General features: G+C 62.3%; 51 protein-coding genes. 31 read left to right on the top strand and 20 right to left on the bottom strand.

Annotated elements, in window-relative coordinates; translation table 11 throughout:
• Positions 1 to 173: 173 nt before the first annotated feature.
• Complete coding sequence (locus FHX14_RS16265; RefSeq protein WP_003587619.1) at positions 174 to 506, top strand: hypothetical protein; 333 nt, start codon at positions 174 to 176, stop codon at positions 504 to 506.
• Here the strand turns inward: FHX14_RS16265 and FHX14_RS33070 are convergent.
• The gene (locus tag FHX14_RS33070) at positions 457 to 705 is read right to left on the bottom strand and encodes a hypothetical protein (protein ID WP_003587620.1); all 249 of its coding nucleotides are present in this window, start codon (positions 703 to 705) and stop codon (positions 457 to 459) included. The genes FHX14_RS16265 and FHX14_RS33070 overlap by 50 nt on opposite strands.
• 90 nt (positions 706 to 795) lie before the next feature.
• Here FHX14_RS33070 and FHX14_RS16260 point away from each other — a divergent pair, with 90 nt between their 5' ends.
• A complete protein-coding gene (locus FHX14_RS16260) occupies positions 796 to 1,662 on the top strand; it encodes a LysR family transcriptional regulator (protein WP_184377789.1) in 867 nt (288 codons plus the stop codon).
• Positions 1,663 to 1,736: 74 nt separating this feature from the next.
• On the opposite strand, the gene FHX14_RS16255 is transcribed toward FHX14_RS16260, so the two are convergent.
• Positions 1,737 to 2,183: a host attachment family protein gene (locus FHX14_RS16255; protein ID WP_184377788.1), complete on the bottom strand. Its 447-nt coding sequence runs from the start codon at positions 2,181 to 2,183 to the stop codon at positions 1,737 to 1,739.
• Positions 2,184 to 2,342: 159 nt separating this feature from the next.
• Here FHX14_RS16255 and FHX14_RS16250 point away from each other — a divergent pair, with 159 nt between their 5' ends.
• The 3 genes from FHX14_RS16250 to FHX14_RS16240 all read left to right on the top strand — a co-directional run bounded on the left by FHX14_RS16250 (position 2,343) and on the right by FHX14_RS16240 (position 4,581).
• Positions 2,343 to 2,744, top strand: a complete 402-nt coding sequence (locus FHX14_RS16250; RefSeq protein WP_012557100.1) for a DUF2177 family protein — start codon at positions 2,343 to 2,345, stop codon at positions 2,742 to 2,744.
• A gap of 218 nt (positions 2,745 to 2,962) precedes the next feature.
• A complete protein-coding gene (locus FHX14_RS16245; protein ID WP_003569234.1) occupies positions 2,963 to 3,364 on the top strand; it encodes a pilus protein PilZ in 402 nt (133 codons plus the stop codon).
• 104 nt (positions 3,365 to 3,468) lie between these two features.
• Positions 3,469 to 4,581, top strand: coding sequence for a pyridoxal phosphate-dependent aminotransferase (locus FHX14_RS16240; protein ID WP_012557099.1), 1,113 nt, complete (start codon positions 3,469 to 3,471; stop codon positions 4,579 to 4,581).
• Positions 4,582 to 4,733: 152 nt separating this feature from the next.
• Here the strand turns inward: FHX14_RS16240 and FHX14_RS16235 are convergent, their stop codons facing one another.
• A complete protein-coding gene (locus FHX14_RS16235) occupies positions 4,734 to 5,000 on the bottom strand; it encodes a sel1 repeat family protein (RefSeq protein WP_184377787.1) in 267 nt (88 codons plus the stop codon).
• A gap of 492 nt (positions 5,001 to 5,492) precedes the next feature.
• Here FHX14_RS16235 and FHX14_RS16230 point away from each other — a divergent pair, with 492 nt between their 5' ends.
• From FHX14_RS16230 to FHX14_RS16220, 3 genes are all read left to right on the top strand, one after another.
• Entirely contained in the window at positions 5,493 to 5,831 is a 339-nt protein-coding gene (locus FHX14_RS16230; RefSeq protein WP_184377786.1) for a DUF2147 domain-containing protein, read from the top strand.
• A 266-nt stretch (positions 5,832 to 6,097) separates the two neighbouring features.
• Entirely contained in the window at positions 6,098 to 6,277 is a 180-nt protein-coding gene (locus FHX14_RS16225; protein ID WP_003587629.1) for a hypothetical protein, read from the top strand.
• An 87-nt stretch (positions 6,278 to 6,364) separates the two neighbouring features.
• Entirely contained in the window at positions 6,365 to 7,867 is a 1,503-nt protein-coding gene (locus FHX14_RS16220; protein WP_184377785.1) for an AMP nucleosidase, read from the top strand.
• A gap of 9 nt (positions 7,868 to 7,876) precedes the next feature.
• On the opposite strand, the gene FHX14_RS16215 is transcribed toward FHX14_RS16220, so the two are convergent.
• Positions 7,877 to 8,092 carry a hypothetical protein gene (locus FHX14_RS16215; protein WP_184377784.1) on the bottom strand — a complete coding sequence of 72 codons (216 nt, stop codon included), beginning with the start codon at positions 8,090 to 8,092 and terminating at the stop codon, positions 7,877 to 7,879.
• Positions 8,093 to 8,247: 155 nt separating this feature from the next.
• On the opposite strand from FHX14_RS16215, the gene FHX14_RS16210 reads away from it, so the two are divergent.
• From FHX14_RS16210 to FHX14_RS16195, 4 genes are read left to right on the top strand one after another with little or no spacing between them, the layout of a single operon-like run.
• Positions 8,248 to 8,598: a YciI family protein gene (locus FHX14_RS16210; protein ID WP_003587633.1), complete on the top strand. Its 351-nt coding sequence runs from the start codon at positions 8,248 to 8,250 to the stop codon at positions 8,596 to 8,598.
• Between the two features lie 12 nt (positions 8,599 to 8,610).
• Positions 8,611 to 8,970, top strand: a complete 360-nt coding sequence (locus FHX14_RS16205) for a YciI family protein (protein ID WP_003587634.1) — start codon at positions 8,611 to 8,613, stop codon at positions 8,968 to 8,970.
• 2 nt (positions 8,971 to 8,972) lie between these two features.
• A complete protein-coding gene (locus tag FHX14_RS16200; RefSeq protein WP_003587635.1) occupies positions 8,973 to 9,332 on the top strand; it encodes a YciI family protein in 360 nt (119 codons plus the stop codon).
• A gap of 10 nt (positions 9,333 to 9,342) precedes the next feature.
• Positions 9,343 to 10,584: an RNA polymerase sigma factor gene (locus FHX14_RS16195; protein WP_184377783.1), complete on the top strand. Its 1,242-nt coding sequence runs from the start codon at positions 9,343 to 9,345 to the stop codon at positions 10,582 to 10,584.
• On the opposite strand, the gene FHX14_RS16190 is transcribed toward FHX14_RS16195, so the two are convergent.
• Positions 10,552 to 11,514 carry a lysylphosphatidylglycerol synthase domain-containing protein gene (locus FHX14_RS16190; RefSeq protein ID WP_184377782.1) on the bottom strand — a complete coding sequence of 321 codons (963 nt, stop codon included), beginning with the start codon at positions 11,512 to 11,514 and terminating at the stop codon, positions 10,552 to 10,554. The genes FHX14_RS16195 and FHX14_RS16190 overlap by 33 nt on opposite strands.
• Before the next feature lie 179 nt (positions 11,515 to 11,693).
• Here FHX14_RS16190 and FHX14_RS16185 point away from each other — a divergent pair, with 179 nt between their 5' ends.
• The 4 genes from FHX14_RS16185 to FHX14_RS16170 all read left to right on the top strand — a co-directional run bounded on the left by FHX14_RS16185 (position 11,694) and on the right by FHX14_RS16170 (position 17,342).
• Positions 11,694 to 13,187 (top strand): glycosyltransferase family 39 protein, encoded by a 1,494-nt coding sequence (locus FHX14_RS16185; protein WP_184377781.1) that lies wholly within the window; start codon positions 11,694 to 11,696, stop codon positions 13,185 to 13,187.
• Between the two features lie 138 nt (positions 13,188 to 13,325).
• The gene (locus FHX14_RS16180) at positions 13,326 to 14,342 is read left to right on the top strand and encodes a glycosyltransferase family 2 protein (RefSeq protein WP_184377780.1); all 1,017 of its coding nucleotides are present in this window, start codon (positions 13,326 to 13,328) and stop codon (positions 14,340 to 14,342) included.
• A gap of 12 nt (positions 14,343 to 14,354) precedes the next feature.
• Complete coding sequence (locus FHX14_RS16175; protein WP_184377779.1) at positions 14,355 to 15,854, top strand: glycosyltransferase family 39 protein; 1,500 nt, start codon at positions 14,355 to 14,357, stop codon at positions 15,852 to 15,854.
• Positions 15,855 to 17,342: a glycosyltransferase family 39 protein gene (locus FHX14_RS16170; protein ID WP_012557091.1), complete on the top strand. Its 1,488-nt coding sequence runs from the start codon at positions 15,855 to 15,857 to the stop codon at positions 17,340 to 17,342.
• Between the two features lie 6 nt (positions 17,343 to 17,348).
• Here FHX14_RS16170 and FHX14_RS16165 read toward each other — a convergent pair whose 3' ends face one another.
• Positions 17,349 to 18,716, bottom strand: coding sequence for an aspartate aminotransferase family protein (locus tag FHX14_RS16165; protein WP_184377778.1), 1,368 nt, complete (start codon positions 18,714 to 18,716; stop codon positions 17,349 to 17,351).
• Between the two features lie 80 nt (positions 18,717 to 18,796).
• Here FHX14_RS16165 and FHX14_RS16160 point away from each other — a divergent pair, with 80 nt between their 5' ends.
• The gene (locus FHX14_RS16160; RefSeq protein WP_184377925.1) at positions 18,797 to 20,149 is read left to right on the top strand and encodes a glutamine synthetase family protein; all 1,353 of its coding nucleotides are present in this window, start codon (positions 18,797 to 18,799) and stop codon (positions 20,147 to 20,149) included.
• Between the two features lie 19 nt (positions 20,150 to 20,168).
• Here FHX14_RS16160 and FHX14_RS16155 read toward each other — a convergent pair whose 3' ends face one another.
• A complete protein-coding gene (locus FHX14_RS16155; RefSeq protein WP_184377777.1) occupies positions 20,169 to 21,113 on the bottom strand; it encodes a diacylglycerol kinase family protein in 945 nt (314 codons plus the stop codon).
• A 301-nt stretch (positions 21,114 to 21,414) separates the two neighbouring features.
• Here FHX14_RS16155 and FHX14_RS16150 point away from each other — a divergent pair, with 301 nt between their 5' ends.
• Positions 21,415 to 22,632, top strand: a complete 1,218-nt coding sequence (locus tag FHX14_RS16150) for an MFS transporter (RefSeq protein WP_003587645.1) — start codon at positions 21,415 to 21,417, stop codon at positions 22,630 to 22,632.
• Here the strand turns inward: FHX14_RS16150 and FHX14_RS16145 are convergent.
• Positions 22,551 to 23,006, bottom strand: coding sequence for a helix-turn-helix domain-containing protein (locus FHX14_RS16145; RefSeq protein WP_003587647.1), 456 nt, complete (start codon positions 23,004 to 23,006; stop codon positions 22,551 to 22,553). The genes FHX14_RS16150 and FHX14_RS16145 overlap by 82 nt on opposite strands.
• A 104-nt stretch (positions 23,007 to 23,110) precedes the next feature.
• Here FHX14_RS16145 and FHX14_RS16140 point away from each other — a divergent pair, with 104 nt between their 5' ends.
• Positions 23,111 to 24,124, top strand: a complete 1,014-nt coding sequence (locus FHX14_RS16140) for a zinc-binding alcohol dehydrogenase family protein (RefSeq protein ID WP_003587649.1) — start codon at positions 23,111 to 23,113, stop codon at positions 24,122 to 24,124.
• 285 nt (positions 24,125 to 24,409) lie between these two features.
• Positions 24,410 to 25,783, top strand: a complete 1,374-nt coding sequence (gene mgtE / locus FHX14_RS16135; protein ID WP_184377776.1) for a magnesium transporter — start codon at positions 24,410 to 24,412, stop codon at positions 25,781 to 25,783.
• 31 nt (positions 25,784 to 25,814) lie between these two features.
• Here the strand turns inward: mgtE and FHX14_RS16130 are convergent, their stop codons facing one another.
• A complete protein-coding gene (locus FHX14_RS16130; protein WP_184377775.1) occupies positions 25,815 to 26,336 on the bottom strand; it encodes an Lrp/AsnC family transcriptional regulator in 522 nt (173 codons plus the stop codon).
• A gap of 95 nt (positions 26,337 to 26,431) precedes the next feature.
• Between FHX14_RS16130 and FHX14_RS16125 the strand changes: the two genes are divergently transcribed.
• Positions 26,432 to 27,337 carry a DMT family transporter gene (locus tag FHX14_RS16125; protein ID WP_184377774.1) on the top strand — a complete coding sequence of 302 codons (906 nt, stop codon included), beginning with the start codon at positions 26,432 to 26,434 and terminating at the stop codon, positions 27,335 to 27,337.
• A gap of 82 nt (positions 27,338 to 27,419) precedes the next feature.
• Here FHX14_RS16125 and FHX14_RS16120 read toward each other — a convergent pair whose 3' ends face one another.
• Both FHX14_RS16120 and FHX14_RS16115 read right to left on the bottom strand, forming a co-directional pair.
• Positions 27,420 to 28,034 carry a L,D-transpeptidase gene (locus FHX14_RS16120; RefSeq protein ID WP_003587654.1) on the bottom strand — a complete coding sequence of 205 codons (615 nt, stop codon included), beginning with the start codon at positions 28,032 to 28,034 and terminating at the stop codon, positions 27,420 to 27,422.
• Between the two features lie 137 nt (positions 28,035 to 28,171).
• Complete coding sequence (locus FHX14_RS16115) at positions 28,172 to 29,836, bottom strand: electron transfer flavoprotein-ubiquinone oxidoreductase (RefSeq protein WP_184377773.1); 1,665 nt, start codon at positions 29,834 to 29,836, stop codon at positions 28,172 to 28,174.
• A gap of 248 nt (positions 29,837 to 30,084) precedes the next feature.
• On the opposite strand from FHX14_RS16115, the gene FHX14_RS16110 reads away from it, so the two are divergent.
• Positions 30,085 to 30,873, top strand: coding sequence for an SDR family oxidoreductase (locus FHX14_RS16110; protein ID WP_003587656.1), 789 nt, complete (start codon positions 30,085 to 30,087; stop codon positions 30,871 to 30,873).
• A 120-nt stretch (positions 30,874 to 30,993) separates the two neighbouring features.
• Here the strand turns inward: FHX14_RS16110 and FHX14_RS16105 are convergent, their stop codons facing one another.
• Complete coding sequence (locus FHX14_RS16105; protein ID WP_184377772.1) at positions 30,994 to 31,875, bottom strand: aminoglycoside phosphotransferase family protein; 882 nt, start codon at positions 31,873 to 31,875, stop codon at positions 30,994 to 30,996.
• Between the two features lie 292 nt (positions 31,876 to 32,167).
• Here FHX14_RS16105 and FHX14_RS16100 point away from each other — a divergent pair, with 292 nt between their 5' ends.
• The 6 genes from FHX14_RS16100 (at position 32,168) to FHX14_RS16075 (ending at position 39,593) form a co-directional block, all read left to right on the top strand.
• On the top strand, positions 32,168 to 33,475 hold the full coding sequence (locus FHX14_RS16100; protein WP_184377771.1) for an efflux RND transporter periplasmic adaptor subunit: 1,308 nt from the start codon (positions 32,168 to 32,170) through the stop codon (positions 33,473 to 33,475).
• The gene (locus tag FHX14_RS16095; protein ID WP_054181724.1) at positions 33,472 to 36,591 is read left to right on the top strand and encodes an efflux RND transporter permease subunit; all 3,120 of its coding nucleotides are present in this window, start codon (positions 33,472 to 33,474) and stop codon (positions 36,589 to 36,591) included. The genes FHX14_RS16100 and FHX14_RS16095 overlap by 4 nt, the downstream gene beginning before the upstream one ends.
• Positions 36,592 to 36,806: 215 nt before the next feature.
• Positions 36,807 to 38,099 (top strand): Hsp70 family protein, encoded by a 1,293-nt coding sequence (locus FHX14_RS16090; protein WP_179613426.1) that lies wholly within the window; start codon positions 36,807 to 36,809, stop codon positions 38,097 to 38,099.
• Positions 38,100 to 38,167: 68 nt separating this feature from the next.
• Complete coding sequence (locus FHX14_RS16085) at positions 38,168 to 39,073, top strand: uracil-DNA glycosylase (protein ID WP_184377770.1); 906 nt, start codon at positions 38,168 to 38,170, stop codon at positions 39,071 to 39,073.
• A gap of 132 nt (positions 39,074 to 39,205) precedes the next feature.
• A complete protein-coding gene (locus FHX14_RS16080; protein ID WP_003569328.1) occupies positions 39,206 to 39,397 on the top strand; it encodes a hypothetical protein in 192 nt (63 codons plus the stop codon).
• A 43-nt stretch (positions 39,398 to 39,440) separates the two neighbouring features.
• A complete protein-coding gene (locus FHX14_RS16075) occupies positions 39,441 to 39,593 on the top strand; it encodes a hypothetical protein (RefSeq protein ID WP_003587666.1) in 153 nt (50 codons plus the stop codon).
• Here FHX14_RS16075 and FHX14_RS16070 read toward each other — a convergent pair whose 3' ends face one another.
• Together FHX14_RS16070 and FHX14_RS16065 are read right to left on the bottom strand one after the other, a co-directional pair.
• Positions 39,594 to 40,466, bottom strand: coding sequence for a hypothetical protein (locus FHX14_RS16070; RefSeq protein ID WP_003587669.1), 873 nt, complete (start codon positions 40,464 to 40,466; stop codon positions 39,594 to 39,596). It lies immediately after the preceding gene.
• 243 nt (positions 40,467 to 40,709) lie between these two features.
• Positions 40,710 to 41,648, bottom strand: coding sequence for a DMT family transporter (locus tag FHX14_RS16065; RefSeq protein WP_184377769.1), 939 nt, complete (start codon positions 41,646 to 41,648; stop codon positions 40,710 to 40,712).
• A 339-nt stretch (positions 41,649 to 41,987) separates the two neighbouring features.
• On the opposite strand from FHX14_RS16065, the gene FHX14_RS33385 reads away from it, so the two are divergent.
• The 3 genes from FHX14_RS33385 to FHX14_RS16050 all read left to right on the top strand — a co-directional run bounded on the left by FHX14_RS33385 (position 41,988) and on the right by FHX14_RS16050 (position 48,431).
• Positions 41,988 to 43,094, top strand: coding sequence for a methyl-accepting chemotaxis protein (locus FHX14_RS33385; RefSeq protein ID WP_184377768.1), 1,107 nt, complete (start codon positions 41,988 to 41,990; stop codon positions 43,092 to 43,094).
• 187 nt (positions 43,095 to 43,281) lie between these two features.
• Positions 43,282 to 45,930: an aminopeptidase N gene (gene pepN / locus FHX14_RS16055; protein WP_184377767.1), complete on the top strand. Its 2,649-nt coding sequence runs from the start codon at positions 43,282 to 43,284 to the stop codon at positions 45,928 to 45,930.
• A gap of 191 nt (positions 45,931 to 46,121) precedes the next feature.
• Positions 46,122 to 48,431 carry an ATP-binding protein gene (locus FHX14_RS16050; RefSeq protein WP_184377766.1) on the top strand — a complete coding sequence of 770 codons (2,310 nt, stop codon included), beginning with the start codon at positions 46,122 to 46,124 and terminating at the stop codon, positions 48,429 to 48,431.
• A 6-nt stretch (positions 48,432 to 48,437) separates the two neighbouring features.
• Here FHX14_RS16050 and FHX14_RS16045 read toward each other — a convergent pair whose 3' ends face one another.
• From FHX14_RS16045 to FHX14_RS16020, 6 genes are all read right to left on the bottom strand, one after another.
• Complete coding sequence (locus FHX14_RS16045) at positions 48,438 to 49,406, bottom strand: helix-turn-helix transcriptional regulator (protein ID WP_184377765.1); 969 nt, start codon at positions 49,404 to 49,406, stop codon at positions 48,438 to 48,440.
• A gap of 88 nt (positions 49,407 to 49,494) precedes the next feature.
• Positions 49,495 to 52,452: a bifunctional [glutamine synthetase] adenylyltransferase/[glutamine synthetase]-adenylyl-L-tyrosine phosphorylase gene (locus tag FHX14_RS16040; RefSeq protein WP_184377764.1), complete on the bottom strand. Its 2,958-nt coding sequence runs from the start codon at positions 52,450 to 52,452 to the stop codon at positions 49,495 to 49,497.
• 135 nt (positions 52,453 to 52,587) lie between these two features.
• Positions 52,588 to 53,997 (bottom strand): HAMP domain-containing sensor histidine kinase, encoded by a 1,410-nt coding sequence (locus FHX14_RS16035; protein WP_012557069.1) that lies wholly within the window; start codon positions 53,995 to 53,997, stop codon positions 52,588 to 52,590.
• Positions 53,994 to 54,740 carry a response regulator transcription factor gene (locus FHX14_RS16030; protein ID WP_003569343.1) on the bottom strand — a complete coding sequence of 249 codons (747 nt, stop codon included), beginning with the start codon at positions 54,738 to 54,740 and terminating at the stop codon, positions 53,994 to 53,996. Before FHX14_RS16030 ends, FHX14_RS16035 begins: the two co-directional genes overlap by 4 nt.
• Before the next feature lie 77 nt (positions 54,741 to 54,817).
• A complete protein-coding gene (locus FHX14_RS16025) occupies positions 54,818 to 56,401 on the bottom strand; it encodes a Do family serine endopeptidase (RefSeq protein WP_184377763.1) in 1,584 nt (527 codons plus the stop codon).
• A 165-nt stretch (positions 56,402 to 56,566) separates the two neighbouring features.
• Positions 56,567 to 56,929: cytochrome c-type biogenesis protein (locus tag FHX14_RS16020; RefSeq protein ID WP_184377762.1), on the bottom strand; the 363-nt coding region annotated here is incomplete at its 5' end.

Genomic DNA, 56,929 nt, shown 5'->3' with positions numbered 1-56,929 from the left:
GGCCGATATGCGCCGGGAATGAACAGATTTGGGGCAATTCTGCCCGAAATCGGTGCGATTTTCCCGCAAGTCCCCCAGAAGCATTCAATCTTAACGATGTTCTTCAGCAATCGTCAGCATTCTTCAACTAATATCCTGTGGTAGAACAAGCGGAGGCTAAAAGGGCCTTTCAGATGCACCTCGACACAGACCACCCCAAGCCGGAACGTGCTTACAGGGAATTCAAGCTCGACAGGCCCGGGAATATCATCTTCGTCGGCCATCACCTCAGCACCGGAACGCAGGTGCGCTGCCTGATCCGCACGATCACCCTTGCCGGCGCGCTGCTCGAAGTCAGCCCGAACCTGGAAATGCCGAGCCATTTCTTCCTCGAAATCCTCGGCATCCATGACGAGATCGGCGCGACCATGGTCAAGCGCGAAGGCGAATGGGTGACGGTCAGCTTCAACATGCTGCTCAATCCGGAATTCCTGCACCACGTGCTGCGGCTGAGCTTCGAAACCTGAGGCTTCGTCCAAGCTGCGCCTTGTGGCGGCGCGGTCTCCTCGTCTCGCCTCTTCTCGAGGCCAGATACGCCATGATCGGAATGATCCAGAGAAGTCCGCGCCATTCCGGCCCATCGAGCGGATCGGCCATGGGATCGCGGCGCATGCGGCGATTGCGGGATTCGAGTTCCTCAAACAAAACGATCCAGTTGAGAAGCATTGCTTCATCCTCCATCTATTGCTGGAGCACTTGAGCTAGGCCTTCACGCTCCTCCGATGTAGAGGCGCTGGGGAAAGGGGGTTTTCATCCATGAAAGATGCGAACTGGGACGACCTGCAGCTTTTCTTCCATGTCGCGACCGGCGGCGGGCTTTCGGCGGCAGCCGCGCGCACCGGTCTCAGTGCGCCGACGATCGGCCGGCGCATGCTGGCGCTCGAACGGGTGACGGGCCGATCGCTGTTCAGCCGCGGCCCCACCGGTTATCTGCTGGCGAGAGATGGGCAGGAACTGCTCGACCGCGTGCGGCTGATGCAGGATGCGGCGCGGGCGATCTCCGACTGGCGCGGCGAAGTGCTGACGCTGCCGATCGTCTCGACGGCCGCCGACAGCTGGACCTCGCGTTTCATCGCCGATCATCTCGCCAGCGTCTGGACACCGAAAGACAGTTTCCGCATGTGCTACAAGACCTGCGATACCGGCGTCGATTTCACCTATCGCGAGGCGCATATCGCCCTAGGCCACAGCCGGCCGGACAGCGGCAACGTCGCGATCCGCCGCTCGGTCAAGGTGGCGCATGCGGCTTACCAAGCAGCGGATTATGACGCGGCCAACTGCAACTGGATCTCTCTTGGCACCGATACCGCCGTCACGCCGGCTGACAAATGGACGTTCGAACAGCCGGACTACTGGATCACCAGTTGGACGAACACACCGCATATGCTGTTTCATGTGATCCGCGGCGGTGCCGGCCGCGGGGTGCTACCCTGTTTCATCGGCGATCAGGACCGCAAGCTCGTCCGCGCCGGGCCGCTCATCGACGCGCTGACTTACGATATGTGGATCGTCGCGCATGACGACGAGAGGCAGCGGCCGGAGGTCAGGATCGTCATCGACCGCCTGGCAGCACTCTTTGCCGATCATGAAGCGCTGTTTGCCGGGCAGAGCCCGGCGATATAAAGCGAAAACGCGGGCCGTCAGACCCGCGTTTTCCCTATCGCTTTGTTTTGGATATCTGGGAGATCGGCTTACCCTCAGGCAGCGAGATGCCGTTCGATCTCGTCCACCGGCAGATTGGTATAATCCTTTGCCACCTCGGCGGTGATCGCGGCTTGCGTATCGGCACGAAGCGCCGGCCGCAATGTACCGAGCGCCTTTGGCGGTGCAACGATAACGATGCGACGGGCGTTCTTCTTCTGCACCAGCTCGTCGAGCTTTTCGGCCACCTGTTTCAAAAATCCGGCTTCGGCCTGATCCTGCCAGCTGGTCTCCTCGACAGCGCTGCCGCTCAAGCCATCTGCGGCATGGGTCCGGCCTGGCTTATCGGCGCCAACCTCGCGATCCGGCGCGCTCGGCTGCGTCAGGGTTTCAAGCACCTTCAGGTTCATCAGTTGAGCGTCGCCAGCATTCTGCATGATCAGAGCCTTGGCTCCGTCGCAGACCACCACCCATGATTCCCAAGGGATTTTGACGTTGGTCATTTTCAACTCCTCGCTGTCGTCATTCGAAGCGCGCCGTGCTTCATCGATCAAGGCAGAACGCCCGGCTATTGAAAGAGTTCGCAAAAATTGCAGCGAAATCGATCGGACAGCGATCCGATCGGCCTTTGCCGCGTAGAAAGAGAGGTTCGGAGATCGACGATGAAAACAGCATTGCTTGCTTATGCCGGCACCTTTCTCACCCTTCTCGTCTGCGACGGGATCTGGCTTGGACTGGTGGCGCGCAATTTCTATCGCGACCAGCTGGGAGCGCTGATGCTGCCCTCGCCCAATCTTGCTGTCGCCGCGCTGTTTTATCTGTTCTTTGCCGCCGCGGTGGTTGTGCTTGCCGTGCTGCCGTCATTATCGGCGGGCTCGATCGCCACGGCCCTTATCCACGGTGCCATTCTGGGACTGGCGGCCTATGGCACGTACGACATCACCAATCTCGCGACGCTCCGCAACTGGCCGCTGACGATGAGCCTCATCGACATGGCCTGGGGCACGTTGCTGACGGCGCTGACTGCCGTCGGCGGATATCTCGCCGTCAGAATCCTCGGCTGAACGAGACCTCCGGGTGAAAGCCCGCGTCCCGATAATGAACATCGGGGCGTCCCGCTTGGGAACAAAGTTTGAACTCGTTAAAATTGTAATTTTATCCTTGACGAATGTGCAAAACATTCATGTGACCTTGGTCGTGATCAAGACCCCGCTTGATCGTGATCAAGACCGCTCGCTTGTGATCAAGACCCCAAATGCGTCCTGACTGACGGAGAATGTGAATGTCTATGCTCCGCGCCACACACCTTGCCACGGTCAAATCCGCTGTCTACGACCTGCGCTGGGAAGAGTTCAGCGTCAAGCGGCCAGCCCGTATCGTCGCCGTCCGTCCATGCCTTACCGGCGTCTCGATGCGAAGCGCCGAGATCATCGATATCTCCCAAGGCGGCGCCACGTTCATCGTGTCGACCACCGCCGGCCTGCCGAAACATTATTATCTCAACATTCTCGGCCTCGCCTACCGGATCGGCTGTGCCGAGGTCTACCGGCACAAGGAACGCATCGGGGTGCGGTTCATCAACATCATGGACCCCGAAGTTCTGCGCCGCGTCGTCCGCACCGATTTCCTTGTCGGCAACATGGAAGCAATCGCCGCCCGCCGGGCGCCGATCTTCCGGGCGTAAACAGGCCGGCAGCCAGTCGATTGCAGAAATAATCTTGCTTGCGTCGGTGGTGCCCGGGCCTATTGTTGCGCCGATCGTCAACATATCCGGGAAATCGCCTTCGCATGTCCGCCTTTTCGCGCTTCACGCCTCTTGCCGGCGCCCTGCCCTCCACCGTTCCTTTCGTCGGTCCCGAGGCGATCGAGCGCCAGCGCGGGTTTGCCGTTTCGGCTCGCATCGGCGCCAATGAGAACGGCTTCGGTCCCGCCCCTTCCGTGTTTGCGGCGATGCGCGAAGAGGCCGGCAATATCTGGAAATACAATGACCCGGAGAATTTCGCGCTCCGGCAAGCGCTTGGTGACCATCTCGGCGTCCCCTCTGCCAATATCGCCATCGGCAGCGGCATCGACGAGCTGCTCGGCCAGATCGTCCGGCTGGTGATCGAGCCCGGCGCTCCCGTCGTCACCTCGCTCGGCGCCTATCCGACCTTCAATTTCCACGTTGCCGGCTTCGGCGGTCGGCTTGTGACCGTTCCCTACGCCAACGACCGCGAGGATCTCGACGGCTTGCTCGATGCCGTCAAGCGGGAGAATGCACCGCTGGTCTATTTCGCCAATCCCGACAATCCGATGGGAAGCTGGTGGGATGCCGACAAGATCGTCGCCTTCGCCCGGGCGCTGCCCGAGACGACGCTGATGGTGCTCGACGAAGCCTATAGCGAAACGGGGCCGGCAGGCGCGCTGCCATCGATCGCCTCGCTGATCGAGCTGCCGAACGTCGTTCGCACCCGCACCTTTTCCAAGGCCTACGGACTGGCCGGCTCACGCACCGGTTACGTGATCTCGACGGCCGGAACGGCTGAAGCTTTCGACAAGATCCGCAATCATTTCGGCATGAACCGGCTGGCGACGGCGGCAGCCCTCGCCGCTCTCAAGGACCAGGCCTATCTCGCCGAGGTGGTCGGGAAAATCCAGGCGGCGCGGGAGCGTATCGGCGGCATCGCCCGGGCAAACGGCTTTGAGCCCCTGCCCTCGGCAACGAATTTCGTGGCGATCGATGCCGGCCGGGACGGCGCCTATGCGCGGGCGATCGTCGACGGGCTGATGGAACGCGGCGTTTTCATCCGCATGCCCGGCGTGGCGCCCCTCAATCGCTGCATTCGCGTCAGCGTCGGGCCGGAGGCGGATATGGCGCTGTTCGAAGACGCGCTGCCGCAGGTGCTGAAACAGATCGGCTGATAAAAGCGTCAGCGGAAACAACTAGAACCGCGGCCGGTGGAGGATCCGGCCGCGGTTCCGTTCTCCTGGCGTCGGGCCTGTTGAAAGCGCCCTGCCGGCTCCCCTCTTTCCGAGGTTCTTATGTCCATTCCCACCGTATCGGCAGGATAGGTTCAGTGGACGGTCATCCACTCGCGGGCGGCGCGCAGCGCCGCCACGATCTGCATCTTGTCCATGGCGGCGGCCACATCCGCACGAAGCTCGGCGGCGCGGTCGTTGCCCTTGATTGCGGCGATGTTCAGCCATTTGTGGGCTGCGACGAGATCGACTTCGCAGCCGCGGCCGGTCGCATACATCAGACCCACTTCACAGAAGACATCGGCGCTGTTGTCGCCACCCATGGTGGCCGTTTCAGCATTGTGCATTTCAAAGCGTGCCATCGGTTTTATCCCTGTTAGCCTGTTTATGACTTACCCTGTTTTACCTCCGGGCCTTGCCGTCTATCGCGGCTTGCGGCCCTTGCGGTCCGGCGGGTTTGCCCCGCTCGTTTGATGGGTTCACTATGCCGAACGGCTTTCAAAAAACGCCTAAAATCCATGATTAATTTGAGACAAACAAAGTGCAAATGCTTGGTAAATTTGGGTTTTTGTTAAACATCAGATGCCTTGCAGCTTAAGGACTTTCGCTCGAATTTTACGAAAGATTCAGATTTGAAAATAAAGGGATCGTTCATCATGAAATCAGCAGCCGATATTTAAAAGGCCGCCGCCGGATTTTTTCTCAGCGCTTTTTCCGCCGGAAAAGCTTGTTGTTTTTATGCATGTCGTTATCCCGGAACCGCTGCACCCTTCCGCGAAAATGACCACGCATATTTACCTTTACGTTCGCGTCAGTTAATTTCGCGCCCGATCAGGGACATCATGGAGGAAAAGATGATCCGCAGCTTCGTTCTCGCCAGCGCCATCGCAATGACCGCGGGCATCGCCCATGCTGAGGAGCCGATCGTCGGCAGCTGGAAGACAGCGGCCGGCGACACGGCAGTGATCGTCTCCTGCGGCGGCAGTTATTGCGTGACGTTGAAGACCGGTAAATATGCCGGCCGGAAGATCGGCACGCTTGCGGGAACCGGCGGCAGCTATGCCGGGGAGATCACCGACCCGGCCGCCGACAAGACCTATAGCGGCTCGGGCAAGATTTCCGGCAATTCGCTGCGGATGCAGGGCTGCGTGATGAAGGTGCTCTGCAAGTCACAGACCTGGACGCGGCTCTGAGCCCATTAGGCAGCTCTGCAACGATCATCAGAGGCGGGGATGCCGATGCACCGGCACCCCGCGGTCTTTCCGGTCTCTTGCCCGGGCGATCCGACAAAGCCGAACACGTTGAGCGGGGCCTGGCAAACCCTCGTAAATTCTCTCCCAATCCTGCCCCGAGCGTGCCCCACAAGCTGAACGGTGGATGAACCGGCATCTCAGCACTCATTCAGCCGCCCCATGGCAAAACTGTTGTCACGATAGAGTTGCGTATCGGGGGAACGGCGATGGACATGTATATTCTGGCAAAACGGTTCAGCATTATCACACTGTTTGCAGCGATCTTCGCTGTCACGTTTTCGGCGGTGGTGGTGCATAATGGCGGCGGTGGTGCACAGTCGCATTTCGGGGCAAGCTATACCTGCCTGGAACGAAACGGCACTTTCTGCGCGCCATCGGTGCACTGACGATATCCGACACCAAAGAGGATAAAATAATCGGATTCCGCCGGCGCGCGTCGTTTGCTTGTCAAAAACAAGTCTCTATAATGCGTCATGAACAAACGAATCTCCCCTTTGTCGCCGCTCGACATATTTTCGCCACCCCCTTTCCAGCCTCAGAGCTTTGATGATCCCGCCAAGGCGGTGGAAGCGCTGACGGCGCTTTACGAGCGCAATACGGCGTTCCTGATCAAGAGCTTCACCGAGCTTGCGCAAGGCGCTCCGATCTCCTCGCGCTACCGTGCCTTCTATCCCCAGGTCAGCATCGAGACGACAAGCTTCGGCCACGTCGATTCGCGCCTTTCCTACGGCCATGTCACGGCACCGGGCATTTATACGACGACGGTCACCCGGCCGAAGCTCTTCAAGCATTACTTGAAGGAGCAACTGGCGCTCCTGGTGAAGAGCCACAATGTTCCGGTCATCGTTTCGGAATCGACGACGCCGATCCCCTTGCACTTCGCCTTCGGCGAGGGTGCGCATGTGGAAGCATCGACCAACGCCTTTATCGACATTCCGATGCGCGATATTTTCGATACGCCGGATCTCAACACCACCGACGACGAGATCGCCAATGGCGAATATATCCCGCCGCCGGGAGAGCCCTCGCCGCTTGCGCCGTTCACCGCGCAACGCATCGACTATTCGCTCGCCCGTCTGTCGCATTATACCGCGACGCATGCCGAGCATTTCCAGAATTTCGTGCTGTTCACGAACTACCAGTTCTATATCGACGAATTCTGCAGCTGGGCGCGCAAGCTGATGGCAGAGGGCGGCGACGGCTATACCGCCTTCGTCGAGCCCGGCAACATCGTCACCCTGCCCGGCTCAAGCGTGCCGGAAACGGATGCGGCGCTGAGCCGCCTGCCGCAGATGCCGGCCTACCATCTGAAGAAGAAGGGGCATGCCGGGATCACCATGATCAATATCGGCGTCGGCCCTTCCAACGCCAAGACGATCACCGACCACGTCGCGGTGCTGCGCCCGCATGCCTGGCTGATGCTCGGCCACTGCGCCGGTCTGCGCAACAGCCAGCGGCTCGGCGATTATGTTCTCGCCCATGCCTATATGCGCGAGGACCATGTTCTCGACGACGACCTGCCGGTCTGGGTGCCGATCCCGGCGCTCGCCGAAGTGCAGGTGGCGCTGGAGGCAGCCGTTGCCGAAATCACCGGTTACGAGGGTTTCGAGCTGAAGCGCATCATGCGCACCGGCACCGTCGGCACCATCGACAACCGCAACTGGGAACTGCGTGACCAGCGTGGACCGGTGAAGCGGCTTTCCCAGGCGCGCGCGATCGCGCTCGATATGGAATCGGCGACGATCGCTGCCAACGGCTTCCGCTTCCGCGTGCCCTACGGCACGCTGCTCTGCGTCTCCGACAAGCCGCTGCACGGCGAATTGAAGCTGCCGGGCATGGCGACAGCCTTCTACCGCACGCAGGTCAACCAGCATCTGCAGATCGGCATCCGCGCCGTGCAGAAGCTTGCCGCCATGCCGACGGAAGCCCTGCATTCGCGCAAACTGCGCAGCTTCTTCGAAACCGCCTTTCAATAGGCGGTTTCCTCACCGTCCCGCCACAGCAGGCGCTGGGTGATCCGCAAGCATCTGCGGTCTGCCGGCGGCAAGGTTCAGCCCTGCTATCAGCAGGGTGAAGGCGACGAAGGCGAAAGCGGTGCGCTGGAGAATCTTCAGCCCGTCGCTTTCGTTGAACTCCGGCTGACGCTTTTCATGGCGACGTGCCCAGATCTGGCTTGCCAGAGCGATTTCAAGAATAGTCATTGCCGTTCTCCTCGACAGGTTTCGATGAAGCCTTGTCGAGTGCTGCCTTGCGATTTCGACAGCTGACCCGCAAAAAAGTTTTTTGGGGCAATGTCGAAATGCGCGAAGCTCGATCGTCCAGAGTCATTGAAACGCCGCAAGGGAGGCTGTCCGCGATGAAATATCTCTGCCAGGTCTGGTTCGATAGCGGCGTGCTCGACGCCATGACGCAAGAGGAGAAGGCCGACCTCGACGTGAATTCCCTGAACTACGACAGGGATCTCGCCGAAAGCGGGCATATGATCGTCGCTCAGGCGCTGCAGCCGCCGAGATCGGCGGTGACCGTCCGGGTGCGAGGCGGCGAGATGTCGGTGACGGACGGCCCCTTCGCCGAGACCAAGGAGGCGCTCGGCGGCTTCATCCTGATCGAGGCCAAGGATCTAAATGACGCGATCCGGGTTGCGGCTGGCATTCCGCTAGCGAAACTCGGCGCGATCGAAGTTCGTCCCATCCATGAATTCGGCTGAGGAGGTCACACAATGAAGTTTCTGGGTCAGATCTGGTTCGATACCGAAAAGAGCAGCAAAGTCACGCAGGAGGAATGGGACGCGGTCACGCAGGAGTGCATCGTCAGCGACGACCACTGGCGCGACAGCGGTCATATGCTGAGCGCGCTGGCGCTCTATGAACCGGAGCGAGCCGTAACGCTCCGCGTTCGCAACGGCACTGTCGCCGCGACAGATGGTCCCTTCGCCGAAATCAAGGAGCATCTCGGCGGGTTCGTGGTGATCGAGGCCAAGGACATGGAAGAAGCGAAAGCGATCATTTCCACCTTCCCGATCCTCAAATATGCGTCGATCGAAATCAGGCCCTCCTATTCGATCAAGGATGGGAGATAGCCATGCGCTTCGTCTGCCTCATCTATAATTCCGCCGATATGGATGGCACGCTCAGTCAGGCCGAGGGCGACGAGCTCGTGAGGGCGCATTTCCAGTATGACGAGGAGCTTCAGCGCAAAGGCATCATGATCCATTCCGATGCATTGGAAGGTCCCGACAGCGCCTCGGTCCTGAGAGTGCGCCATGGCATTCTGTCTTCGACCGACGGCCCTTACGTCGAGACCAAGGAACATCTGGCTGGCATCTACATCATCGAGGCAGCCGATCTCGAAGAGGCGCGCAAGGTCGTCGCGGGCATTCCAAGCGTCCGCGTCGGATCGGTCGAATTGCGTCCGGTGCGGCTCCTCACCCTGCCAGAGTGAGGATCGCCCGTTGGAAAGCATGATCGAGGAAATCTACCGATCGCAATCGCGCCGGGTTCTGGCGACGCTGATCCGTCTGCTCGGCGATTTCGACCGTGCCGAGGAAGCGCTGCACGACGCCTTTGCCGCGGCGGCGCGGACCTGGCCGGCTGACGGCATTCCCGGCAACCCTTTCGCCTGGCTCGTTTCGACGGGACGCTTCAAGGCAATCGACACGATCCGGCGGCGGGCGCGTTTCGATGCTTCCCAGCATCATATCGAGGACAGCCTCTATACGCCCGAAGCAACTTACATCGGCGACATGGAACCGATCGAGGACGATATGCTGCGGCTGATCTTCACTTGCTGCCACCCCGCCATTCCCGCCGATGCGCAGATGGCAATGGCGCTTCGGGAAATCTGCGGACTGACCACCGAAGAAATCGCCCATGCCTTCCTCGTACCGGCACCGACGGTCGCCCAGCGGATCGTGCGCGCCAAAGGCAGGATCCGGGCGGAGAAGATACCCTATGAAGTGCCGGGCCACGAGGCGCTGCCGCAGCGGCTCGACCAGGTGCTGCACGTGATCTACCTCGTCTTCAACGAGGGCTATTCCGCTTCTTCGGGCGAAGACGTGGTCCGTGCCGACCTGACCGCAGAGGCGATACGTCTGGCGCGGCTGCTTCTGGCGCTGCTGCCGCATCCCGACGTCTCCGGCCTGCTGGCGCTGATGCTGCTGCAGGAGTCCCGCCGCGCCGCCCGCAGCAGCGAGCGGGGCACGCTGGTGCTGCTTGCCGATCAGGACCGCTCGCTCTGGGATCATGTGAAGATTGCTGAAGGTCTGGCGCTGCTTGCCGAAGCCATGAGAGCGGGAGAGGTCGGCACCTATACGCTGCAGGCAGCGATCGCCGCCGAGCATGCCAGGGCACCGGTTGCGGAAGAGACCGACTGGCGACGGATCGCCTTCTATTACGATCTGCTTCTGGCAGCCCAGCCCTCCCCGATCGTCGAACTCAACCGGGCCGTGGCGATCGCGATGGCGGAGGGGCCGGCGAAGGGGCTGGAACTGATCGATGCCATTCTGGAACGCCGGGAGCTGCAGACCTATCATCTCGCCCATTCGGCGCGCGCCGATTTCCTGCGCCGCCTCGGCCGGCGGCAGGAGGCGATCGCAGCCTATGAGAAAGCGCTGTCGCTCTGCCGGCAGGAGCCGGAGCAGGCATTTCTCAGAAAACGGATTTCAGGGCTTGCCGCGACGCCCGAGCGGCAGTGAGATCGCCGTGCCGGTCAACGCCGAGACGATGATCAGCAGGTGGGCGTTGACGCTCGCCTGGGCGAGCGCAGCCAGGGCCAGCCGCTCGCTCGAAGCCCCGAGAGCAATGGCGCCGGCGGTGATGCCGGCCGGATAGGTGCCGACGCCGCCCGGCGCATGGACCGGCAGCACGGAGGAGAGTTCGCCGCCGAGCGCACCGCCGAAGCTTGCCGCCATCGGCAGCACGCCCATCAAGCCGAGCGCCCAGGCCAGCACCATCACCTTTACCAGCCAGTTGACGATGGTCATCGCCCAGGCGCGGGCAAAGGCGACGGCATCGAGCGGCAAACCGTTTTCGATCTCGGCGACGAATTTCTGCGCCTTTTCCGGCAGCAGCCTGGCGGCGAGGCGCAGCAGCGGCTTGCGGGCGGCAAAGGCTGCGACCGGCAGCAGCAGAAAGCCGGTCCAGAGCGACCAGGCAATAATCGGATCGGCAGAGGCGACGGCAAAACCGATGCCGGCGGCGGCGACAAGCGCGTGCAGGTCGAGGAGCCGCATAACGAGGAGTGCCGAGGTTGCACGCGTCAGCGCAATGCCGAACTCCGAGCGCATCAGCAGCGGAAAGCTGGTCTCGCCGGTGCGGAAGGGCAGCATGATGTTCAACAGGTTGTGGATCTGCGTGACGCGGAAGAGGACGGCGAACCGGCCGGCAGTCTCCTTCGGAAAATAGTCATAGATACGCCAGGTGCGCAGGAAATAGGTGCTCGTCAACAGCACTAGCGCACCGATCACCGGGCCGGCGCCGACATCGGCCCACTGCCGAATAATGACAGGCCAACCCCAGAACCATTGGATGAAGAGGGCATAGGCTGCGACAATGACGACCGTCAGCACCGTCATGCGATTGCGCATAAACCAGGATTGCCGGCTTTCAACGATCGAACTCTTCATGTAGTAGGCATTCCTCGCTTGGCGTCGGCATCGGCCCCGTTCGCCAGGCCTTTTAGGAGAAATGACGGTTGCGCACAACGGCGGAGTTGATGGGGCGATGGCGGCGAAGCCGCTTCCCCGCCGACGATCCGAGAGCTGACCGGTAAATCACTCGCCTTGCCGGCTTGACGTGGAGATCGATGTTGGAGCGGATTACCAGAAACATTCCGAGCGCGAGCCTCTTTCTGGCAGCCTATTTCCTGCTCAATATCGCGCTTCGCATCGCCTTGCCGCATACGCTCGATCTCGACGAGGCTGAGCAATCCTTCTACTCACAATACCTGCTTGCCGGCTACGGCCCGCAGCCGCCCTTCTACAACTGGATACAATATGCCATCGTTTCGGTGACCGGCATATCGATGTGGGTGCTCTCGGTTCCCAAGAACATCATTCTCTTCGGCTGCTATGTGTTCTACGGGCTTGCCGCCCGCGAGGTGCTGAAGAACCGTTCGCTGGCAGCCGTCGCCATGCTGAGCCTGATTACGCTGCCGCAGGTGGGTCTGATGGCGCAGCGCGAATTGACCCATACCGTCGCCCTCTTGTTTGCGACCTCGCTCTTCCTCTTCGGTTTTTTCCGCACGCTGCGGCAGCCGACGATTACAAGCTTCCTCGTCATCGGCATCGCCACCGGCATTGGGCTGATCTCGAAATATAATTTCGCCATCCTGCCGGCCGCAGCCTTCATCGCCGTGCTGCCGGACCGGGAGTGGCGCAGCCGTCTCATCGACTGGCGTTTGCTGCCGGCGATCGTCGTCGCCATCCTGATCGTGCTTCCGCATGCGCTCTGGCTGCCCGACAATCTCCTCAGCGCGTCTCAGCCGACGCTGGAGCGGATGACCGCCGAACATGTGGCGCCTGCCGGCATCCCCCGTATCGGGCAGGGACTGTTATCTCTCATCATCGCCATCCTCGGCTTCGTCGCATTGCCGATCGTTCTGCTTGCAGCAGCCTTCCGGCGGGATTTCTTTCGGGCGCTCTCCTGCTCCAGCCCGATGATCCGGGTGATCGAGCGGATGATGCTCGTCAGCCTGTTCGCTTTCGTCGGTGTAATCCTCGTCGCCGGCGCAAGCGATATCCACGAGCGCTGGCTCGACCCCTGCCTGCTCGTCCTGCCGATCTATCTGTTCCTGAAACTGAAAAACGCAGATGTCGATCTTTCCGCCGGCCTTGCGCGCTTCCGGCCCGTCGTGCCGGTGTTCATGGTCATCATCCTGTCGATCCTTCTCTTCCGGATCATCGGCATTCAATACATCGGCACCTATACGAGAACGAACGTCCCCTTTGCCGGCTACGTCGCCGAACTGACCGCGACCCGCAAGCCGGTTCTCATCGTGGCTGGGACAAAGTTCGTCGCCGGCAATATGAGGCTTCAACTACCCGATGTTCCGGTGGTGATACCGTTCTTCCCGGGTTCCGGGGTTCCCGAATATGCGACTGCGAAGGGGCCGGTGCTGGTTATCTGGCGCGGAGAGACCGCCGATGACCCGACAATCTCTCCCGGTTTTGCTAACGATCTCATGAGATCGGGCATTCATCTGCAGGAATTGAACACGTTGACGCTGCCCTATCTCTTCGGTGACGGCAAACACAGTTTCTCCATCGGTTATTCCTGGGTGGAGGGAGGCGCGAAATAGCGTTCCCACAGGTCAGCCGATTGCGGGGAAACCGGCATTGCCGGCTGGCAACCGGTGGACACTTCATGTACTAGCCTTCCGCAAGTGCGGCGGCGGCAGTAAGGATTGCCTGGCCGTCCGGCCTTTTGGAGATGAAAGTTGCAGACAACCGTTGAGCCCATGCGCGGTACGAATGATCCGGTACAATCGCTCGAGCTGTCGCTGGTCGTGCCGATTTTCAACGAAGAGGATAGCGTCGGCCCGCTCGTCGAGCGTGTCGTGGCTGCGATGGCCGGCTATCCCCATGGCTGGGAGCTGATCCTCATCGACGACGGCAGCACGGATGCGACGCTCGTCAACGCCCGCAAATTCGTCGGACGCGAAGGGCTGACGCTCAGGATCGTCGAGCTGCAGCGCAACTTCGGCCAGACTGCCGCCATGCAGGCCGGTATCGACACCGCCCAGGGCCGCCTGATCGCAACGATGGACGGCGACCTGCAGAACGATCCGAAGGACATTCCTTCGATGGTCGCCGAATTGGAACGGCGTGAACTCGACCTCCTGGTGGGATGGCGCAAGAACCGCAAGGACGGTCTGTTCTTGCGCAAGATTCCCTCCTGGTGCGCCAATTACCTGATCGGCCGGATCACCGGCGTCAAGCTGCACGATTACGGCTGCAGCCTGAAGATCTACCGCGCCTCGATCATCAAGCAGGTGAAGCTGATGGGCGAAATGCACCGCTTCATACCGGCCTGGGTGGCCGGCGTCGTCCCGAGTTCGCGTATCGGCGAGATGGCCGTCACCCACCATGCCCGCGAACACGGCGTTTCGAAATACGGTATTTCGCGCACCTTCCGCGTCATCCTCGACCTGCTGTCGGTGATGTTCTTCATGCGCTACAAGGCACGGCCCGGGCATTTCTTCGGCTCGCTCGGTCTCGGCCTCGGCGCGGTCGCCATGCTGATCCTCCTCTATCTCGGCTTCGACAAGTTCATCATGGGCAACGACATCGGCACGCGCCCGATGCTGATGGTCGGCGTCGTGCTGCTGCTGTCGTCGGTACAGATGATCACCACCGGCATCCTGGCGGAGATGATCGCGCGCACCTATTACCGAGACGACGCCTCTCCGAATTATATCGTGCGGCAGATCTTCGACGATCGAAGCCAAGCCTAAGCCGGCAGCACGATGCTGGAGCGCGCGACGAGGACGATCAAAACCGCGGGCCTGCTGCTTGCGGCCTATTTCGTGCTCAACATCGTGCTGCGCATCGCGCTTCCGCATTCGCTGGAGCTCGACGAGGCAGAGCAATCCTTCTTCTCGCAATATCTGCTGGCGGGCTACGGCCCGCAGCCGCCCTTCTACAACTGGATGCAATACGCCGTCGTTTCGGTGACGGGCATGTCGATCGGTGCGCTGATCGTGCCGAAGAACATCCTGCTTTTCCTGTGCTACCTCTTTTACGGCCTTGCCGGGCGCGAAGCCTTGAAGGATCAGGCGCTTGCCGCCGTCGGCATGCTGGCGCTGATCACCCTGCCCCAGGTATCCTTTATGGCCCAGCAGGATCTGACCCACACGACGGCGCTGCTCTTTGCCAGCGCATTGTTTCTCTACGGCTTCTTCCGCACCCTCGACCGGCCCGATGTCGGCAGCTATCTGCTGCTCGGGCTTGCCACAGGCATCGGCCTGATCTCGAAATATAATTTCGCGCTGATGCCGGCCGCGGCCTTGATCGCCATCCTGCCGGATGCCGAATGGCGGCGCAGGGCGTTCGACTGGCGCATGCTGGCGGCGATCACCGTCGCGCTCGTCATCATCCTGCCGCACGCGATCTGGCTGCGGGACAATCTCGCATTCGCCTCCTCCGATACTCTGGTCAAGATGGCGGCCGGCAACGAACCGGCCGGCATCGCGCGAGCCGGCAAAGGCCTCATCGCCTTCGTTGTCGCCATCATCGCCTTTGCGGCCCTGCCGGTCGCCATCTTTGCCGCCTCCTTCCGCCGGGATTTTGTCCGTGCTCTTTCGGCCGGCAACCGCTGGACCGGGATGATGGAGCGGATGATGCTCGCAAGCCTCGCCGGCATCGTTCTCATCGTGCTTTTCACCGGTTCCACTACTGTGCGCGAGCGCTGGCTCGACCCGTTCCTGCTGGTGCTGCCGATCTATTTCCTGGCGAAGATGCAGGCGGCCGGCATCGACCTTTCCGCCGGCTTGCGCCGCCTCCGGCCGGTGCTGCCGGTGCTGATGGCCTGCGTGCTGATCGCACTCGGCCTGCGCGTGGTCGGCGCCGGGCTGATCGGCGTCTATAGCAGGCCGAACGTGCCGATGGCGGGCCTTTCCCGCAAGATGACGCGGCAGGCGGAACCGGTGCTGGTGATCGCCTCGGACACCTATATCGGCGGAAACATGCGGCTGCAATTTCCCGATGTGCCGGTGGTCATTCCGGATTTCCCGGCACCGGGCATATCAGCCTATGCCGAGGCCAAGGGGCCGGTGCTCATCGTCTGGCGCGGCAAGAAGACAGCGACGGCCGCCGATGCGGTCATGCCGGAACGGTTTTCGTCGGCACTGGCAGCGGCAGGCATCACGCCGCAGGAGATCGGCTCGCTGTCGCTTCCCTATTATTTCGGCCGCCAGGGCGACAATTTCGCGCTCGGTTACGCCTGGGGTCAGCCGGGGACCAGATAGATGACCGAAACCGACAGCCGCGACATCCGCTGGATTTTCCTCCTGCTGGCCGCCTATTTCGTGCTCCAGATCGGCGTGCGGCTGGCGACCTCGCATTCACTCGACCTCGACGAAGCCGAACAGGCCTTCCGCTCGCAATGGCTTGCCGCCGGCTACGGCCCGCAGCCGCCCTTCTACAACTGGCTTCAATACACCGTCTTCCAATTTACAGGCGTCTCGCTTGCAGCACTTTCTCTCGTGAAGAACCTTCTGCTGTTCATGTCCTACCTGCTCTATGGCCTGACCGCGCGTCTCCTGCTGCGCGACAAGGCGCTGGTGGCGATGGCGACGCTCGGGCTGCTGACGATCCCGCAGATGGCTTTCGAGATGCAGCGCGACCTCACGCATACGGTCGCGGTGTTCTTCTCGGCCAGCATCTTCTTTTGCGGCTTCATCCGCAGCCTGAAGCAGCCAAGCCTTGGCTCCTATCTGATCGCCGGCATCGGCATCGGCTTCGGGCTGCTCGCCAAATATAATTTCGCGATCCTGCCGGCGGCGGCGCTGATTGCCGCACTGGCGGATGCGCGTTGGCGAGCGCGGATCTTCGATTGGCGGCTGGTACTGACCGCTGTCGTGGCGCTGATCATCGTCCTGCCGCATCTCTTCTGGCTGAAGGACAATCTCGATTTCGCCACCGCCCGCACGCTGGAGAAGATGACCGCGAGCGGCGATGCGAGCTATCTCATGCAGGTGGCGATGGGGGTCAGCTCGCTTGCTCTCGCCATCATCAGCTTTGCCGGATTGACGGTGGCGGTCTTTGCCATCGTCTTCGGCAAGAGCCTTCGTCCGGCGCTCACCGCCGGCTCGGAATGGACGCGGCTTATCGAGCGGATGATGCTCGTCTTCCTCATCGGCATTCTATTTCTGATCGTCTTCGGTGGCGCGGCCGGCATCAAGGATCGCTGGCTGGTGCCCATGCTCTTCATCCTGCCGCTCTATTTCTGCCTGAAGATCGAGGCCGCCGGCGTCACGACAGGCCGGGCCTTCCGGCGTTTCATGGTCGCCGTCGCCATCATCATGATCGGCGTGCCGGCCGCCCTTTACGGCAGCGTCGCGGCCGCACGCTTCACCGGTCATTACGAACGATTGAACAGGCCCTATGCCACGATGCTGGAAAACCTGCGCAAACAGGCCGAGCCGATGGCGATCCTAGCCGGCGACAGCCTGCTTGCCGGCAATCTCCGGCAGGATATTCCCGGCGTGCCGGTCCTCTCCGTCGATTATCCCGGCTTCCATCCGGATCTTGCCGGCCGGCGACCGCTTCTCCTGGTCTGGCTGATACCGCCGAAGGGCGGCAGCGAAGCACTCCCGCCGGCCATGGCCCAATGGCTGCAAGCCAATCTCGGCGCCTCCGCGCCTGAGGGATTGGTGATCGACGTGCCCTATTTCTATCAGCGCGGCGAGGACCGCTACCGATTCGGCTATGCTTGGATCAACCAGCCAGGCTGAGCGCAGTCACGATTTCAGCTCCTTCCAGGCCAAGTCCAGCGCCAGCCTGGTAATCCTTGCCATCTCGTCCACCTCCCCATGGCTGATGACGAGCGGTGGCGAGGCGAGCATGCGGTCGCCGGTTGCGCGCAGCACGAGGCCGTTGGCGAGCGCGTGGTTGCGCACCAGGGCACCGATCTGATCGGGTTTGTCAAAACGGCGGCGCGTGCTCTTGTCGGCGGCAAGCTGCAGGCCGCCCATCAGGCCGATGCTCTCGGCCTCGCCGACCAGTTCATGGTCGGCGAGTGCTGCCCAGGCCTTGCCGAAATAGGGGCCAATATCGTCACGCACGCGTTCGACCAGTTTCTCCTCCTCGATGATGCGCAGATTTTCCAGGGCGGCGGCCGCGCAGACCGGATGACCGGAATAGGTGAAACCGTGATTGAACTCGCCGACCTCGTTGATCAGCACATCGGCGATGCGGTCGCTGACGAGGACGCCGCCGATCGGCAGGTAGCCGGAGGACAGCCCCTTGGCGATCGGCGCGAGATCCGGCTCGACGCCGAAATGCTGGTGGCCGAACCAGGCGCCCAGCCGGCCGAAACCGCAGATCACCTCGTCGGTCACCAGCAAGATATTGCGCGCCTTGCAGATGCGGTCGATCTCCGGCCAGTAGGTCTCCGGCGGGATGATGACGCCGGCAGCGCCCTGCACCGGCTCGGCGACGAAGGCCGCGACATTCTCCTCGCCGAGCTCGTCGATCTTCGCCTCGAGCTCGCGGGCGATCTTGAGGCCGAATTCATCAGCCGAGAGATCGCCGCCCTCGCCGTACCAGTAGGGCTGGCCGATATGGACGATGCCTGGGATCGGCAGGTCGCCCTGCTCATGCATGTATGTCATGCCGCCGAGGCTGGCGCCGGCGACGGTCGAACCGTGATAGCCGTTCTTCCTGGCGATCACGATCTTCTTCGACGGCTTGCCGACGGCGCTCCAGTAGACGCGGGCCATGCGGAACCAGGTGTCGTTCGCCTCCGAGCCGGAGCCGGTGAAGAAGATATGGTTGAAACGTTCTCCGGCATGGGAGGTGACCTTCTGGGCAAGCAGTGTCGCCGGCGCCGAACTCGTGCCGAAGAAGGTGTTGTAATAGGGCAGCTCGTTCATCTGTCTTGCGACGGCGTCAGTGATCTCCCGGCGGCCGTAGCCGATATTGACGCACCAGAGGCCGGCGAAGCCGTCGAGATATTTCCTGCCGTGATTGTCGAAGATATGAACGCCCTCGCCGCGCTGAATGATGCGCGTGCCATCGGCATTCAGCTTCTTCATGTCGGCGAAGGGATGCAGATGGTGTGCGGCGTCGATCGCGGCAAGGTTCGAGGGCGGGTAAGTATCGGACATAAGGTGAAGACCCTCGCGGATTGAAAGGCTGCTATCGATGGGATAGGAGCTTGGCCTTGTCCCGGAGGATTTTCAAGGTCATGGCGAGCGACAGGATGGACGGCAAGGCCGAGGGCGACGACCCGCGTTTCGAGATCCTGATCGTCGGCATGAACGGCGATCTGCGCGGCAAGCAGCTTCCATCAGGCGCCGAAGGCAAGGTCTGGGCCGGCGAGATCCGACTGCCGACCTCGACGCAATCGCTCGACATCTGGGGCGACGACAATGACGACATTACCGGCCTGTCGCTGACGATCGGCGACCCCGACGGCATGGTCGTTGCCGACCGGCGCAGCCTGGCGCCGATGCCCTGGGCGCCGGAGGGTTCGATGCAGGTGCTTGCCACCATGCATGAATTCGACGGCAGCCCGAGCTTCATGGACCCGCGCGCCATCCTGGCTTCGGTGGTCGAGCGCTATCGCGTGCGCGGTCTGACGCCTGTCGTCGCCACCGAGCTGGAATTCTACGTAATATCCGGCGACTGGCGCGAGACCGGGCGCCCTTCCCCGCCGGAAAGCCTCACCTATCGTGGCGAGCCGAACGGTTTCCAGCTCTACGATATGAGCGCCGTCGATGCGCTCGACGGCTATCTCAAGACGCTGAGAGCCTATGCCAAGGCGCAGGGACTGCCGGCGGATGCGACGACGGCGGAATTCGGCCCCGGCCAGTTCGAGGTCAACCTACTGCATCGCCCCGATGCGCTCGCCGCCGCCGACGACTGCCTCTACCTCAAGCGCATCGCTGAACAGGCGGCGCGCCGCCACGGGCTGAAATCGACCTGCATGGCCAAGCCCTATTCCGACCATGCGGGCTCCGGCCTGCATGTGCATGCAAGCGTCATCGACAGCCAAGGCCGCAACATTCTCGATGCCAAGGGCGGCGAACCGACGCGGCTGAAATCGGTGACGGCAGGCCTGCTCGACACGATGCGCGCGGCGCAGCTGATCTTCGCCCCCTTCGCAAATTCCTATCGCCGCTTCCAGCCGGGCTCCTTTGCCCCTGTCGATCTCACCTGGGGCAGCGGCCATCGCGGCACAGCGATCCGCATACCCGACAAGGACGGGCCGGCCGCCCGCATCGAGCACCGCGTCGCCGGCGCCGATGCCAATCCCTATCTGCTGCTGGCGGCGATCCTCGGCGGCATGCTGCTTGGCCTCGACAGCGAACTCGACCCCGGCGAGGAAACGACGCCCGCCCACACGCCTGCCGATACGACACGGCTGACGCATGATTTCCTCAGCGCCGTCGAGACCTTCCGCGCCTCGCCCTTCATCGCCGACATCTTCGGCGCACGCTATCAGGCGCTCTATGGCGACACCAAGCGCAAAGAAGCGCTTGCGCATCTGCGCACCGTCTCGGATTTCGATTACCGCACCTATTTGCCGCGGCTCTAAAACTTACGCCGCGGCCGACTTACGCGGCGGGCTCGCGCCGTTCGGCCTCATCCACCTGCGCCGCCAGCCCCTGCTTGACCAGAACCTTCAACTCGCCCGGATGCAGCCGGATCGAGACATTGCGTTCGAGCGGCAGCAGTTCGCCGTCCATCACGCAATTGGCCTTGGAGCGCAGCTTCGGAAAATGCAGGTGCACTTCGGCCGGGTGCATCACCATGACGTCGGCGTTTTCGCGGACCTTGCCGCGCAGCATGTCGATGGCGAGGCGGGCGACACCGAGGGGCTTTAGCGGATTTGCGGTATAGAAGCCGAGTTCGCCGGTTCTGAGATTATCGGCATAGAGCAGCGCGTTCTCGCCGAAAGGATTGTTGGAGACCGAGATTGCCGACACCCAGCGGCGCTCCCGCATGCCGGCCGCCTCGAACTCGACTTCGAATTCCGGCGGATTGAACACGACACCCAAAGCCGCCTTCGTGCTCGCCCGGATCTTGCCCAGCCGGGAACGATAGCTGTAGGCGTTGCGGTAGCGCACCATGCGGGCGTGCAGGCCGGCGGAAAACTGGTGGATGAAGGGGCGGCCGTTGGCGCTGGCAATATCGACATTGTCGATCTCGCCTGATGCAAGCACATCGAGCGCCTGCCAGATATCGAGCGGCACGCGCAGCGAGCGAGCAAAAAGGTTCATGGTGCCGGCCGGCACGACGCCGAGCGCAATGCCGTTCTTCCAGGCGATCGATGCCGCGGCTGAAATCGTGCCGTCGCCGCCGCCGGCGACGATGCCGTCGATATCGTCACGCTTGGCAGCCCGCTCCATGGCGGGAATGATCTCCTCTCCGGAGAAGACGATGGCGTCGAAATCATGCCCCGCGTCGCGGAACGCCTCCTCCGCCCTCTTTTCGTAGGCCAGCATGTCGGTGGTCCTGAAGGTGCCGCCGTCGCGATTGAAAAAGCCTACAAGCTTCATAAGGGCTCCCGTCCCTGGCGCGGAATTGGTCCTGCCTTTGCCTTGAGATGGTTGCGGCATTCGCGATTTCAAGCGCATGCGCCTTTCTGAGGGAATGACAGAAATGCAAATATTGCAACGGACATATGCACATAGCAGGACGCTGCACTGCGAAAAATGCACTCGACGCCTGCCCGCCCATCACCGATAGATCAGATATCGGAGAGATCGTCTCCACTTCCCGCCCTATACCACGATCGCCTCGCGGCCGCGCTTGCGCCTCAGGCCATTGCCAAGCAGAAAACCGTCCCGAGGAGCGCTCATGAGTGAGATCGCCATCAATGATTCCATCGGAAGCCAGCCGGATGACGAGCTGCCGTCGGCAACGACCGTCGCCCTGGTTCAGCTGGCGCTCGCCTGCGGCGGCTTCGGCATCGGCACCGGCGAATTCGCGATCATGGGGCTGCTGCCGAATGTCGCCGACACCTTCTCGGTGACGACGCCGCAGGCCGGCTACGTCATCAGCGCCTATGCGCTCGGCGTCGTCATCGGCGCACCCGTTATCGCCGTGCTCGCCGCGAAAATGGCGCGCCGCACCCTGCTGCTCACACTGATGCTGATCTTTGCCGCCGGCAATATCTTCAGCGCCATGGCGCCGACCTTCGAAACCTTCACGCTGCTGCGCTTCGTCAGCGGGCTGCCGCATGGCGCCTATTTCGGTGTCGCGGCGCTGGTCGCCGCCTCGATGGTGCCGGTGCATCGTCGCGCACGGGCCGTCGGCCGCGTCATGCTCGGCCTGACCGTCGCGACGCTTCTCGGCACGCCCTTGACGACATTCTTCGGCCAGTCCCTCGACTGGCAGATCGCATTTTTCTCCGTCGGTGTGCTCGGCCTTTTGACCGTGGTGCTGATCTGGTTCTACGTTCCCCAGGACAGGGTTTCCGAAGAGGCAAGCTTCCTGCGCGAACTCGGCGCCTTCCGCCGGCCGCAGGTGTGGTTGACGCTCGGCATCGCCGCCGTCGGCTACGGCGGCATGTTTGCGATGTTCAGCTATATCGCCTCGACGACGACCGAAGTGGCGATGCTGCCGGAAACCGCCGTTCCGATCATGCTGGTGCTCTTCGGCGTCGGCATGAATGCCGGCAATTTCATCGGCTCGTGGCTGGCCGACAAATCGCTGCTCGGCACGATCGGCGGCTCACTCGTCTACAATATCGTCGTGCTGACCACCTTCTCGCTGACCGCCGCCAACCCCTATATGCTCGGTCTCTCGGTCTTCCTGGTCGGCTGCGGTTTTGCCGCCGGCCCGGCGCTACAGACCCGGCTGATGGATGTCGCCGCCGATGCGCAGACGCTTGCCGCCGCCTCCAACCATTCCGCCTTCAACATCGCCAATGCGATCGGCGCCTGGCTCGGCGGCCTCGTCATCGCCTGGGGTTACGGTTTCGCCGCCACCGGTTATGTCGGCGCAGCACTTTCCTTCCTCGGCCTGTTCGTCTTCGCCGCCTCCGCACGGCTGGAGCGCCGCGCCGGCGCATAAATCCCGTCTGAAGCCATACGCAGCTCACGCCCTTCAGGGCTGCAGAAGACGTAATCGTCGCCCCAGGCGGCGAGCGCGTCGACGACCGGCTTCAGCGTCATGCCGAGCGGCGTCATCGCATAATCGACATGCGGCGGCACGACGGGATAGACAGTGCGCGACACCAGCCCGGACTGTTCCAGTTCCCGCAGTTGCTTGGTCAGCATGCGCTGGGTGACGGCCGGCAGCTTGCGGCGCAGTTCATTGAAGCGCAGCGTGCCCTGCATCAGGTGAAAGAGGATCACCCCCTTCCATTTGCCGTCGAGAAAACCCAGCGTCGCCTCCACAGGGCAACCGGGGAAATTCTTGATAAATTTGGCGCGGGGCAACGACATTTTTACAGTATCCTTTTTGGTACTATGTACAGAATTTGTGCATTCTTGCGCTGTTTCATCATAGTGCGCATTTAGCCTCCGTGCAAAGAACACAGGAGTTTGCCATGCGCGCCGTTGCCTACAATAGCCCACAACCCATTACCGCCGAGACCTCGCTGATCGATATCGAGCTGCCGATGCCGGAAGCCCGAGGCCACGACCTGCTGGTCGAGATCAAGGCCGTTTCCGTCAATCCAGCCGATGTCAAAATCCGCGCTCATGTGGCGCCGCCCACGGACGAGCCAAGGGTATTGGGCTGGGATGCCGCCGGCATCGTCAAGGCCGTCGGCGCCGACGTCACCCTGTTCAAGCCCGGCGACCAGGTGTTCTACTCGGGCGCCCTCGCCCGCTCCGGCACCAATGCCGAATTCCATCTCGTCGACGAGCGCATCGTCGGCGCCAAGCCGAAGAGCCTCGATTTCGCCGCCGCTGCAGCGCTGCCGCTGACCACGATCACCGCCTATGAGGCGCTGTTCGATCGGCTGAAGGTGCAGGATCCGGTTTCGGGTGCGGCGCGCTCCATCCTCATCATCGGCGGCGCTGGCGGCGTCGGCTCGATCGCCATCCAGATCGCTCGGGTGCTGACCGATCTCACCGTCATTGCCACGGCGTCGCGGCGTGAAACGCAGGACTGGGTGAAGGATCTCGGCGCCCATCACGTCATCGACCATTCCAGCCCGATCGCGCCGCAGGTGGCAGCGCTCGGCATCGGCGCCCCGGGCTTCATCTTCTCGACGACGAACACCGACCTCCATATCGGCGACATCGTCGAAGTCATCGCGCCGCAGGGCCGCTTCGCATTGATCGACAATCCGAAGACCCTCGATGTCGTGCCCTTCATGCGCAAGAGCGCCTCTATCCACTGGGAGCTGATGTTTACCCGTCCGCTCTTCGAAACGCCCGACATGATCGAGCAGCACAGGCTGTTGAACAGGATTTCCGAGCTCGTCGACGCCGGCAGGATCCGCACGACACTTTCCGAGACCATCGGCCCGATCAATGCGGCGAACCTGAAGAAAGCGCATGCGATGGTTGAAACGGGCCGGATGAAGGGCAAGGCGGTGCTTGCCGGGTTCTGAGACCCGGTCGCCCGTGCAAATACCTCTCCTGAAATGTCGCATCGCGAGGTGCGACATTCTGGCGTTAAGCATTTCTCCCGCTTGACTTATTCCGCGTTCGGGACCACCTAGCATGACACGTGGATGACACTTGTCTTCCACGGATTTTAACGGAGCCATCACTCAGATGCCAAGCGACAGTAGCAGTCGATTGCCTTTGCCGTACGCGGCCCTCGTGCGCTGACCGACTCCTGTCGGCTCGCCCGTTCGGGACGCTACGGCGGATCGACGGAAAGGCGAGCCTCAATGAACATCAATCGCTTCCCACTTCGGGCAGGCCATGCCGCCCGTGCCTTCATCAACAACAGCCGCGGTGCAACGATCGCCGAACGCGTCGATGCGTTGAACGCGCTGACCGCCCAGGATGCCGGCCGCGTGCTGACCGGCATGCCGCTCGACTATGCCGTCAATATTCTCGACCGGCCGGAGCTTCGCAACGCCGCGCAGATCCTGGCGCTGATCAGTGCCGAAGAGGCCGCACGGCTGCTGCACGGCATGTCCAACGACCGTGTCGCCGACGTGCTGCTCGAACTCGACGGCGAGACCCGCGCCCGGCTGTTTGCCAGCCTCGACGAACCGGTGCGCATCGCGATCCAGCACCTGATGGGCTATCCGCCGCGCACGGCGGGCGGCATCATGACGACGGAGTTCGTCAGCGTGCCGGTAAACTGGACGGTTGCCCAGACACTCGACCATGTGCGCCAGGTCGAACGCTCGCGCGAGACCGTCTATGCGATCTATGTGCTCGACGAGATCAGCCATGCGCTCATGCATGTGGTAACGCTGCGCCGCCTCATCACCGGCGAGCCTGATGCTTCCATCCTCACGGTGGCGCAGAAGGGCACGCCGGTTTCGGCCGATCCGCTGATGAAGCAGGAGGATGTCGCCCGGCTGATCCGCAAACACGACCTGCTCGCCCTGCCGGTCACCGACGAGCAAGGGCAGATGCTCGGCATCGTCACCGTCGACGATGTGATCGACACGATGATCTCGGATACGACAGAAGCGGCCCAGAGGTTCGGCGGCATGGAGGCGCTCGGCCAGCCCTATATGAAGATCGGCTTTGCCGGCATGATCCGCAAGCGCGCCGGCTGGCTCGCTGCTCTGTTCCTCGGCGAGATGCTGACGGCAAGCGCCATGCAGCATTTCGAAGGCGAGCTGGAAAAGGCCGTGGTGCTGACGCTGTTCATCCCGCTGATCATGAGCTCGGGCGGCAATTCCGGCTCGCAGGCGACCTCGCTGATCATCCGGGCCTTGGCGCTCGGCGAGCTGAAGCTTTCGGACTGGTGGAAGGTGCTGCTGCGCGAACTTCCCACAGGCATCGTGCTCGGCGCGATCCTCGGCCTCGTCGGCTTCATTCGCATCGTCTTCTGGCAGTCGGCCGGGCTTTACGACTACGGCCCGCACTGGCAAATGGTCGCCATCACGGTATTTGCCGCGCTGATTGGGATCGTCACCTTCGGCTCGATCTGCGGCTCGATGCTGCCCTTCCTGCTGCAGAAGCTCCGGCTCGATCCGGCCAGCGCCTCGGCCCCCTTCGTCGCGACGCTCGTCGACGTCACCGGGCTCGTCATCTACTTCTCGGTGGCCCTGCTCATCCTCAGCGGAACGCTATTGTAGCACCCGCAAATGGCAACAAGCCCGAGAGGATTTATTTTCCCTCGGGCAGCTTCAACGGCCCATGTGTCTTGATGCTGCGGATGGCGAAGTTGGAGCGGATGTCGCTGACATTCGGCAGGGTCAGCAGCGTTTCTGTCAGAAGCCGCTCGTAGGCGGCGAGATCCTCCACCACCACTTCGGCGAGGAAATCGGCCGTGCCCGAAATCAGGAAGCAGGAGACGATCTCGGGGATGGCGAGCAGCGCCTTTTGCTGCGCCTCGGAATTCTCGCGGCTGTGATGGACGACCTTGAACTCGACGAAGACAGTCAGGCCGAGCCCGACTTCCTTACGGTCGATATCGGCGGTGTAGCCGCGGATGATGCCGGAGCGTTCGAGATTGCGGATACGGCGCAGGCAGGGCGACGGCGAAAGGTTCACCTTCTCGGCGATCTCGACATTGGTCGCCCGCGCATCCTCCTGCAGGCACTTCAGGATGGCGATATCGAATTTATCGAGATTTGGCATTTTCGCGATTCCCGTTGGCGTCATTTGGCAGAAGATTGCGCGTAGCATGATTTTTGAGCCAGAGATAGCAAGGACATGCCCTGCCCTCTCGGACTAATCTTTTCCTCGACCGGAACGCTCCGGATGAAGGAAAGGACAGGACGATGAGCACCATTGCATTTACGAACGACAAGTCGCCATCGCAGGCACTGGGTTATGCCGGCGGCACCGTTACCGTCCTGATTTGGGCGACATGGTTTCTTGTCACCCGCCACAGCGCCGCAACGCCGCTCGGCTCGATCGACATCGGGCTGATCCGCTTCGGAATTCCCGCACTGGTGCTTTCGCCTGTCTGGCTGAAGACCGGGCTGCTGCCGAAGTCGATGCCACTGCATCTGCTGGCGATCATGGTGTCCGGCTCGGGCGCCGTCTTCTTCCTGCTGACCACCCTGGCAATTCATTCGACGCCGGCTGCCTCGTCAGGCATCCTGCTCGGCGGCTCGATGCCGCTCGCCGCGGCACTGATCGGCATCGTGCTGTTTGGCGAAAGACCCGATACCACCCGCATCGCCGGGCTTGCCGCGATCGTCGGTGGCGTGCTCGTCCTGCTCACGCACAGCCTTGCAGATGCCTCGCTGCCATGGACGAGCTTTCTGCTGCTCCCGGCCGGCGCTGTTCTCTGGGCGAGCTATACGCATGCCTTCCGCCGCTCGGGCCTGACGGCCGTGCAGGCAAGCGCGCTGATCGCCGTCTGGTCCTTCCTGATCATGGGCGTGCTTGCCCTCATCTTCGGCATCTCGCTGCCGCAGGCGCCTCTCCCGGAAATCGGCCTGCAGGTGCTGAGCCAGGGCATTCTTTCCGGCCTCGTCGCCATGCTGGCCTACGGCACCGCCGTCAGAACCCTCGGTGGAACTCAGGCCGCCGCCTTCACGGCGCTGACGCCGGTGCTGGCAACGCTGGGTGGCGGCTTCCTGCTTGGTGAACCGATCGGACTGTCGGAAATCAGCGCCGCCGTGATCACCGGCATCGGCGTGGCACTTTCCACCGGGATCGCCGCCCGGCACCGCTGACCGCCAGTCGGACCCAACAAAGTCGAAAGCCGCCGACAGCCATCGCTGCGGCGGCTTTTTCAATGAACGTGATTTGGACCGCTCACGCCTGGATGACGACGACCCTGGCGCCGACTTCGACGCGGCTATAGAGGTCGATCACGTCGTGGTTCATCATGCGGATACAGCCGCTCGACATGGCCAGACCGATCGATTGCGGCTGGTTGGTGCCGTGAATGCGGAAATGCGTGTCGCCGCCGCCGCGATAGAGATACATGGCGCGTGCGCCGAGCGGGTTGTTCGGGCCGCCCGGCATGCCGCCGGCGAGCTTGCGATAGCGCTCTTCGCGGCGCTGCATGTTTTCGGTGGGCGTCCAGCTCGGCCACTCCGCCTTGCGGCCGATATAGGCGTTGCCGGCAAAGGCCAGTCCCTCGCGACCGACGCCGACGCCGTAACGCACCGCCCTGCCGTCGCCGAGGACGTAGTAGGCGCGGCGCGCAGGAGTATCGACGACCACCGTGCCGGCTGCATGGGTGGTTTCATAAGCCACTTCCTGGCGGCGGAGTTCCGGCTTGATCTTGTCGATCGGCACCTGCTTCAACGGGAATTTTTCATCCGGAAGTGCGGCATAATTCGTCTGGCTGTTGAGACCGGTCGAAGAGCAGCCGGCGACAAAAAGCGGCAGAGCGATCAGGAAGCCCCGGCGGGAGATCGTCATGAAATGTGTCCTTAGTGCGTCAACAAGATGTCGCAAGCTAAGAAGATTATGGTTAACGAACGGCTAACGACCGCCCTCCGCAAGTAATCACGAAGGCGTCAGCACGTAAAAATTGTCGGCGGTGGGGATAATCCGCCTCACATATTCGGATAGACCGGCCCCTCGCCACCCTGCGGCGGCACCCAGTTGATGTTCTGGTTGGGGTCCTTGATGTCGCAGGTCTTGCAGTGGACACAGTTCTGGGCGTTGATGACGAAGGTCTCCTGCCCGTCCTTCTCCACCCATTCATAGACGCCAGCCGGACAGTAGCGCGTCGACGGGCCGGCATAGATGTCGTGTTCCGAACGTTTCTGCAGGCCCATGTCCTTGACCTGCAGATGCACCGGCTGATCCTCCTCGTGATTGGTGTTCGACAGGAACACCGAGGACAGACGGTCGAAGGTCAGGACGCCATCCGGCTTCGGATAGGCGATCGGGTTGTGCTGTGCGGCTGGCTCCAGCGACTGCGCATCGGTCTTGCCGTGACCAAGCGTGCCGAAGAAGGAAAAGCCGAACAAGGTGTTGGTCCACATGTCGAGACCGCCGAGCGCCACGCCAAGCGCGGTGCCGAACTTCGACCATAGCGGCTTGACGTTTCTCACCCGCTTCAGATCCTTGCCGATGTCGCCCTGGCGCCATTCGTTCTCGATCTCGGTGACCTCGTCATGGCTGCGGCCGGCCTCGATCGCGGCCGCCACCTTCTCGGCCGCCAGCATGCCCGACAGCACCGCATTGTGGCTGCCCTTGATGCGGGGAACGTTGACCAGACCGGCCGAACAGCCGATCAGCGCCCCGCCCGGGAAGGAGAGCTTCGGCACCGACTGGTAGCCGCCCTCGGTGATGGCGCGCGCCCCGTAGGAGAGCCGCTTGCCGCCCTCGAAAGTGCCGCGGATCGCCGGATGGGTCTTGAAGCGCTGGAATTCCTCGAAAGGATAGAGATAGGGGTTCTTGTAGTTCAGATGGACGACGAAGCCGACCGCCACCAGATTGTCTTCGAGGTGATAGAGGAAGGAGCCGCCACCGGTCTTCATGCCGAGCGGCCAGCCGAAGGAGTGCTGCACCAGGCCCTGTTTGTGGTTCTCCGGCTTGACCTGCCAGAGCTCCTTGATGCCGATGCCGAACTTTTGCGGTTCGCGGTCCTTCTGCAGATCGAATTTGGCGATCAGCTGCTTGGCGAGCGAGCCGCGCACGCCCTCGCCGATCAGCACATATTTGCCGAGCAGCTCCATGCCGCGGGTATAGTTCGGGCCGGGCTCGCCGTTCTTCTCGATGCCCATGTCGCCGGTAGCAACGCCGATCAGCGCACCCTTGTCATCATAGAGCACTTCGGTGGCCGCAAAGCCCGGGTAGATCTCGACGCCGAGCTCCTCAGCCTTGGTAGCCAGCCAGCGACAGACGAGGCCGAGCGAGACGATGTAGTTGCCGTGATTGTTCATCAGCGGCGGCATCAAAAAATTCGGCAGGCGGATCGAGCCGGCGGGACCGAGCAGCAGGAAGTGGTCTGATTTGACCTCGGTCTTGAAGGGATGATCGGCTTCCTGGCGCCAGCCGGGCAGCAGTCGATCGATGCCGATCGGATCGACGACGGCGCCTGAGAGAATATGGGCGCCGACTTCAGAGCCCTTCTCGAGCACGACGACCGACAGTTCCGGATTGACCTGCTTCAGCCGGATCGCCGCCGAAAGACCGGCCGGACCTGCGCCGACGATCACCACGTCGAATTCCATGCTCTCGCGTTCGGGCAACTCAGTCGTCTCGGTCATTCACTCGTCTCCGCTTGGCGGCACGCGGCCGTCATCCTCATAAGCACTTTCTTGTCAAAACGAGAAAGCATTGTCGAGCCGGGATACGACAGCCAATCTTCAATTCGCACAATGATATGCCTTGTGCGTGGAAATTATATAACGCTTACGTCAACGTCAATTGGCAAACGCCGCCAAACCGATCACGCTCCCTTTCCTTTTCCGCCGCGTGCGCCTTATACATCGATCGAAGAATTTGGAGGACAATCATGGATCTCGGCATCGAAGGCAAACGGGCGCTCATCCTCGCCTCCTCGCGCGGGCTTGGCCTCGGCATCGCCGTAGCGCTGGCGCGCGAAGGCACCAACGTGCTGCTTTGCGGACGCAGCGGCGACCAGTTGGAAGCCAATTGCAAGGCGATCAACAGCGAAGGCAAAGGCCGTGCCGACTGGATCTGGGCCGACCTCGGGGATGAACGCTTCGTCGAAACAGTGACAAGCGCGGTGAAGGAGAAGTTCGGCGGGCTCGATATCCTCGTCAACAATACCGGCGGGCCAACACCCGGCACGACCGAGGATATGACGGGTGAAAAGCTCGAGACCTATTTCCTCTCGATGGTCGCCCGCGTCATCACGCTGACCAATGCGCTGCTGCCCGGCATGAAGGCACAGGGCTGGGGTCGCATCCTGACGGTCGCCTCCTCAGGCGTGATCGAACCGATCGCCAATCTGGCGCTGTCGAATACGCTGCGCCCGGCGCTTGCCGGCTGGAGCAAGACACTTGCCTCCGAAGTGGCGGGCTTCGGCGTTACCACCAACCTGCTCTTGCCGGGCAGCATCCTGACGGGCCGCCTCGACGATCTCGACGGCGCGGCGGCAAAGCGGACGGGCAAGAGTCTCGAAGAAATCCGCACCGACAAGGAAGCGCGCATTCCGGTCGGCCGCTACGGCCGGGTGGAGGAATTTGCCGCAGCGGCTGCCTTCCTGTGCAGCCAGCCGGCAAGCTACATCACCGGCTCACTGATCCGCTGCGACGGCGGCGCAGCCCGATCCGTCTAGAACAGGATGATTTTAGGCCCAGTTGGCCTAAAATCTGAATCCTGTTCTCAATTAAAGAGTTAGAGCATGATGTTGTCCGAAAACCGCGCACACTTTTCGGCATCATGCTCTGACAGTATTTCAGCCGGCGTGAGCCGCTATGGCCGCCCAACTTGCGGCATTTTGGACCATTGATCCGACATGGGCCGGATCGTCGGCAAGCTCGGCGAGCTCGGACAAACGGTGGAAGCCCGTCAGGATCGCGATGCGCCGCCGGTCGAGCCTGCGTCCGGTCAGCATTTCATAGGCCGATATGATGCGGGCGGTCAGATCGGGCGAGATGAAGTTCGAGTAGATGAATTCCTGGTGCAGCGGCCCGAAGCCCGAATCGGCGAAATCGTAAATGCCGTTGAGCCTTCCCTGCGCGTGATTGAAGGCCATGTTCCAGCCATGTCCGTCGAAGAAGCCGTAGATGTTGCCATGGGGATCGGGCGGCAAGGCTTCGAAATCGGCAATCAGGGCCTCGGCAAAACTCCTGATCTCGGGCGGCAACAGCGGCAAAGCCTTTTCTCTCACCGTCTCGGGCGATTGCCAGGGCTGGATCGGCGCAGCACCTGCCGAGCGCATGCGATCGGCATCGAGCACATGCAGCTCGGCGTAAAAGCGCGCCAGATCATCCGCAAGGTGCTGACGATTGCCTTCGCCAAGCGCATCGTAATCTTCGGCAATGAGATGTTCGCCGTCGATCTTGGCGTGGCTGGAGAAGATCGGCGGCCCGTCGTGAATGCGCATGTCGGGAACCGCCATCGACAGCGACGGCCTGATGATGTCGAGCAAGGCGGCTTCCTTCACAAGTGCTCTTTCCGCGCCTGAATGGCGGGGAAATTTGAAGATCAGCGTGTCGTCGACGTCGACGGCAAGCGAATCCCAGCCCTTTGCCGCCAGCTTGAAGGCGGAGCCCGTGAGTTCAGGAAACACGCTTATGATGAGAGAGCGAAATTCGCTGGCGTTCAACTCGGTCATGACGACCTGCCTTCTCTGGTTTTTTCCCGTGTTTTTCGCCGGGCAACGAACGGCACGCGGACCGATTTCGTCTTGTCGCGAACCGCCTGCCCGCCGGCCGTCAAACGGCACCGGATTACACTGGACCTATATTAGTATAATTTGAATATTACGGAATATTCATTACAAAAATTTAAGCCGTTATAACCACTTAGTGATTGCGACCCGGGAATTATGTCTTTTTTGCGCCGCAATATAAGCGGCTCAATCGGGGCATAAAAATCGCCCCCCATTCAACACCCCGGTCTCGCCCATGAAGAAATTTTGGATCACTGTCAGCGTTATCGCAGTTGCCGCCGTCGGCGTCTGGCAATTCGGGAATCTGATCCCCTATGCCTCCCGCATTCCCACCCTCTCGCAGTTCATCAAGCAGCCGGTTGGCGGCAATGGCGGGCAGCCGGCACAGGGCGATCAGGCGCAGGCCGATCAAGCGCAGAACGGTGGGCAACGTCAGGGCGGCGGGCGCAGACGCGGCGGCGGCGGCCCGACGATCGTGAAGACCGTTGCAGCCGTGAAAACGGCGCTGCCGACGGATGTGACGGCGTCCGGCTGGGCCGATGCCGACGACAACACCACCATTGCAGCGCAGGAACAGGGCCTGATCGTCAGCATCAATGGCCAGGATGGAGCGACCGTCAAAGCCGGCGACCTGATCGCCAAGCTCGACGACCGGACGGCCAAGGCCGCCGTCGACAAGGACAATGCGATGATCGTCCGGGACACGGCGACGCTTTCGGAATCCGAAACCGCGCTGGTGCGCGCGCAGGACCTCTTCGACCAGAAAGCCGGCACTCAGCAGAGCCTCGATCAGGCGAGAGCCGCCCGCGATACCGCTGCCGCCACCGTCGATGCCGATAAGGCGACGCTCGCCTCGGATCAGATCATCCTCGAAAACACCGATATCCGCGCGCCCTTCGACGGCCGGCTCGGCGATATCGCCATCAGCAAGGGGGCTTTCCTCAATGCCGGCTCGGCGATCGTCACCATCGCCAAATACGATCCGATCTATGTGAAATTCCACCTGCAGGAACGCTATCTCAGGGAATTGAAGAGCGCGCTCGCAGCCGGCCCGGTCGAGGTCAGCACGGTTCCGGCTTCTACCAAGGGGCAGGTCCGCAAGGGCGAAATCAGCTTCTACGACAACACCGTCGACACGGCCTCGGGCACGATCCTCGCCAAGGCGAAATTCGAGAATGCCTCCGGCGCGCTCTGGCCCGGCCAGTCGGTCAACATCGTCGTGCATTTCAACAATGACGAACAGCAGGTGGTGGTGCCGACCGTGGCCGTCAGCCCCGGTCCGGACGGGTTCTTCGCCTTTGTCGCCAAGGACGGCAAATCGCATCTGACGCCGGTCACCGTTGCCCGCGCCAATGGCGGCTTCACCGCCATCGCATCGGGTCTTTCGGAAGGCGACCATGTCGTCGTCGAGGGCCAGGGCCAGCTTAGCGACCAGCAGGCGATCAACGAGCAGTTCGACGAAAAGGCGCTTGATGTCGCCTCCGCCGACGCGCCTCGGCAGCCCCAGCAATCCGAGACGATCGCGGTGGGAGCTCAGCAATGATCCCGAATTTCTGTATCCAGCGCCCCGTCGCGACGACGCTGCTTGCCATCGGCGTCATTCTGGCCGGTCTTGCCGGTTACCGGCTCGTGCCCGTCGCGGCCCTGCCGCAGGTCGATTTTCCGACGATCAACGTTTCGGCGCAGCTGAGCGGCGCCTCGCCGCAGACGATGGCGACCTCGGTCGCCACACCGCTGATCAAGCAGTTCGAGACCATTCCCGGGATCACCGAAATCAGCGCATCGAGCTCGCTCGGCAGTAGCAGCATCGTGCTGCAGTTCGATCTCAACCGCGATATCGACGCCGCGGCCGCCGACGTGCAGGCGGCAATCTCGCATGCCACCCGCCAGCTGCCCGACAATCTGACGACGCCGCCGAGCTACCGCAAGACCAACCCGGCCGATGCGCCGGTCATGCTGCTCTCCGTGCAGAGCAACACCATGCCGCGCAGCAAGCTCGACGAGATCGCCGAGGACATCATCTCGCCGTCGCTGTCGACGCTTCCCGGCGTTGCCCAGGTCAGCGTTTTTGGCGCCCAGACCTATGCCGTGCGCGTCGAGGTCGATCCCAACAAGCTGCTTACCCGCGGCATCGGCATCGATACCGTCAACAAGGCGCTTGCTGCCGCCAACAGCCAGCAGCCGGTGGGAACGCTGCAGAATAATTCGCAAAGCATGACCATCACGGCGAACACGCAGCGCACCAATGCCGAACAATTCCGCTCGCTGGTCATTGCCAATCCGAACGGCGCGCCGATCCATCTCGGCGATGTCGCCGATGTGCAGGACAGCGTCGAGAACCAGTATACCGGCAGCTGGTATGACGGCCAGCGCGGCATCATCCTCGCCATCCAGCGTCAGCCGGATGCCAACACGGTCGATGTCATTGATGCGATCAACGCCAAGCTGCCGCAGCTTCACGCCGAGATCCCGCCGTCGGTGAACACCGTCGTCATGAATGACGCGGCAAAACCCATTCGCGCCGCCATTTCAGACGTGAAGTTCACGCTGTTCCTGACGATCGGCCTCGTCGTTCTCGTCATCTACCTCTTTACCGGCCATGCCACGGCAACGATCATTCCTGGGCTTGCCGTTCCGTTGTCGCTGATCTCGACCTTCGGCATGATGTATGTGCTCGGCTACAGCATCGACAACATCTCGCTCTTGGGGCTGACGCTCGCGGTGGGGCTGGTGGTCGACGACGCGATCGTCATGCTGGAAAATATCCTGCGCCATGTCGAGGAAGGCATGCCGGTGCGGGAGGCGGCGATCAAGGGGGCCGGCGAGGTCAGCTACACCATCATCTCCATGTCGGTTTCGTTGATTGCGGTCTTCATCCCGATCCTCTTGATGGGCGGCGTCGTCGGCCGCGTGTTCAACGAATTCGGCATGGTCGTCGCCATCGCCATCATCTCCTCGGCGATCGTCTCGCTGACCGTGACGCCGATGCTCGGCTCGCGTCTCTCCAACAACCACAGCCGCCCGCCGCTCCTCATCCGCATCTTCGATGCCGGCTTCGAGCGGACGCTCAACGGCTACGACAGGGCAGTCGGCTGGTGCCTGCACCATCGCCTGACGATCCTCGGGGTTTTCGTCGGCTCGGTGGCGCTGACCATCTATTTCTTCATGACGCTGCCGACGAGCTTCTTCCCGCAGGAAGATATCGGCCGGCTGACGATCAGCACCCAGGCGCGGCAGGACATTTCCTATACCGCCATGGAAGCGCTGCAGCAGCAGGCGGCAGCCGCCGTGAAGGCGAACCCGGCGGTCAACCACGTGATGTCGACGATCGGCGGCAACCCGAACAAACCGCAGAACAACGGCTCGATGTTTGTCGAACTCAAGGACAAGAAGGAGCGCCCGCCGCTTGACCAGACGTTGCGCGAGCTGCGCACGGCGATCAACAAGATCCCCGGATTGCAGGCCTTCGTGACGCCGAACCAGAGCCTGCGCTTCGGCGGCCGCCAGACCGCCAGCCAGTATCAGCTGGTTGTGCAGGCGCTCAGCGCCGATCAGACCAACCTCTGGGCCGGCAAGATCCAGGCGGCGATGCGCAGCGATCGAAGCCTGTTCACGGATGTGACCTCGGACGCCCAGAACAATGCCCTGCAAGCCAACATCGTCATCGACAGCGAGCGGGCCGCCGCCTACGGCATCGACAACGATACGCTGCGCACGACGCTGCAGGAATCCTTCAGCGGCTATGCGGCCGCGGAAATCCAGTCGACCGGCGACAGCTACGACGTCATCGTCGAATACGATACCAGCAAACCCTGGGACGACCAGAAGCTGTCGGAAATCCGTGTCATTTCCGCCAATGGCAGCCTGGTGCCGCTGTCGAACTTCGCCCATGTACAGCGCACCACCGGCCCGGTCACCATCAACCAGACGGGCCAGCTGGTTTCGACCACGGTGTCCTTCAACCTGCCGGAAGGTGTCTCGCTCAGCGATGCGACGGCAGCGATCGAGCAGATCAAGAAGGACATCAGCGTGCCGGCCGACGTCTTCACCTCCTATGGCGGCACGGCTGAAATTTTCCAGCAGTCGCAGGGCAATACGCCCTATCTGATCCTGGCGGCGGTGCTGACCATCTATGTCGTGCTCGGCGTGCTCTATGAGAGCTTTATCCATCCGCTCACCATTCTCTCCGGCCTGCCGGCCGCGGCCTTCGGCGCGCTGCTGGCATTGAAGATCATGGGCTTCGATCTGTCGATCATCGCTTTGATCGGCCTGTTGATGCTGATCGGCATCGTCAAGAAGAACGCGATCATGATGATCGACGTGGCGGTGGAGACCATGCGCACGACCGGCGAAAAGGCGACGGCGGCGATCCACGAAGCCTGCGTGCGACGTTTCCGGCCGATCATGATGACGACCTTCTGCGCCCTGCTCGGCGCCCTGCCGATCGCGCTCGGCACCGGCGCAAGCTCGGAACTGCGCCAGCCGCTCGGCATCGCCGTCGTCGGCGGCCTCATCGTCTCGCAGATGCTGACACTGTTCATCACCCCGGTCATTTTCGTCGAGATGGACCGCTTCGGCAATTTCCTCGGGCGCCTGATCGGCGGAAGCAAAGTCGAGGAGCCTGTGGTGCACGAGGCAAGGGCAATGGCTGCCGAATGATGACGGCCCTCTGAGTTCAGCATTGCCACCCCTTGCGGCGCACTTCTTTTCCCCGAGCGGGAGAAGAAGTGCGCCCGATCACATCAGCTTTTGATCCTCTTGAATGTGTCACGCCTCTGTGGCATCACCCGCCCTCCTGAATTCGGGGCGTGCTTACGTCCCTTCGCGGAGCCACGCTCCGTCTCCAACAACAATCGGCATGAAGAGGTGCGGGCATGGCTCAGGCGCTGGGTTTGGACTTTGGCACGACGAATACGGTGCTTGCCATGGCGGATGGCGGGGCGACGCGCTCGATGGCCTTCACGAGCACCGAAGGCACGGCCGACAGCATGCGCACGGCGCTTTCCTTCATGAAGGATGCGCAACTCGGCGCTTCGGCGCTGAAGGTGGAGGCGGGCCATGCGGCGATCCGCCAGTTCATCGACAATCCCGGCGAATGCCGCTTTCTGCAGTCGATCAAAACCTTTGCGGCAAGCGCGCTGTTCCAGGGCACGCTGATCTTTGCCAAGCGGCATAATTTCGAGGATCTGATGGAGGTTTTCGTCAGACGGCTGCGCAATTACGCCGGCGACAACTGGCCGTCCGACGTCAGCCGCATCGTCGCCGGCCGGCCGGTGCATTTTGCCGGCGCCAGCCCCGATCCTGATCTTGCGACCGAGCGCTACAACGAGGCGCTGTCGCGCTTCGGCTTTCCCGAAATCCACTATGTTTACGAGCCGGTCGCCGCCGCCTTCTATTTCGCGCAGAACCTGAAGCAGGACGCGACGGTGCTGGTCGCCGATTTCGGCGGCGGCACCACCGACTATTCGCTGATCCGCTTCGAGACCCACGCCGGCAAGCTGACGGCAACGCCGATCGGCCATTCCGGCGTCGGCGTCGCTGGCGACCATTTCGACTACAGGATGATCGACAACATCGTCGCGCCGCAGATCGGCAAGGGCAGCCATTTCAAAAGCTTCGACAAGATCCTTGAAGTCCCGTCCAACTACTATTCCAGCTTCGGCCGCTGGAACCAGCTGTCGATCTTCAAGACGACGCGCGAATTCGAGGATCTGAAGAAGCTGGTGCGCACCAGCCTGGAACCGGAAAAGCTCGAAATCTTCATCGACCTCATCGACCATGACGAGGGCTATCCGCTCTACCAGGCGGTGTCGGCGACGAAGATGGCGCTGTCGGCCGCCGAGGAGGCGCCTTTCGATTTCGCGCCGCTTGGCCGCGGCGGACATCGCAGCATCCGGCGCAGCGATTTCGAAGGCTGGATCGCCGAGGATCTCGCCCGCATCGAAGGCGCGCTCGACGACGTGCTCGACAAGACCAGGACGAAGCCCGGGGAGATCGACAAGGTGTTCCTCACCGGCGGCACCTCCTTCGTCCCGGCGGTTCGGCGGATCTTCACCGAACGCTTCGAGCGTAACCGGATCGAAAGCGGCGGCGAGCTGTTGTCGATTGCCCATGGTCTGGCGCTGATCGGCGAACGCGACGACATCACGCAATGGACTGTGCAATAGAGCTTGCAAGGGCGGCCAATGTGCCGCCTGCCCTTTCAATGCCCATTTCTCTCCGTTAAGCTTGCCGCATGATTTCCGCCAACGACCTTTCCCCCGCCGAGCTTGCAGCGCTTCTGCACTTCCATGCGGATGCCGGCGTGGAGTGGCTGCTGGAGGAAGAGGCGATCGACCGCTTCGCCGAGTTCGAAGCGATGAAGGCGGCCCGCCGCCCGGCCACACAGGCGCAGCCGCAACCTGCCGCCGCCGGGGAACGTGCCGCGCCCGGCGAAAGCCGGACACCGCCCCGCACGACTGCAGCAACGCGCCCGGCCCCGGCCGAACGCGCCGCTTCCGGCCCGCAACCGGCGATCCCGGATGGCGAGGCCGTGCAGCAGGCGCGTTTCGTCGCCGAATCCGCGCGGTCGCTGGCAGAGCTCAAGACGGCGATCGAAGCCTTCAACGGCTGCAATCTCAAGCACAGCGCCCGCTCGACGATCTTTGCCAGCGGTGATGCCGAGAGCGGCATCATGGTGATCGGCTCGGCGCCGGGCGCCGAAGACGATCGCGAAGGTGTGCCCTTTTCGGGAAAATCCGGCCAACTGTTCGACAAGATGCTGGCGGCGATCGGGCTGACGCGTTCAGCCATTCTGCTGACGCAGGTCATCCCCTGGCGACCACCCGGCAATCGTGCGCCCTCGGCCGCCGAAATGGATATCTGCCGGCCCTTCATCGAACGGCAGATCGCGCTGGCCCAGCCCAAGGCCATCCTGCTGCTCGGCAATTTTTCGGCCCGCTTCTTCTTCGGCGAAAACGACACGATTCACGGCCTGCGCGGCCGCTGGAAGGAAATTGCCGCTGCGGACTGTGTCATTCCTGCCATAGCCAGCCTGCATCCGCAGGATCTGCTGACCGCGCCCGTCAACAAACGGCTGGCCTGGAATGACCTGCTCACTTTTCATGCGAAGCTTAAGTCCCTCTCTTTGCTTAGAAATTAGCCAAAGTTGAATAATTTATGAATCGATCTATGCGCATTGCGCATGGCTGCATCCCGTCGTGACGCATTGCGGAATCAATGCTGCACCGCAATATGAGGTGGTGTCTTGGGAGGAACCACAGGAACCAAGGCCATGAACAAGCATTTTCGTCCTATCCATAGCGGGTTTGAAACCCTTCGCCTCGCCGGCGACCAGGTTCGTTCCACCCACGGCTACAGCCGTTTCGGCTTTGCCGCGAACGAACAGATGACCGCCCGCGGCACCGGCATCAACGGCCGCACGGCGCGCCCCGACGCGATTTTCTCGGACTTCCAGCAATATTGAGCGGCAGGCGCTTCGCCTGCCTTCCAGAGTAAAGAGTAACAAGATGACGATCCTGATATCGCTTCTGCGCAATATCGACACCTTCGAGCATATCCGCGCCGCGGTCTCCGCCGCGCGGGAGTATGAACGCGAGCTTTCGGTGAAGCCGGCCGATGCCGGCAGCGATGGCCAAAGTGCCGCGGCAATCGTTCTCTGATCAGACGGCCATTTCCTCGAACTGGGCTTTCGCCCATTCGAAGGCTTCGTCGACATAGGCGAACTTGACCGCCTGCCAGGCGCAATATTGCTCGACGAAATCCCGCGATATCCAGAGATGCGCCTTGCGTGGTTCGTCATCCCAGCCGACGCAGCCGCGCTGCGCCGCCTTTGCCAGCAGCCGCTGCAGATGGGTGCGCGACATCATGAAGTCGGCCGCAAGCGCACGGGTTTCGACGCGACCGACGGAATACCTTCCCGCTTCGCTGCTTTCTATATCCATGCGGGCGATGAAGTTGTCGACGACGAGGCCGCCGGCTTCCGTCCAGAGGAACAGCGCCACCTGTTCCGGCGGCTCGCGCCAGGCGGCATCTTCGAGGCAATGGCGGGCAATGCGCGGCTGAACCAGCCGCATCAAGGATGGGTTCGCCTGGAAAAACGCTGCCCTCTGACCGCCATCAAGCAGATCGAGCGCGCCGAGATTGGAATGAATCCAGGCAAACATCGCCTGATGGCTGACGTCGGCCGGCTCGAAATGACGTGGCCGCCGCCGCTCGTCGCCGGGTGTGTGGACAATGAAGCGGTAGGTATAAAGCTCTTCGATGAAGGCGAGCACGGTGTTGCGGCTCGCCACCTTATGCGCGGTGATGCGTCCGGTCAGCCGAACAGCGGTAAAACCCGAGGTCGGGTCGCGCGGATCATATTCCAGATTGAGGGCATAAGCAGTCTGGGTCAGAAGCCAGCGCTGATGCGACGCGAGCAATCGCGCCAAACGCGGGCCGGCATCGAACATACCGCGCATCTGCCCAGCCAAAAAGCGGATGCTCAGCAGAAAGGAACAGTTCCCCGCCAATTGCTCCGCCGTGAATGCCATTACGCTTTTCTCCACCTCCCCTCGCCGGCCGACGATCGGAGCAACGACACCGAGCGCTCTTCCGGCATCAGCGGCCATTCAGACATGCACAGCTTCGAATAAATGATACTCTCTCATCTTCAACAAACATATTCCGGGAAACAGCGATATCCCAAGAATTCACCATTCTTTTCGCTCACCGCGCGCAATTTCAAGCTGCGGCAATCCTCGCATTAAACCCTTTCATATCATCAGCTTGCGGCCTCAGGCCGGCGGCGTCGTGGCTTTGCGCGCCTCCCGCTGCTCGATACCCAGCTGGTGCTCGCGATAGATGATGAAGATGCCGGCGGAGACGACGATCAGCGTGCCGATCAGCATGCTCACACTCGGCACGTCGCCGAAGACAAAATAGGCGACGATGCCGCCGAGCAGGATCGAGGTATATTCGAACGGCGCGATGGTGGAGACATCGGCATGGCGGTAGCTTTCGGTCAGCAGGATCTGCGCGACGCCGCCGCAAAAGCCGGCCGCGATCAGATAGAGCGCCGACGGCCATGGCAGGACGAGCCAGCCGAACGGCAGGGAGGCCAACGAGAAGACCGAAGCGGTGAGCGAGAAATAGAGAACGATCGTCGCCGTCTTCTCCTCCTCGACGAGCCGGCGCACCTGGATCATCGCCATGCCGCCGAGAACGGCCGAGATGAGCACTGCGAGTGCGCCGATGGCCTGTTCGGCTTCCATGCCGCCATCGCGGAACAGCGTCAGCTTCGGCCAGGAGACGATGGCGACGCCGACGATGCCGACCAGGACGGCGCTCCAGCGATAGATGCGCACGGTCTCGCCGAGAAAAACCGCGGCGAAGATAACGGCGACGAGCGGCAGCGCATAGCCGAGCGCGATCGCCTCCGGCAGCGGCAGATGCAGGAGGCCGTAGAAACCGAAAGCCATCGACATGATGCCGATCGTGCCGCGCTTGAGGTGGCCGACCGGATTGGCGGTGTAGAACGCGGCGCGCAGCTGGCCGATATAGGCGAGATAGGCGATGATCGGGAAGAGCGCGAAAAAGGACCTGCAGAAAGTGACCTGACCCGGCGGGATGTCCGAGCCCGCCAGCTTGATAAAGGTCTGCATCGCCAGGAAGACCACGACCGACGAGACTTTCAGCGCAATGCCTCTCATCGGGTTTTTGAGAACCGCGTGCATGGTCCTGGCTCTTGATACCGACTTAACAGGAACGGGAAGACGCGTTCGACTCGGGAACGCTGGGGGTGACGTCTTCCATCGTAGCGAAAGAAAATCCCGATTGGCGAAAAATCGCAAGCAGCGCGGAAGAATCACAAAATTGCTTTCCGCCGCAGGCGCGACGATGCGGCAATGCGCGCGTTCGCGTCGAATTTTTCGCTCTCTTCAGCCATTCACCCCGAAATGTTTACCCCCGAGCGCTCGGCGTTAACCAATTGAAAACCATAGGCACGCATCGTTTTTGCTGATTTCGAAATTTCTTCGCCCCCAGACGATTGCCCGCTCTTCCAGGATCATTTGATGAAGCCGCTCAGCGCCGAAACCATTGCCCAGTCGCAGAATGCGACACCGCGTTCGATGCGCGTCGTCACTGACGGCATCAGCACCGACCTCGAGCGCTTCAGCGCCGACAACACCAATATCGTCAAGCAGATCAAGCTGCTCGCCATCAATGCGCTGATCGAAGCGGCAAGAGCCGGCGAGACCGGAAAGGGTTTTGCGGTCGTTGCCAATGAGGTGCAGCGGCTGGCGCAGATCGCAACCGACATCACCGGCAGGTTCGAGAGCAATGTGCTCGGCCGGATCGGCCTCAGCCGCGCCATGGCAGATTGCCTGGTCGAGGAGATGGAGGGCGTCCGCCTCACCGACCTGGCGCAAACGCTGGTGCAGCTCATCGTCCGTAACCTTTTCGAACGCACCGCCGATGTGCGCTGGTGGGCGACAGACCCGGCACTCTGGCAGGCGCTTGAGAAACCCGATCGGGACACCGTCGCCTTTGCGGCGGAGCGTCTCGGCGCCATCAACCGCTTCTATACCGTTTATCTCGATCTCGTCGTGACTGATCTCTCGGGCAAGGTGATCGCCTCCGCCAATCCCAAGTTCCAGCGCAAGATCGCCGGGGCAAGCCTTGCCGGCGATCCGTGGTTCCGCGCGGCGTCGGCCTGCTCCTCGGGTGACGCGTATTGTGTCGACGAGGTCAAAGCCAGCCCGCTCCACGACAACAGGCATGCGCTCGTCTATGCCACCGGCATCCGCGAAGGCGGCAAGATCGACGGACGGCTGATCGGCACGCTCGGCGTCTATTTCGACTGGCAGAACCAGGGCCAGGCGATCGTCGAGAAAGAGGCGAACCTGCCGCCGCAGCTGGCGGAGAAAACGACGGTCATGCTGCTCGACGGCAAGAGCCGGGTCATCGCCAGCACCAATCCCGCCCTGCTGTTTTCCCATTTCGCCCTCGCCAATCCGTCCGGCCGGGCCAAGGGCAGCTATTACGACAATAGCGGCTCGATCGTCGCCTTCGCGCGCACCCTCGGCTACGAGGATTATGACGGGCTCGGCTGGTACGGCGTCGTCGTCCAGCGGACGGAAAATGACGCGACGATCAAGGCAGCGCTCAATCTGAAATAGCGCCATCTCGCCGGCAGCGGCGCTCATCCGCCCCAAACAGGATATTTTGCCCGCGAACTTGGTGTTCGCGGGCAATTTGCTTTAACTTTAGTTCAGACTTTAATGTAATCATGCCCGGCAAATTTATGGCAGAGTGCGCCCGCCTCTGTATTCCGCGGTTGTCAAATAACGGTCTTCAGGAAACACCATGCGAACAGATACCGGCCAGGTCATTCATCTGGCAGATTACCGTCCCACCGACTTTGTGCTGGAACGCGTGGACCTGACCTTCGAGCTTGACCCGACGGAGACAAAGGTCGAGGCACGCCTGATCTTTCATCGCCGCCCGGGCGCCGATCCGGCAGCGCCGATCGTGCTCGACGGCGACGAGTTGACGCTGTCGGGGCTGCTCTTCGACCAGGTGGAGCTCGACCCTTCGCGTTATGACGCAACAGCGGAAAGCCTGACGGTGCGCGACCTGCCGGAAAGCGCGCCCTTCGAGCTGACGATCACGACGGTGATCAACCCCGAGGCCAACACCCAGCTGATGGGCCTTTACCGCACCGGCGGCATCTACTGCACGCAATGCGAGGCGGAAGGCTTCCGTCGCATCACCTATTTCCCTGACCGGCCCGACGTGCTTGCACCGTTCACGGTCAATATCATCGCCGACAAGGACGCCAACCCGCTGCTCCTCTCGAACGGCAACTTCCTCGGCGGCGCCGGCTACGGCCCCGGCAAGCATTTCGCCGCCTGGTTCGACCCGCATCCGAAGCCGAGCTATCTCTTCGCACTCGTTGCCGGCGATCTCGGCGTCGTCGAAGACACGTTCACCACGATGACCGGCCGCGAGGTGGTGCTGAAGATCTATGTCGAGCACGGCAAGGAGCCGCGCGCAGCCTATGCCATGGACGCGCTGAAGCGCTCGATGGCATGGGACGAAGAGAGGTTCGGACGCGAATACGACCTCGACATCTTCATGATCGTCGCCGTCTCCGACTTCAACATGGGCGCGATGGAGAACAAGGGGCTCAACGTCTTCAACGACAGATACGTCCTTGCCGATCCCGAGACCGCGACCGATGCCGACTACGCCAATATCGAAGCGGTCATCGCGCATGAATATTTCCACAATTGGACCGGCAACCGCATCACCTGCCGCGACTGGTTCCAGCTCTGCCTCAAGGAAGGGCTGACGGTCTATCGCGATCAGGAATTCTCCTCCGACCAGCGCTCGCGCCCGGTCAAGCGCATCGCCGATGTGCGCCATCTGAAATCCGAGCAATTCCCGGAAGATGGAGGCCCTCTCGCCCATCCGGTGCGGCCGACGACCTATCGTGAGATCAACAATTTCTACACGAGGACCGTCTACGAGAAGGGCAGCGAAGTGACGCGGATGATCGCGACGCTGCTCGGCAAGGACGACTTCAAGAAGGGCATGGACCTCTATTTCGACCGCCATGACGGCCAGGCGGTGACGATCGAAGATTTTGTCAAATGCTTCGAGGATGCGAGCGGACGCGACCTCACGCAATTCTCGCTCTGGTACCATCAGGCCGGCACGCCGCTGGTCACCGCATCGGGTAGCTATGATGCCGCGGCGGCCACCTTCACCCTGTCGCTCGAACAGATGATCCCGGCGACGCCCGGCCAGTCGAGCAAGGAAGCGATGCATATTCCGCTCAGCCTGGCGCTCTTCGGCGAAAACGGCGGCAAGCTCGAGCCGAGCTCGGTCGACGGCGCCGAATATGCCGGCGAGGTGCTGCATCTCACCGGCCGCACGCAGACGGCGGTGTTCCATGGCATCGGCTCGCGGCCGGTCGTGTCGATCAACCGCAGCTTCTCGGCGCCGATCAATCTGCATTTCGATCAGAGCCCGGCCGATCTCGCCCATCTCGCCCGCCATGAGACGGATCATTTCGCCCGCTGGCAGGCGCTGACCGATCTGGCGCTGCCGAACCTCCTGAAAGCCGCACGCGACGCCCGAGAGGGCAAGCCTGTCGTCTGCGAGGCGACCTTCGTCGAGACGCTGATTGCCGCCGCCGCCGATGACAGCCTCGAGCCCGCCTTCCGCGCCCAGGCGCTGGCGCTGCCGAGCGAATCCGACATCGCCCGCGAACTCGGCGGCAATAACGATCCCGATGCCATTCATGCCGGCCGGCAGGCGATCCTGAAACAGGTCGCCGAGGCCGGAAAGGATGTTTTTGCCAGCCTCTACGCCGCGACGACGACATCGGGCGATTTCAGCCCGGATGCCAAAAGCGCCGGTCTGAGAGCGCTGCGCAATACGGCGCTGACCTATCTCTCATATGCCGAGCAGACGCCGGCCCGCGCCAGGGCCGCCTTCGATGCGGCCAACAACATGACCGATCTCAGCCATGCGCTGACGATCCTCGCCCATCGTTTCCCCGACAGCGCCGAGACCGCCGAGGCGCTTACCGCCTTCCGTCAGCGCTTTGCGGAGAATGCGCTCGTCATCGACAAATGGTTTGCTATCCAGGCCGGCATTCCCGGCGCAAAAGCCCTGGAGCGGGTCCGCACCCTGATGGACGATCCGCTGTTCAAGCGGACCAATCCGAACCGGATGCGGTCGCTGGTCGGTACTTTCGCCTTTGCCAATCCGACCGGCTTCGGCCGCGCCGACGGCGAAGGCTATCGCTTCCTCGCCCGTCAGATTCTCGATATCGACGAGCGCAATCCGCAGCTAGCCGCCCGCATTCTGACTTCGATGCGCTCCTGGCGCTCGCTCGAACCGGGGCGGGCCGATCACGCCCGCGCGGCGCTGAACGAGATCGAGCAGGCTGCCGCTCTTTCCACAGACGTGCGCGATATCGTCGAGCGCACGCTGAAGGGGTAATTTGCTTCGGCCGGCCGCCGCGAAAAATTCGGCGGCCGGTTGCCGAGCAAATCGAATTGCCCGAAAAACACGAATTTATATATAGTTAACGGATTTTTACCTTTGCCTCTGGACAAGGCGAATCACCCATGATTCTCTAGGTCAGGTTCGAGCGAGCGGCGCGCGAATCACACGAGGGACAAGGCGAAGAGATGATGGACGTGCGGCGGGCAACCGTGGCCGGAGGACGGCTGCGTGTCGATTTTGACGGGTTGAAAGCCTGGCGAGACAGCCTTTCCGGTCATGCGACATCGGAACCACTTCTCCGTCATCTGCCGAAGGCGGAACTGCTGTTGAAGCGCGCCATTCCGGCGCTGATCGTCGCCTTCCTCTTCGTCGTCGCCGCCTCGCATTTCTTCGGCATGGTCAGCGAATACTCCCGCCTGGAAGCCTCTGCCCGCCACGCCACCGCGCTTTCGGCCGCGACCGCCTCCGCGGTGTTTGCCGATACATCCGAGATTTTCGACAGCGGCGATATCGCAGAAGCGCAGGCACGGCTCGCCAGGTTCCTGCCGCAGGACCGGCTCGACAGCGGCGCCTTCGTGCTGCTCGTCCAGGCAAGCGGCAAGGTTTTTGCCGCAACGACCGCCGGGCTTTCGCATGTCGGCAGCAATGTCGGCGATTTCTTTCCCGAAGTCTCGGCGATCCGGCGTTTCGGCGATCGCGCCGGCGTCATCGAAACGACGATCGGCGGCGTGCCGCACTATGCCGAGATCACGCTGATGGGCAATGCCGGCGGTTATATCGTCGCCGCCACCTCGCTCGACGAGATCAGCCGCCTCTGGCGCGAGCAGCTCGCCCTGAACGTCACACTGTTTGCCGGCATCTCCTCGATCCTGCTGGTCATCCTCTATGCCTACTACACGCAGGTGAAGCGCGCCCGAGATGCCGACGACATCTTCCTGGAATCGAACCTGCGCGTCGAGACGGCGCTGTCGCGCGGCCGCTGCGGCCTGTGGGACTTCGATTTCGACAACCGCGAATTCTTCTGGTCGCGCTCGATGTACGACATGCTCGGCCTGCCGGGCTCCGACAAGACGATGGGCTTCGGCGAGGCCGCGCGGCTGATGCATCCCGATGACGGTGGGCTTTACGAGATCGCCCGCGCCATCGCCAAGGGCCATTCCGGCCAGGTCGATCAGATCTTCCGCATGCGCCATGCCGGCGGCCACTATGTCTGGATGCGTGCCCGCGCCCAGGTGATCCGCAGCAATTCCGGCCGCGTGCACCTGATCGGCATCGCCATGGACGTGACCGAACAGCATCGGCTTGCCCAGCGCTACGCCGAAGCCGACCAGCGCCTTGCCGACGCCATCGAATGCACCTCGGAAGCCTTCGTGCTCTGGGACAAGAACGATCGGCTGGTCATGTGCAACACCCATTTCCAGCAAGCTTACGGCTTGCCGGACAGCGTGCTGGTGCCCGGCACCGAGCGCTCGATCGTCAATGCCGCCGCTGCCCGCCCCGTCATCGAGCGGCGGATCGCCGATGCCGACGGCCCCGGCTATTCGCGCACGACCGAGGTGCAGCTTGCCGACGAGCGCTGGCTGCAGATCAACGAGCGGCGCACCCGCGACGGCGGCAGGGTCTCTGTGGGAACCGACATCACCCTGATGAAGCGCCACCAGGAGCGGCTGCGTGAATCTGAACGCCGGCTGATGGCGACGATCGGCGATCTCTCGGCCTCGCGCCAGACGCTGGAGATCCAGAAATCCGAGCTCTCGACCGCGAATGCCAACTACCAGGCGGAAAAGGAGCGCGCCGAGGCCGCCAACAAGGCGAAATCGGAATTCCTCGCCAATATGTCGCACGAGCTGCGCACGCCGCTCAACGCCATCCTCGGCTTTTCCGAAATCCTGCAGAACCAGATGTTCGGACCGCTCGGCTCGCTGAAATACGACGAATATGCCCGCGACATCCATGACAGCGGCAAACATCTGCTCAACGTCATCAACGACATTCTCGATATGTCGAAGATCGAAGCCGGCCATCTCAGGCTTCATTGCGAGCGCATCGATCTGGTGCCGCTGATCGAGGAGAGCCTGCGCTTCACTGCCATTCCGGCTGCCGAGAAGAACATCGTCATCGACCAGCGCATCTCCTCCGGCCTGACGCTGACGGCCGACCGCCGGGCGATGAAGCAGGTGCTTCTCAACCTGCTCTCCAATGCGGTAAAGTTCACCGACAATGGCGGCCGCATCGCGGTGCGCACACGCCGCATCGACGGCGCCGTCCTCGTCACCATCGCCGACACCGGCATCGGCATTCCCCGCTCGGCGCTATTGAAGATCGGCCAGCCCTTCGAACAGGTGCAGAGCCAATATGCCAAGAGCAAGGGCGGCTCCGGCCTCGGGCTGGCCATCTCCCGCTCGCTCACCGCGCTGCATGGCGGCCGCATGAAGATCCGCTCCCGCGAAGCCGTGGGCACGGTGATCTCGCTGCGCATTCCGGACGATGTTTAGACGTTGCTAGCTGCGTCGGCCCAAATCGGCAGACGGCGAGACACCGAAATGCGACCGGTATTCGGCGGAGAACCGCCCCATGTGGACAAATCCCCACTGCCGCGCAATGTTCGTCACGGTCGCTGTCGGCGCGGCGTGAATTAAGTCGCGGCGCGCGCCTTCGAAGCGGAGCTGGCGGAGGAAAGACGTCGGCGTCGTGTTCAGAAAGCTGCGAAAATTGGCTTGCAGTGTCCGTACGCTGACACCGGCCACTGAGGCCATGTCGGCGATGGTGATCGGCAACGCCGCGTTTGCCCTTGCAAATTCCATCGCTCGTCTCAACTGACCGGGGGTGATGGAGTTCACCCGAGCCGACACCAGCTTTTGCGAGAGCGAATGCTGCATGTTCTGGGCCATTAGCGAGCAGAACATCTCCTGAAAGCCGGCCAGCGCGATCGGAGAGACGACAAGCTGCCCGCAGATTTCCGTCCGGAAGAACCGCATCAGGTTCATCAATTGCACGGCCGGTCCCGTCGCCAGGTCAAACGACGGACAAAATTCGAATCCGCTCGGCACGAAACATTCCAGAGAATCGGCAACCGCCTTGTGCACCATGTCTTTCGGAACCGAAAAGCCTTCGGCGATCGAGCCTGCCCCGATTTCCAGGCCTGAATACCGGTCGGCCGACGTCAGCAGGCCGCGGGAATGACCGACATCGAAACTGATACTCCCCGTCGCGATGGAATGGCCGTTCCCATGGTCGGTAAAGAAGAGATAGTCATCGATTTCCAGACCGACCTGCAGCGATCGATGAACAGAGCTTGAGCCTGCCCATCCGACGAATTCACCCAGCGCCTGTGCGCTGAAGGAAAAGTCACCCAGCAAATCCTTGCTGATCGGGCGAAAGGAATTGACCGTCTTTTCAGTTGAGAGACATTGGGAGACATCGCTTGTTGTCATCGCGATAGCCGGCATGGAGAAGGTAACGGGTTTCATTCTGCCTCGTTGGATATGGACCCCTTTTGGGTCGCTGAATGCCTCCGGATCTTAATGGGAACTTGCGAGTACCGATAGTCGGCCCCCGTCAGACCTTCACGACATTCAGGAATATTTTTCTGACCGCCTTCGAAAGCCGTTTCACCTCGCCTTCGAGCGTCCTGATATCGGGGCAATCGCCGGCGCGGCAGACGAGTTCGACGAGCCCGGCCGGGGCGTCGTTCGGATCGAACAGGCCGTCGATGCAGAGGCGGATCAACTGCGACAGGCTGGTATAAAGGGCGAAGGCCTCGAGGCATGTGTCGAGATCGGCCGTGGTGATCAGCCTGTCGCCAAGAACCTTCAGCGCCTCGCCGGTGCTCAGCCCGTTGACGGCAGTGCCGACGCCCTTGGTGGGGGCGATCAGCGCCAGGTACTGGGCGATGAATTCGAGGTCGATGACGCCACCGGGGATCAGCTTCAGATCCCAGGGGGCCGATGGCGGCTTTTCCGTGTCAATCAGTTCGCGCATCTCGGCGACGTCATGCGCCACCTTGGCAATGTCGCGATCCGACGTCAGCACCTCGCGGATGATGTGCTCCGCCTCCGCGATGAGGCTGTCATCGCCTGAAATCAGCCGGGCGCGGCTCAGCGCCATATGCTCCCAGGTCCATGCCTCCTGGCGCTGGTATTTGCCGAAGGCATTGATGCGGGTGGCGACCGGCCCCTTGTTGCCGGAGGGGCGCAGCCGCATGTCGACCTCGTAGAGCACGCCTTCGGCGGTCGGCGCCGACAGGGCGGCGATCAGCCTCTGGGTGATGCGGGTGAAGTAGCGCGTCGCGTCGAGCGGCTTTGCTCCATCGGATTCGGAAGCCGCATCGTCATAATCATAGAGCAGGATCAGATCGATGTCGGACCCTGCCGTCAGCTCGAAACTGCCGAGCTTGCCCATGCCGGCGACGGCGATACGCCCGCCGGGATAATCGCCATGCGCGGCCCGCATCTCGCTGACGACGGCCTCGAGTGCGGCGGCGATGATGAGATCGGCGAGATGGGTGAAGGCGCGGGCGGCCATCTGGCCGTTGATCGCACCGGTCAACAGGCGGATACCGATCAGGAAGCGCTGCTCGGCGGCGAAGATGCGCAACCGATCGAGCACCTCCTCATAGTGGCGCGCCTGGGCAAGCGAGCTCTTCAGCCGCTCGCCGAGATAATCGCGGGTCGGCAGCTCCGCCATCAGGCCGGGATCGAGCATGCCGTCGAAGACGTGGGGCCTTGCGGCGATCACCTCGGCAAGACGAGGCGCCGAGGACATGATGTTGACGATCAGCGACAGGAGCGCCGGGTTGCTGCCGAGCAGCGAGAAGAGCTGGATGCCGGAGGGAAGGCCGGAGATGAAGCTGTCGAAACGCAGCAGCGCCTCGTCGGCGCGCTTGCTTTCGCCGAAAACCCGCAAAAGCTCCGGCGCCAGCTCCGTCAGCCTTTCGCGCGCCTCGACCGATTGTGTCGCGCGATAGCGGCCATAGTGCCAGGTGCGGATGATGCGGGAAATGTCGGATGGCCTGGTGAAACCGAGCTTCTTCAGCGTTTCCAGCGTATCCGGATCGTCGCCCTGGCCGGTGAAGACGAGGTTTCCGGTGCCGGTGGAAAGCTTGCTCTCCTGTTCGAACAGGTGGGCGTAGCGCCGCTCGACCGTCTTCAGCACGCCGACCAGCCGTTCGGCAAAGCTCGGCGTGTCGGTAAAGCCCATCATGAAGGCGATGCGCTTCAGGTCGGCATCGGTCTCCGGCAGCAAATGGGTCTGCTCGTCGCGCACCATCTGGATGCGATGTTCGACATCGCGCAGGAACCAGTAGGCCTCCGTCAATTCGTCCCGGGTCTCGGCGTCGATCCATTTCGCCTTGGTGAGTTCGCCGAGCGTCTCTTCCGTCGCCCGGCCGCGCAATGCCGGCATGCGGCCGCCGGCGATCAGCTGCTGGGTCTGGACGAAGAATTCGATCTCGCGGATGCCGCCGCGGCCGAGCTTGACGTTGTGGCCCTTGACCGCGATGGCGCCGTGGCCCTTATGCGCGTGGATCTGCCTTTTGATCGAATGGATGTCGGCGATTGCCGCATAATCGAGATATTTGCGGAAGACGAAAGGGGAAAGCCCGCGCAGGAAATCGCCGCCCGCCGCAAGGTCGCCGGCAACGGCGCGTGCCTTGATGAAGGCTGCCCGCTCCCAGTTCTGGCCCCTGCCCTCATAATAGATCATCGCCGCCTCGACCGGGATCGCCAACGGCGTCGAGCCGGGATCGGGGCGCAATCTGAGATCGGTGCGGAAGACATAGCCGTCGGCCGTGCGCTCCTGCAGGATGCGCACCAGCCGCCGCATCATCCGGGGAAAGATCTCGATCGCGTCATCCGGATCGGGCACGATGCCCGCCTCTTCGTCGAAGAAGACGACGAGATCGATATCGGAGGAATAGTTAAGCTCGCGGGCTCCGAGTTTGCCCATGCCGAGCACGATCAGCCCGGAGCCGTCGCTAGGCGACGCCGGATCCCGCAGCCGCAGCTTTCCGCCCTCATGGGCAGCCAGCAGCAAATGGTCGATAGCGGCGGCGACCGAAGCCTCGGCAAGCTCGCTCAGCCAGGCCGTCGTTGCCCGCCCGTCGAAAATGCGCGAGAGATCGGCGAGCGCGACAAGGAAGGCGACCTTGCGCTTGATGATACGGAGCCTGGTCATGACCGCCGATTCCGTCGGTGCGACGCCCTCGCCGTCCGGCCGCCAGCAATCGCGCGCCTCGGCGACCAGCGCCTCGATCTGCGGTTCCAGCGGCTCTGTGATGGCGCCGGCGAGGACGGCGGGATCAAGATTGGCGATTTCACGCAGATAGGGCGACAGCGTCAGTGCAGCGGCAATGAAATCGCGAAGCGGACCTTCCGTCTTCAGCATCGCAGCCACCGACGGCTCTTGTCTGCCGGCCTCCTGGAGGTCGGCCAGCGCCAGCTTCAGCTCCGTCTGGCTCAGCGGACGCAGCAGCCCTTCGGCCACATCCTTCAGGCCATGCGTCGATTTCGTCAGCATGCGCTCTCCCTGGCTTTCGGCGGAAGGAGCGACCACGTCGAATCGCGAACTCTCTCCTTCGGTCGGGATTAAACTAGGGTCTTGGCGCCAAACCGCCAATACGCGATTCAGCCCATCGGATTTCGGCGGAAAAGATCACGCCGCCTTGGCCGGGAAGATCATGCTGACGGTCAAGCCGCGCTGTTCGGGCTTGTCGGGATCGGTGTCCGAGAGCTCCAGCCGGCCATTGTGCAGCTCCATGACGGCTTCCACCAGCGAAAGGCCGAGCCCGGTGCCGGGCTTCGAGCGGCTTTCATCAAGGCGAACGAAGCGCTTCACCACGTCGTCGCGCCGTTCGGCCGGGACACCCGGGCCATGGTCGGCGACCGAAAGGCAGATGCCGTCCGGGCGGCGGGCAAGCTTCAGCGACACCGTGCCGGCGCCTTCGGTATCGGCGGAATATTTGATGGCATTGTCGAGCAGGTTGAAGATCGCCTGGCCGATCAGTTCGCGATTACCCTGGACCTCGACGCCGGGTTCGACGCTGGCGCTGAGGTCGAGCCCGGCTTCCTCGGCCGCCGGCTCGTAAAGCTCGGCGCTGTCGGAGACGATCGCCGAAAGCTCCACCGGCGACATCTCGGCCGCCACCGATCCGGCCTCGACGCGGGAGATCATCAGCAACGCGTTGAAGGTGCGGATCAGTTGGTCCGATTCGGAAATAATGCCTTCGAGCGCAGTCCGCCGCGTCTCGCCATCGGCGATATCGAGCGCATCGGCCGCCTTGTTGCGCAGCCGCGTCAGCGGCGTCTTGAGATCGTGGGCGATATTGTCGGAAACCTGCCGCAGGCCCTCGTTCAGCTTCTCGATGCGCTCCAGCATGGTGTTCAAAGACATCGACAGCCGGTCGAACTCATCGCCGGAGCCGCCGACCGGCAGGCGCTGCGACAGGTCGCCTGCCATGATCTTCTTGCTGGCATCCGACATGCGGTCGATGCGTTTCAGCGCATTGCGGCCAATGGCGAACCAGATGATGATCGCGCCGAGCCCCATGATCGCCAGCGCCACCATCAATGCCTGGCGCACCAGGAGACGGAAACGTTCGGGATCGCCAAGGTCGCGGCCGATCAGGATCCGCAAGCCGTTGTCGAGCACGAAGATATTGGCGATCGCCTTGTGGCGGCGCTCAACGCCGCTGTCGGTATAACGCTGATAGATGAAGGGCGCCGAGGTCCAGCCGATTTCCTCGAAGACACCGGGCTGCACCGAAGCGACGTTACCGGCGAGAATATCGCCCGAGGGACCGGCGATGACATAGAGATTGGCGCCCGGCTGGCGGGCGCGCCGCTCCATCGTGCGCAGCAGAAGGTTCATGCCGCCGGTGTCATAGGCGCGCTGCACCTGCTCCACCTCCTGCTTGACGGCGTCGCGGATCTGGCCGGTCAGCAGCCGTTCCGACATCGCCGTCACATAAAAGACGAGGGTCGCGGCGCAGATGGCGAAAAGCAGGATATAGAGTGCCGAAAGGCGGACTGCGGTGGACTTGAAGAGAACCCTGAAGCGGCTCATCCCTCGTCCTTGATCATGTACCCCGCGCCCCGGATGGTCTTCAGGAGCGGCTGGCTGTAGTCCTTCTCGATCTTCGAGCGCAGGCGCGAGACGTGGACGTCGATGACGTTGGTCTGCGGATCGAAGTGATAGTCCCAGACATTTTCGAGCAGCATGGTGCGGGTTACCACCTGGCCGGCATTCTTCATCAGATATTCGAGCAGGCGGAATTCGCGCGGCTGCAGCGGGATTTCCTTGCCGCCGCGGCGCACCTCATGGGAGAGCCGATCGAGCTCGAGATCGGCGACGCGGTAGACGACATCCTGATCCGGCGTGCCCTTGCGGCGGCCGAGCACCTCGACGCGCGCCAGCAATTCGCTGAAGGCATAGGGCTTCGGCAGGTAGTCGTCGCCGCCGGCGCGCAGGCCGGTGACGCGGTCATCGACCTGGCCGAGGGCGGAGAGAATGAGAACCGGTGTGTGGATCGCCTTGCGGCGCAGCTCGCTGATGACGGAGAGACCGTCCCGGCGCGGCAGCATGCGGTCGATGACGATAACGTCGTAGGTATTTTCCGACCCCATGAACAGGCCGGCCTCGCCGTCGCTGGCGTGATCGGCGACGATACCCGCCTCGCGAAAGGCTTTCGTGAGGTAGACGGCGGCTTCGAGATCATCTTCGATGATGAGAATCTTCATGCGGCCGACATTACCCACCGGCTGCGTTTCGGCAAGGCTCAAAGCATCTTCCTGCGGGGCGGCGCTCATCGCGATCATCCTTCAAAGATCAGAAGAATCAGCCGCGCGGATTTTCATCCGCACGGCTGCTGTTTTTTCTTGAGGGATCAGCCCTGGCCGTTGATCGGAAGAGCGACGAAACGGCTTCCTTCGCTCGACTGGATCTGGAAGAGCGCCCGGGTGCGGCCGTCCTTCTTGGCCTGGTTCAGCACCTTGACGACATCGGCGGGGCTGGAGACCTCCTGGTTGTTGACCGAGGTGATCTTCTCGCCTTCCTTGATGCCCTTGTCGGCGGCATCGGAGTCCGGGTCGATGCCGGTGATCGCCAGGCCCTTGCCGTCATCGGAAGGACCGACCGTCAGGCCGAGATCGGCAAGCGCCTTTTCGGACGCCGGTGCCTCCGGCTGCTGCAGCTGGCTGTTGTCATCGGCGTTCGCATCCTTCTGGTCGGCCGGCAGCGTGCCGAGTTCGACGGTCAGAGGCTGGGCCTTGCCGGCGCGCCAGACCGAAAGCTCGACCTTGCTGCCCGGCTGCATGGCACCGATGCGGCGGCTGAGATCACGCGCATCCTTGATCGTTTCACCATTCAGCGCGGTAACGACGTCGCCGGCCTTCATGCCGGCCTTATCGCCAGGCGACCCGGCCTGCGGGGCGACGACGAGGGCGCCGCTCGGCTCGGAAAGGCCGATGGATTCGGCGATATCCTTGGTCACCGGCTGGATCTGGACACCCAGCCAGCCGCGCGAAACCTGGCCGTCCTTCATCAGATCGGCGACGACATCCCTGGCCGTCGAGGCCGGAATGGCGAAGGCGATGCCGACGCTGCCGCCGGACGGCGAGAAGATCGCGGTGTTGATGCCGACGACTTCGCCGCTGAGGTTGAAGGTCGGGCCACCGGAGTTGCCGCGGTTCACGGCGGCATCGACCTGCAGGTAATCGTCATAGGGGCCGGAGCCGATATCGCGGCCGCGGGCCGAGACGATGCCGGCCGTCACCGTGCCGCCGAGGCCGAAGGGGTTGCCAACGGCGACGACCCAGTCGCCGACGCGGACATTGTTGTCGTCGGCCCAGTTGACGTAGGTGAACTTCTTGCCCTTGCCATCGACCTTCAGCACGGCGAGATCGGTGCGCGGATCCTTGCCGATCAGCTTGGCATCGAGCTCGGTGCCGTCATTCATGACGGCGACGAAGGCCTGGCCATCGGAAACGACGTGGTTGTTGGTAACGATGTAGCCGTCCTCGGAGATGAAGAAGCCGGACCCTTGAGCGACCGGACGCAGACGGCCCTTGCCGCCGGGGCCATTTTGGCCGCCCGGGCCGTTCTGGCCGAAGCGCCGCTGATGGCCCTGCTGATCACTTGGGTCCTGGCCACCGAACTGCTTAAAGAAGCGCTTCAGCGGATGATCATCGGGAAGATCGTCGAAGCCGCGGCCTTCGATGGAAAAGCCGTCATTGTCGGAGACGGGATTAACGCGGTTCTCGACGCGAACGGAAACGACGGCCGGCGAAACGGCGTCGACGACATTGGCGAAGCTCGGCACGGCAGGCGCCTGAACCTTGACGGCTTCGGCATAAGACCGGGTGATTTCGAGCGGAACGCCGGTTGCAAGCACAGCGGCTGCGATACCGGCGACGGTAGAAGCCTTGAGCACAGTGGCGAGGGACGGACGTCCGTTGAAATTCTTGAGCATTGGAGCACCTTCTCTTGTTCTTAAATCTTCAGCCCGGCAGCGCCGGATCAGTCGATGCATCAAGATATAGGATGGCGCACCTTACTGCGAACTGTCCGGCCAATGAAAAATTGGTAATGTATGAAAATGTTTGGTCGCGGGCTGGCGATTGCCGCCGGCGGACCGCTACTTTTCCAGAAGCTCGCTCAACTTCGCCTGTTCATCCGCCGTCAGCTTGCTGCCCGTCGGCTTGCCTGACCGCCTGCGGGCAAAGACCAGCAATGAGAGCCCGCCGGCGAGCACCAGCAGCGCCGGCGCGCCCCAGAGCAGGCCGGTCTTCATGCTGAACCGCGGCTTCAGCAGCACGAATTCGCCGTAGCGCGAGACGATATAGTTCAGCACCGCCTCGTCGCTGTCGCCGTCGGTGATGCGCTCGCGCACCAGCAGGCGCAGGTCCTTGGCGAGATCGGCATTGGAATCGTCGATCGACTGGTTCTGGCAGACCATGCAGCGCAGCTCCGCCGACAGGGCGCGCGCCCGCGCTTCCAG

This window comes from Rhizobium sp. BK619 (genome assembly GCF_014195245.1).
Classification (GTDB): Bacteria; Pseudomonadota; Alphaproteobacteria; order Rhizobiales; family Rhizobiaceae; genus Rhizobium; species Rhizobium acidisoli.
This window is presented reverse-complemented; position numbering and strand designations above follow the sequence as displayed.

Bases quoted from the DNA above. Each gene is read 5' to 3' on its own strand.
- FHX14_RS16265 (WP_003587619.1), top strand. From the start codon at position 174: ATGCACCTCGACACAGACCACCCCAAGCCGGAACGTGCTTACAGGGAA.
- FHX14_RS33070 (WP_003587620.1), bottom strand. From the start codon at position 705: ATGCTTCTCAACTGGATCGTTTTGTTTGAGGAACTCGAATCCCGCAAT.
- FHX14_RS16260 (WP_184377789.1), top strand. From the start codon at position 796: ATGAAAGATGCGAACTGGGACGACCTGCAGCTTTTCTTCCATGTCGCG.
- FHX14_RS16255 (WP_184377788.1), bottom strand. From the start codon at position 2,183: ATGACCAACGTCAAAATCCCTTGGGAATCATGGGTGGTGGTCTGCGAC.
- FHX14_RS16250 (WP_012557100.1), top strand. From the start codon at position 2,343: ATGAAAACAGCATTGCTTGCTTATGCCGGCACCTTTCTCACCCTTCTC.
- FHX14_RS16245 (WP_003569234.1), top strand. From the start codon at position 2,963: ATGTCTATGCTCCGCGCCACACACCTTGCCACGGTCAAATCCGCTGTC.
- FHX14_RS16240 (WP_012557099.1), top strand. From the start codon at position 3,469: ATGTCCGCCTTTTCGCGCTTCACGCCTCTTGCCGGCGCCCTGCCCTCC.
- FHX14_RS16235 (WP_184377787.1), bottom strand. From the start codon at position 5,000: ATGGCACGCTTTGAAATGCACAATGCTGAAACGGCCACCATGGGTGGC.
- FHX14_RS16230 (WP_184377786.1), top strand. From the start codon at position 5,493: ATGATCCGCAGCTTCGTTCTCGCCAGCGCCATCGCAATGACCGCGGGC.
- FHX14_RS16225 (WP_003587629.1), top strand. From the start codon at position 6,098: ATGGACATGTATATTCTGGCAAAACGGTTCAGCATTATCACACTGTTT.
- FHX14_RS16220 (WP_184377785.1), top strand. From the start codon at position 6,365: ATGAACAAACGAATCTCCCCTTTGTCGCCGCTCGACATATTTTCGCCA.
- FHX14_RS16215 (WP_184377784.1), bottom strand. From the start codon at position 8,092: ATGACTATTCTTGAAATCGCTCTGGCAAGCCAGATCTGGGCACGTCGC.
- FHX14_RS16210 (WP_003587633.1), top strand. From the start codon at position 8,248: ATGAAATATCTCTGCCAGGTCTGGTTCGATAGCGGCGTGCTCGACGCC.
- FHX14_RS16205 (WP_003587634.1), top strand. From the start codon at position 8,611: ATGAAGTTTCTGGGTCAGATCTGGTTCGATACCGAAAAGAGCAGCAAA.
- FHX14_RS16200 (WP_003587635.1), top strand. From the start codon at position 8,973: ATGCGCTTCGTCTGCCTCATCTATAATTCCGCCGATATGGATGGCACG.
- FHX14_RS16190 (WP_184377782.1), bottom strand. From the start codon at position 11,514: ATGAAGAGTTCGATCGTTGAAAGCCGGCAATCCTGGTTTATGCGCAAT.
- FHX14_RS16185 (WP_184377781.1), top strand. From the start codon at position 11,694: ATGTTGGAGCGGATTACCAGAAACATTCCGAGCGCGAGCCTCTTTCTG.
- FHX14_RS16175 (WP_184377779.1), top strand. From the start codon at position 14,355: ATGCTGGAGCGCGCGACGAGGACGATCAAAACCGCGGGCCTGCTGCTT.
- FHX14_RS16170 (WP_012557091.1), top strand. From the start codon at position 15,855: ATGACCGAAACCGACAGCCGCGACATCCGCTGGATTTTCCTCCTGCTG.
- FHX14_RS16165 (WP_184377778.1), bottom strand. From the start codon at position 18,716: ATGTCCGATACTTACCCGCCCTCGAACCTTGCCGCGATCGACGCCGCA.
- FHX14_RS16160 (WP_184377925.1), top strand. From the start codon at position 18,797: ATGGCGAGCGACAGGATGGACGGCAAGGCCGAGGGCGACGACCCGCGT.
- FHX14_RS16155 (WP_184377777.1), bottom strand. From the start codon at position 21,113: ATGAAGCTTGTAGGCTTTTTCAATCGCGACGGCGGCACCTTCAGGACC.
- FHX14_RS16150 (WP_003587645.1), top strand. From the start codon at position 21,415: ATGAGTGAGATCGCCATCAATGATTCCATCGGAAGCCAGCCGGATGAC.
- FHX14_RS16145 (WP_003587647.1), bottom strand. From the start codon at position 23,006: ATGTCGTTGCCCCGCGCCAAATTTATCAAGAATTTCCCCGGTTGCCCT.
- FHX14_RS16140 (WP_003587649.1), top strand. From the start codon at position 23,111: ATGCGCGCCGTTGCCTACAATAGCCCACAACCCATTACCGCCGAGACC.
- mgtE (WP_184377776.1), top strand. From the start codon at position 24,410: ATGAACATCAATCGCTTCCCACTTCGGGCAGGCCATGCCGCCCGTGCC.
- FHX14_RS16130 (WP_184377775.1), bottom strand. From the start codon at position 26,336: ATGCTACGCGCAATCTTCTGCCAAATGACGCCAACGGGAATCGCGAAA.
- FHX14_RS16125 (WP_184377774.1), top strand. From the start codon at position 26,432: ATGAGCACCATTGCATTTACGAACGACAAGTCGCCATCGCAGGCACTG.
- FHX14_RS16120 (WP_003587654.1), bottom strand. From the start codon at position 28,034: ATGACGATCTCCCGCCGGGGCTTCCTGATCGCTCTGCCGCTTTTTGTC.
- FHX14_RS16115 (WP_184377773.1), bottom strand. From the start codon at position 29,836: ATGACCGAGACGACTGAGTTGCCCGAACGCGAGAGCATGGAATTCGAC.
- FHX14_RS16110 (WP_003587656.1), top strand. From the start codon at position 30,085: ATGGATCTCGGCATCGAAGGCAAACGGGCGCTCATCCTCGCCTCCTCG.
- FHX14_RS16105 (WP_184377772.1), bottom strand. From the start codon at position 31,875: ATGACCGAGTTGAACGCCAGCGAATTTCGCTCTCTCATCATAAGCGTG.
- FHX14_RS16100 (WP_184377771.1), top strand. From the start codon at position 32,168: ATGAAGAAATTTTGGATCACTGTCAGCGTTATCGCAGTTGCCGCCGTC.
- FHX14_RS16095 (WP_054181724.1), top strand. From the start codon at position 33,472: ATGATCCCGAATTTCTGTATCCAGCGCCCCGTCGCGACGACGCTGCTT.
- FHX14_RS16090 (WP_179613426.1), top strand. From the start codon at position 36,807: ATGGCTCAGGCGCTGGGTTTGGACTTTGGCACGACGAATACGGTGCTT.
- FHX14_RS16085 (WP_184377770.1), top strand. From the start codon at position 38,168: ATGATTTCCGCCAACGACCTTTCCCCCGCCGAGCTTGCAGCGCTTCTG.
- FHX14_RS16080 (WP_003569328.1), top strand. From the start codon at position 39,206: ATGAACAAGCATTTTCGTCCTATCCATAGCGGGTTTGAAACCCTTCGC.
- FHX14_RS16075 (WP_003587666.1), top strand. From the start codon at position 39,441: ATGACGATCCTGATATCGCTTCTGCGCAATATCGACACCTTCGAGCAT.
- FHX14_RS16070 (WP_003587669.1), bottom strand. From the start codon at position 40,466: ATGGCATTCACGGCGGAGCAATTGGCGGGGAACTGTTCCTTTCTGCTG.
- FHX14_RS16065 (WP_184377769.1), bottom strand. From the start codon at position 41,648: ATGCACGCGGTTCTCAAAAACCCGATGAGAGGCATTGCGCTGAAAGTC.
- FHX14_RS33385 (WP_184377768.1), top strand. From the start codon at position 41,988: ATGAAGCCGCTCAGCGCCGAAACCATTGCCCAGTCGCAGAATGCGACA.
- pepN (WP_184377767.1), top strand. From the start codon at position 43,282: ATGCGAACAGATACCGGCCAGGTCATTCATCTGGCAGATTACCGTCCC.
- FHX14_RS16050 (WP_184377766.1), top strand. From the start codon at position 46,122: ATGATGGACGTGCGGCGGGCAACCGTGGCCGGAGGACGGCTGCGTGTC.
- FHX14_RS16045 (WP_184377765.1), bottom strand. From the start codon at position 49,406: ATGAAACCCGTTACCTTCTCCATGCCGGCTATCGCGATGACAACAAGC.
- FHX14_RS16040 (WP_184377764.1), bottom strand. From the start codon at position 52,452: ATGCTGACGAAATCGACGCATGGCCTGAAGGATGTGGCCGAAGGGCTG.
- FHX14_RS16035 (WP_012557069.1), bottom strand. From the start codon at position 53,997: ATGAGCCGCTTCAGGGTTCTCTTCAAGTCCACCGCAGTCCGCCTTTCG.
- FHX14_RS16030 (WP_003569343.1), bottom strand. From the start codon at position 54,740: ATGAGCGCCGCCCCGCAGGAAGATGCTTTGAGCCTTGCCGAAACGCAG.
- FHX14_RS16025 (WP_184377763.1), bottom strand. From the start codon at position 56,401: ATGCTCAAGAATTTCAACGGACGTCCGTCCCTCGCCACTGTGCTCAAG.